Annotated in this window: 49 protein-coding genes (1 of these 49 cut by a window edge); 26 read left to right on the top strand and 23 right to left on the bottom strand. The window is 72.8% G+C overall.

Going from position 1 to position 56,010, the window contains the following annotated elements:
• On the bottom strand, positions 1-260 hold the 5' end (the start) of the coding sequence (locus ACFWZ5_RS02005; protein ID WP_384787054.1) for a LysR family transcriptional regulator. The gene continues 652 nt to the left of window position 1, outside the view; only the first 260 of its 912 coding nucleotides appear in the window; the start codon lies at positions 258-260; its stop codon lies off the left edge, out of view.
• Positions 261-330: 70 nt separating this feature from the next.
• Here ACFWZ5_RS02005 and ACFWZ5_RS02000 point away from each other — a divergent pair, with 70 nt between their 5' ends.
• Both ACFWZ5_RS02000 and ACFWZ5_RS01995 read left to right on the top strand, forming a co-directional pair.
• Complete coding sequence (locus ACFWZ5_RS02000) at positions 331-1,317, top strand: NAD-dependent epimerase/dehydratase family protein (protein WP_384787057.1); 987 nt, start codon at positions 331-333, stop codon at positions 1,315-1,317.
• A gap of 70 nt (positions 1,318-1,387) precedes the next feature.
• Positions 1,388-2,272: an aldo/keto reductase gene (locus ACFWZ5_RS01995; RefSeq protein ID WP_384787060.1), complete on the top strand. Its 885-nt coding sequence runs from the start codon at positions 1,388-1,390 to the stop codon at positions 2,270-2,272.
• Here ACFWZ5_RS01995 and ACFWZ5_RS01990 read toward each other — a convergent pair.
• Genes ACFWZ5_RS01990 through ACFWZ5_RS01975 form a run of 4 tightly spaced genes read right to left on the bottom strand, consistent with a single transcriptional unit; the run spans position 2,269 to position 9,802 of the window.
• The gene (locus ACFWZ5_RS01990; protein ID WP_384787063.1) at positions 2,269-4,140 is read right to left on the bottom strand and encodes an FHIPEP family type III secretion protein; all 1,872 of its coding nucleotides are present in this window, start codon (positions 4,138-4,140) and stop codon (positions 2,269-2,271) included. The two genes, ACFWZ5_RS01995 and ACFWZ5_RS01990, sit on opposite strands and share 4 nt — an antisense overlap.
• Positions 4,137-7,172 (bottom strand): tetratricopeptide repeat protein, encoded by a 3,036-nt coding sequence (locus ACFWZ5_RS01985; RefSeq protein WP_384787066.1) that lies wholly within the window; start codon positions 7,170-7,172, stop codon positions 4,137-4,139. The genes ACFWZ5_RS01990 and ACFWZ5_RS01985 overlap by 4 nt, the downstream gene beginning before the upstream one ends.
• A 2-nt stretch (positions 7,173-7,174) precedes the next feature.
• Entirely contained in the window at positions 7,175-8,749 is a 1,575-nt protein-coding gene (locus tag ACFWZ5_RS01980; RefSeq protein ID WP_384787069.1) for a CHAT domain-containing protein, read from the bottom strand.
• A 12-nt stretch (positions 8,750-8,761) separates the two neighbouring features.
• Positions 8,762-9,802: a hypothetical protein gene (locus ACFWZ5_RS01975; RefSeq protein WP_384787072.1), complete on the bottom strand. Its 1,041-nt coding sequence runs from the start codon at positions 9,800-9,802 to the stop codon at positions 8,762-8,764.
• A gap of 222 nt (positions 9,803-10,024) precedes the next feature.
• On the opposite strand from ACFWZ5_RS01975, the gene ACFWZ5_RS01970 reads away from it, so the two are divergent.
• Positions 10,025-10,645 (top strand): L-threonylcarbamoyladenylate synthase, encoded by a 621-nt coding sequence (locus tag ACFWZ5_RS01970; RefSeq protein ID WP_384787075.1) that lies wholly within the window; start codon positions 10,025-10,027, stop codon positions 10,643-10,645.
• 142 nt (positions 10,646-10,787) lie between these two features.
• Positions 10,788-11,390, top strand: coding sequence for a GNAT family N-acetyltransferase (locus ACFWZ5_RS01965; RefSeq protein WP_384787078.1), 603 nt, complete (start codon positions 10,788-10,790; stop codon positions 11,388-11,390).
• A gap of 52 nt (positions 11,391-11,442) precedes the next feature.
• On the opposite strand, the gene pstS is transcribed toward ACFWZ5_RS01965, so the two are convergent.
• Entirely contained in the window at positions 11,443-12,582 is a 1,140-nt protein-coding gene (gene pstS, locus ACFWZ5_RS01960; RefSeq protein ID WP_384787081.1) for a phosphate ABC transporter substrate-binding protein PstS, read from the bottom strand.
• A 334-nt stretch (positions 12,583-12,916) separates the two neighbouring features.
• On the opposite strand from pstS, the gene ACFWZ5_RS01955 reads away from it, so the two are divergent.
• Both ACFWZ5_RS01955 and ACFWZ5_RS01950 read left to right on the top strand, forming a co-directional pair.
• Positions 12,917-13,954: a D-alanine--D-alanine ligase gene (locus tag ACFWZ5_RS01955; RefSeq protein ID WP_384787084.1), complete on the top strand. Its 1,038-nt coding sequence runs from the start codon at positions 12,917-12,919 to the stop codon at positions 13,952-13,954.
• A 105-nt stretch (positions 13,955-14,059) separates the two neighbouring features.
• Complete coding sequence (locus ACFWZ5_RS01950; protein WP_384787087.1) at positions 14,060-14,875, top strand: inositol monophosphatase family protein; 816 nt, start codon at positions 14,060-14,062, stop codon at positions 14,873-14,875.
• On the opposite strand, the gene ACFWZ5_RS01945 is transcribed toward ACFWZ5_RS01950, so the two are convergent.
• A complete protein-coding gene (locus ACFWZ5_RS01945) occupies positions 14,847-15,833 on the bottom strand; it encodes an FkbM family methyltransferase (RefSeq protein ID WP_384787090.1) in 987 nt (328 codons plus the stop codon). The two genes, ACFWZ5_RS01950 and ACFWZ5_RS01945, sit on opposite strands and share 29 nt — an antisense overlap.
• A gap of 48 nt (positions 15,834-15,881) precedes the next feature.
• The gene (locus ACFWZ5_RS01940) at positions 15,882-17,762 is read right to left on the bottom strand and encodes a stealth family protein (RefSeq protein WP_384787092.1); all 1,881 of its coding nucleotides are present in this window, start codon (positions 17,760-17,762) and stop codon (positions 15,882-15,884) included.
• Positions 17,763-18,032: 270 nt separating this feature from the next.
• On the opposite strand from ACFWZ5_RS01940, the gene ACFWZ5_RS01935 reads away from it, so the two are divergent.
• Together ACFWZ5_RS01935 and ACFWZ5_RS01930 are read left to right on the top strand one after the other, a co-directional pair.
• Positions 18,033-18,956 (top strand): hypothetical protein, encoded by a 924-nt coding sequence (locus ACFWZ5_RS01935; RefSeq protein WP_384787095.1) that lies wholly within the window; start codon positions 18,033-18,035, stop codon positions 18,954-18,956.
• Positions 18,953-21,580, top strand: a complete 2,628-nt coding sequence (locus ACFWZ5_RS01930; RefSeq protein ID WP_384787098.1) for a glycosyltransferase — start codon at positions 18,953-18,955, stop codon at positions 21,578-21,580. The genes ACFWZ5_RS01935 and ACFWZ5_RS01930 overlap by 4 nt, the downstream gene beginning before the upstream one ends.
• A gap of 10 nt (positions 21,581-21,590) precedes the next feature.
• On the opposite strand, the gene ACFWZ5_RS01925 is transcribed toward ACFWZ5_RS01930, so the two are convergent.
• Complete coding sequence (locus ACFWZ5_RS01925) at positions 21,591-21,911, bottom strand: putative quinol monooxygenase (RefSeq protein WP_384787101.1); 321 nt, start codon at positions 21,909-21,911, stop codon at positions 21,591-21,593.
• A gap of 110 nt (positions 21,912-22,021) precedes the next feature.
• On the opposite strand from ACFWZ5_RS01925, the gene ACFWZ5_RS01920 reads away from it, so the two are divergent.
• Positions 22,022-22,339, top strand: coding sequence for an ArsR/SmtB family transcription factor (locus ACFWZ5_RS01920; RefSeq protein ID WP_384787104.1), 318 nt, complete (start codon positions 22,022-22,024; stop codon positions 22,337-22,339).
• A 9-nt stretch (positions 22,340-22,348) separates the two neighbouring features.
• Here ACFWZ5_RS01920 and ACFWZ5_RS01915 read toward each other — a convergent pair whose 3' ends face one another.
• The 5 genes from ACFWZ5_RS01915 to ACFWZ5_RS01895 all read right to left on the bottom strand — a co-directional run bounded on the left by ACFWZ5_RS01915 (position 22,349) and on the right by ACFWZ5_RS01895 (position 26,885).
• Complete coding sequence (locus ACFWZ5_RS01915) at positions 22,349-22,909, bottom strand: hypothetical protein (protein ID WP_384787107.1); 561 nt, start codon at positions 22,907-22,909, stop codon at positions 22,349-22,351.
• Between the two features lie 96 nt (positions 22,910-23,005).
• Positions 23,006-23,782 (bottom strand): alpha/beta fold hydrolase, encoded by a 777-nt coding sequence (locus ACFWZ5_RS01910; RefSeq protein WP_384787110.1) that lies wholly within the window; start codon positions 23,780-23,782, stop codon positions 23,006-23,008.
• A 10-nt stretch (positions 23,783-23,792) separates the two neighbouring features.
• The gene (locus ACFWZ5_RS01905; protein ID WP_384787112.1) at positions 23,793-24,770 is read right to left on the bottom strand and encodes an LLM class flavin-dependent oxidoreductase; all 978 of its coding nucleotides are present in this window, start codon (positions 24,768-24,770) and stop codon (positions 23,793-23,795) included.
• 97 nt (positions 24,771-24,867) lie between these two features.
• On the bottom strand, positions 24,868-26,094 hold the full coding sequence (locus tag ACFWZ5_RS01900; RefSeq protein WP_384787115.1) for a serine hydrolase domain-containing protein: 1,227 nt from the start codon (positions 26,092-26,094) through the stop codon (positions 24,868-24,870).
• 131 nt (positions 26,095-26,225) lie between these two features.
• Positions 26,226-26,885, bottom strand: coding sequence for a LuxR C-terminal-related transcriptional regulator (locus tag ACFWZ5_RS01895; RefSeq protein WP_384787118.1), 660 nt, complete (start codon positions 26,883-26,885; stop codon positions 26,226-26,228).
• Positions 26,886-27,086: 201 nt separating this feature from the next.
• On the opposite strand from ACFWZ5_RS01895, the gene ACFWZ5_RS01890 reads away from it, so the two are divergent.
• Both ACFWZ5_RS01890 and ACFWZ5_RS01885 read left to right on the top strand, forming a co-directional pair.
• The gene (locus tag ACFWZ5_RS01890; RefSeq protein WP_384787121.1) at positions 27,087-30,239 is read left to right on the top strand and encodes a cytochrome P450; all 3,153 of its coding nucleotides are present in this window, start codon (positions 27,087-27,089) and stop codon (positions 30,237-30,239) included.
• Between the two features lie 763 nt (positions 30,240-31,002).
• Positions 31,003-31,908 (top strand): glycoside hydrolase family 16 protein, encoded by a 906-nt coding sequence (locus ACFWZ5_RS01885; RefSeq protein ID WP_384787124.1) that lies wholly within the window; start codon positions 31,003-31,005, stop codon positions 31,906-31,908.
• A gap of 37 nt (positions 31,909-31,945) precedes the next feature.
• Here ACFWZ5_RS01885 and ACFWZ5_RS01880 read toward each other — a convergent pair whose 3' ends face one another.
• Positions 31,946-33,379, bottom strand: coding sequence for a cytochrome P450 (locus ACFWZ5_RS01880; RefSeq protein ID WP_384787127.1), 1,434 nt, complete (start codon positions 33,377-33,379; stop codon positions 31,946-31,948).
• Between the two features lie 247 nt (positions 33,380-33,626).
• Here ACFWZ5_RS01880 and ACFWZ5_RS01875 point away from each other — a divergent pair, with 247 nt between their 5' ends.
• Entirely contained in the window at positions 33,627-35,018 is a 1,392-nt protein-coding gene (locus ACFWZ5_RS01875) for a cytochrome P450 (protein WP_384787130.1), read from the top strand.
• Position 35,019: 1 nt separating this feature from the next.
• Positions 35,020-36,021, top strand: coding sequence for a hypothetical protein (locus ACFWZ5_RS01870; RefSeq protein ID WP_384787133.1), 1,002 nt, complete (start codon positions 35,020-35,022; stop codon positions 36,019-36,021).
• Positions 36,022-36,201: 180 nt separating this feature from the next.
• On the opposite strand, the gene ACFWZ5_RS01865 is transcribed toward ACFWZ5_RS01870, so the two are convergent.
• Positions 36,202-36,975 (bottom strand): hypothetical protein, encoded by a 774-nt coding sequence (locus ACFWZ5_RS01865; RefSeq protein WP_384787136.1) that lies wholly within the window; start codon positions 36,973-36,975, stop codon positions 36,202-36,204.
• 272 nt (positions 36,976-37,247) lie between these two features.
• Between ACFWZ5_RS01865 and ACFWZ5_RS01860 the strand changes: the two genes are divergently transcribed.
• Positions 37,248-38,072 carry an ATP nucleotide 3'-pyrophosphokinase gene (locus ACFWZ5_RS01860; protein WP_384787139.1) on the top strand — a complete coding sequence of 275 codons (825 nt, stop codon included), beginning with the start codon at positions 37,248-37,250 and terminating at the stop codon, positions 38,070-38,072.
• Positions 38,073-38,145: 73 nt separating this feature from the next.
• Here ACFWZ5_RS01860 and ACFWZ5_RS01855 read toward each other — a convergent pair whose 3' ends face one another.
• Both ACFWZ5_RS01855 and ACFWZ5_RS01850 read right to left on the bottom strand, forming a co-directional pair.
• The gene (locus ACFWZ5_RS01855; protein ID WP_384787141.1) at positions 38,146-38,748 is read right to left on the bottom strand and encodes a hypothetical protein; all 603 of its coding nucleotides are present in this window, start codon (positions 38,746-38,748) and stop codon (positions 38,146-38,148) included.
• Positions 38,749-38,758: 10 nt separating this feature from the next.
• The gene (locus tag ACFWZ5_RS01850) at positions 38,759-39,523 is read right to left on the bottom strand and encodes a TSUP family transporter (protein ID WP_384787144.1); all 765 of its coding nucleotides are present in this window, start codon (positions 39,521-39,523) and stop codon (positions 38,759-38,761) included.
• An 84-nt stretch (positions 39,524-39,607) separates the two neighbouring features.
• Between ACFWZ5_RS01850 and ACFWZ5_RS01845 the strand changes: the two genes are divergently transcribed.
• Complete coding sequence (locus ACFWZ5_RS01845) at positions 39,608-40,543, top strand: LysR substrate-binding domain-containing protein (RefSeq protein WP_384787147.1); 936 nt, start codon at positions 39,608-39,610, stop codon at positions 40,541-40,543.
• On the opposite strand, the gene ACFWZ5_RS01840 is transcribed toward ACFWZ5_RS01845, so the two are convergent.
• Positions 40,540-41,541: a zinc-dependent alcohol dehydrogenase family protein gene (locus ACFWZ5_RS01840; protein WP_384787150.1), complete on the bottom strand. Its 1,002-nt coding sequence runs from the start codon at positions 41,539-41,541 to the stop codon at positions 40,540-40,542. The genes ACFWZ5_RS01845 and ACFWZ5_RS01840 overlap by 4 nt on opposite strands.
• A 195-nt stretch (positions 41,542-41,736) precedes the next feature.
• Here ACFWZ5_RS01840 and ACFWZ5_RS01835 point away from each other — a divergent pair, with 195 nt between their 5' ends.
• The 6 genes from ACFWZ5_RS01835 to dctA all read left to right on the top strand — a co-directional run bounded on the left by ACFWZ5_RS01835 (position 41,737) and on the right by dctA (position 47,222).
• Positions 41,737-42,075 (top strand): ArsR/SmtB family transcription factor, encoded by a 339-nt coding sequence (locus ACFWZ5_RS01835; RefSeq protein ID WP_384787153.1) that lies wholly within the window; start codon positions 41,737-41,739, stop codon positions 42,073-42,075.
• A gap of 52 nt (positions 42,076-42,127) precedes the next feature.
• Positions 42,128-42,970 (top strand): hypothetical protein, encoded by an 843-nt coding sequence (locus ACFWZ5_RS01830; protein ID WP_384787156.1) that lies wholly within the window; start codon positions 42,128-42,130, stop codon positions 42,968-42,970.
• 21 nt (positions 42,971-42,991) lie between these two features.
• The gene (locus ACFWZ5_RS01825; RefSeq protein ID WP_384787159.1) at positions 42,992-43,723 is read left to right on the top strand and encodes a hypothetical protein; all 732 of its coding nucleotides are present in this window, start codon (positions 42,992-42,994) and stop codon (positions 43,721-43,723) included.
• 64 nt (positions 43,724-43,787) lie between these two features.
• A complete protein-coding gene (locus ACFWZ5_RS01820; RefSeq protein WP_384787162.1) occupies positions 43,788-44,690 on the top strand; it encodes a LysR family transcriptional regulator in 903 nt (300 codons plus the stop codon).
• A gap of 98 nt (positions 44,691-44,788) precedes the next feature.
• Complete coding sequence (locus ACFWZ5_RS01815) at positions 44,789-45,847, top strand: tartrate dehydrogenase (protein WP_384787165.1); 1,059 nt, start codon at positions 44,789-44,791, stop codon at positions 45,845-45,847.
• A gap of 16 nt (positions 45,848-45,863) precedes the next feature.
• Positions 45,864-47,222 (top strand): C4-dicarboxylate transporter DctA, encoded by a 1,359-nt coding sequence (gene dctA, locus ACFWZ5_RS01810; RefSeq protein WP_384787168.1) that lies wholly within the window; start codon positions 45,864-45,866, stop codon positions 47,220-47,222.
• A 29-nt stretch (positions 47,223-47,251) separates the two neighbouring features.
• On the opposite strand, the gene ACFWZ5_RS01805 is transcribed toward dctA, so the two are convergent.
• Positions 47,252-48,112, bottom strand: a complete 861-nt coding sequence (locus ACFWZ5_RS01805) for a class I SAM-dependent methyltransferase (protein ID WP_384787171.1) — start codon at positions 48,110-48,112, stop codon at positions 47,252-47,254.
• A 140-nt stretch (positions 48,113-48,252) separates the two neighbouring features.
• Here ACFWZ5_RS01805 and ACFWZ5_RS01800 point away from each other — a divergent pair, with 140 nt between their 5' ends.
• Positions 48,253-48,867, top strand: coding sequence for a TetR/AcrR family transcriptional regulator (locus ACFWZ5_RS01800; RefSeq protein ID WP_384787174.1), 615 nt, complete (start codon positions 48,253-48,255; stop codon positions 48,865-48,867).
• A gap of 18 nt (positions 48,868-48,885) precedes the next feature.
• On the opposite strand, the gene ACFWZ5_RS01795 is transcribed toward ACFWZ5_RS01800, so the two are convergent.
• Entirely contained in the window at positions 48,886-49,521 is a 636-nt protein-coding gene (locus ACFWZ5_RS01795; protein ID WP_384787177.1) for a LysE family translocator, read from the bottom strand.
• Positions 49,518-50,225 (bottom strand): M24 family metallopeptidase, encoded by a 708-nt coding sequence (locus ACFWZ5_RS01790; RefSeq protein ID WP_384787180.1) that lies wholly within the window; start codon positions 50,223-50,225, stop codon positions 49,518-49,520. The genes ACFWZ5_RS01795 and ACFWZ5_RS01790 overlap by 4 nt, the downstream gene beginning before the upstream one ends.
• 224 nt (positions 50,226-50,449) lie before the next feature.
• On the opposite strand from ACFWZ5_RS01790, the gene ACFWZ5_RS01785 reads away from it, so the two are divergent.
• On the top strand, positions 50,450-51,775 hold the full coding sequence (locus ACFWZ5_RS01785) for a hypothetical protein (protein ID WP_384787183.1): 1,326 nt from the start codon (positions 50,450-50,452) through the stop codon (positions 51,773-51,775).
• A gap of 34 nt (positions 51,776-51,809) precedes the next feature.
• Here the strand turns inward: ACFWZ5_RS01785 and ACFWZ5_RS01780 are convergent, their stop codons facing one another.
• Positions 51,810-53,858 carry an alkyl/aryl-sulfatase gene (locus tag ACFWZ5_RS01780; RefSeq protein WP_384787186.1) on the bottom strand — a complete coding sequence of 683 codons (2,049 nt, stop codon included), beginning with the start codon at positions 53,856-53,858 and terminating at the stop codon, positions 51,810-51,812.
• Between the two features lie 422 nt (positions 53,859-54,280).
• Here ACFWZ5_RS01780 and ACFWZ5_RS01775 point away from each other — a divergent pair, with 422 nt between their 5' ends.
• From ACFWZ5_RS01775 to ACFWZ5_RS01765, 3 genes are all read left to right on the top strand, one after another.
• On the top strand, positions 54,281-55,123 hold the full coding sequence (locus ACFWZ5_RS01775; protein ID WP_384787189.1) for an SAM-dependent methyltransferase: 843 nt from the start codon (positions 54,281-54,283) through the stop codon (positions 55,121-55,123).
• A gap of 122 nt (positions 55,124-55,245) precedes the next feature.
• Positions 55,246-55,653, top strand: coding sequence for a tautomerase family protein (locus ACFWZ5_RS01770; protein ID WP_384787191.1), 408 nt, complete (start codon positions 55,246-55,248; stop codon positions 55,651-55,653).
• Positions 55,654-55,750: 97 nt separating this feature from the next.
• Positions 55,751-56,002, top strand: coding sequence for a chaplin (locus tag ACFWZ5_RS01765; protein WP_384787194.1), 252 nt, complete (start codon positions 55,751-55,753; stop codon positions 56,000-56,002).
• Positions 56,003-56,010 lie beyond the last annotated feature (8 nt).

The raw sequence follows: 56,010 nt of genomic DNA, 5'->3' as shown, positions 1-56,010 counted from the left end.
CTCAGCCGGTCGACCCGCTGTTTGGCCTGGGCGAGCTCCGCGGCGACCGACTCGGCGGCCCCGACCATGATCCGCCCGGCCGGAGTGAGCGTCACCCCGCGGGTGCTGCGGGCGACGACCTGGGCACCCAAGCTGCGCTCCAGCACGGCCACGTGCTGGGAGACGGCCGAGGGGGTGAGGCGGAGCGCCGTCGCCGCGCGGTTGAAGCTGCCGTGCTCCGCCACCGCCCGCAGCACGCGCAGCCGCTGCACATCGATCAACAGTTTTCCTTAATGCGTTTCCAGTAAGGCAGCACTTCTGCTGGTGACAGTAGAACCGCAGGATCGGGGCATGCACAACACCCACAAGATCTGCGTCATCGGCGGAAGCCGCTACTTCGGCAAGCTCCTCGTCGAGCGCCTGCTGGCCGAAGGACACCAGGTCACACTGGTCAACCGCGGCTCCACGCCGCCCCCGGCCGGTGTCGAGCACCTCGTCGTCGACCGCGACGACGAGGCCGCCCTCGTCGCCGCGCTCGGCTCCCGCACCTTCGACGTGGTCGTCGACCAGGTCTGCTACACGCCCGTGCAGGCCGCGATCGCCGCCCGCGCCTTCCGCGGCCGCACCCGGCGGTACGTCATGACGTCCACGATCGAGGTGTACGACCCGGCGACGGCCGCACTGCCGCCCGTCCCGCAGGACACGCCGGTGCCGGAGGAGACGGTGGACCCGGCCGCCTGGCAGGTGGCCATGGACCTGCCCTGGCACGACGATGCCTATCTGGAGGCGCACTACGCCGAGGGCAAGCGGCAGGCGGAAGCCGTCCTGGCCCAGGGCAGCGGCTCCGCCGGGGGTGGCGGCCCCGCCGGGGACGGAGGGTTCGCCTTCGCCTCCGTGCGCAGCGCCCACGTACTCGGCGGCGGCGCGCGGGAGTTCACCGGCCGCCTCGCCCACTACACCGAGCGCGTCACCCAGGGCGCGGAGATCGCCGTGCACGCCGAAGTGCTGCCAACGGTCTTCATCCACTACGAGGAGCTGGCTGACCTGCTGCTGTGGGCGGCCACGGCCACGGACTTCACCGGAGCGGTGAACGCCTGCTCCGACGGCCCGCTCGACGTCCACGACCTGGGCGCGGCGATCGGCGCGCACACCGGCCGGGAGCCGCGGTACCGGACCGTGGCCGCGGGCGAGACGGCCTCGCCGTTCTCCTTCGACCGCCACTACGCCATGAGCAACGCCCGCGCGAAGGAACTGGGCTTCCCCTTCTCCCGCACCGCCGACTGGCTCCCCGGCGCCGTGGCCGAAGCCCTCGACGCGGCCGCCGCTCCGGCCGCCTGACCCCAGCCGCGCGATCCCAGTCGCACGAACCCGTCCACTCGACCCCGGCCACCTGAGGAACACACCCACCATGCAGCGTCGCACCATCGGAGACACCGCCGTCAGCGCCGTCGGCCTGGGCGCCATGCCCCTGTCCATCGAGGGCCGCCCCGACGAGGACCGGGCCCTCGCCACCGTCCACGCCGCCCTCGACGCGGGCGTCACGCTCATCGACACCGCCGACAGCTACCACTGGCACGCCGACGAGAGTGGCCACAACGAACTCCTCATCGCCCGCGCCCTCGCCCGCTACGGCGGCGACACCTCCGACGTCCTGATCGCCACCAAGGGCGGCCGCGGCCGCCCCGGCGACGGCAGCTGGACCGTCACCGGAACGCCCGCACACCTCAAGCGCGCCGCCGAGGCCTCCGCGCGGCGCCTCGGCGTCAAAGCCATCGGCCTCTACCAGCTGCACAAGCCGGACCCGGACGTGCCCTGGGCCGACTCCGTCGGCGCGCTGCGCGACCTGCTCGACGCCGGCACGATCCGCGCCGCCGGGATCTCCAACGTCGACACCGCCCAGATCCGCGAGGCCCATGCGATCCTCGGCGACGGCCTCGTCTCCGTACAGAACCAGTACTCCGCGGCCGTGCGCGCGAGCGAGCCCGAGCTGCGCCTGAGCACGGACCTGGGCCTGGCCTTCCTGCCCTGGAGCCCGCTCGGCGGCATCTCCCGCAGCTCCCTGGACGGCCCGTCGGGCCCGGCGTCGGCGGGCACCGCCTTCCACCACATCGCGGCCGAACACGGCGTCAGCCCGCAGCAGATAGCCCTGGCCTGGCTCCTTGCCCGCTCCCCGGCGGTGATCCCGGTACCGGGGGCCAGCCGCCCGACGTCGATCCAGGACTCGGCCCGGGCGGCCGAACTCGTGCTGAGCGAGGCGGAGTTGGCCCGACTGGAGGACGCGCTGCCCGGTTAGCCACTGGGGCGGTCCTCGCTGCCGGGGGTGAGGGACTCCTCCGCGCCGGTCGTGACGGACTCCTCCGCCATGCCGGCCTCGACCATCAGCAGCGTCGCGGCCTTGGAGACGCGGCTCCCGCGCAGCGTGCCGTTGTCCCGGCCGACGTCGAGGGAGATCCGCGCGACCGGCGCGACATCGACGGTGGCGGGCAGCTCGGCGTAGCCGGCCACGGGCAGGCGCGGCAGGACCGTGCGCAGCAGCTGCTTCAGCGGACGCCTGGTGCGGTCCTGTACGAGGACGACCGGCCAGGAAGCGGTGGGCGGCAGGTCGGCGAGTTCCCGCATGAACGCTTCGAGCAGAGCGTCCTCCCACTCCCTGGAGCGGGCGGAGGGAGCCCTTGCGGTCAACACCCGTTCGACCTCCGGATCCAGCAGATAGGCGGCCACCGTGTCGCTCGTGTGCCTGCTCAGGGCGACCGCCGACGTGCGGCGCAGCCCGGAGCGGGCGAGGTCCTCGAGTGCGTCGAGGCCCGTCGGGGTGTCCGGCGGCGTGGCGGGGGCGAGCCGTGCGGTCGGCGGGCACGCGCCGAACACCGCCTGCCAGTCGTCCGGCGCCGCGGCGAAGTCGACGTCGATCAGCCGGTCGAGGAGGGTCGGCAGGTCGGTCACCGGCACCGCGTCCCGGGCGAGGCGCCGCCGCAGCGCGCTCAGCACCATGGGCGTGTGACGGGCCCTGACCTCCGCGACGACGTCGGGGAAGGACTCCGCCACCGTGTCCAACTGCGCCTGCAGCCGGTCGGAGCGGACGAGTGCTCCCGCCCGCTCGCGCATCTCCTGCGCGAGGCACAGGATCACATGGTTCGCACGGTTCCACGTGGTCAGGCCGGCGTCGGTCAACGCGTCCTCGCTCTCCGACGGGACGCGCGCCGCGGGAGCGAAGGAAGCGGGGTTCGCCATCGGCTCCGCGGCGATGCCCCGGGCGCGGAGCTGCTCGACGCTCTCGTTCACCATGCACTCCTGCTCGGAGAGGGTCTGCACGGGAAGGACCTGGACGTGGTTGAAGCGCATCGAGAAGCTTCCCGGCGGCAGGCCGTCGGAAGGGCGCAGAGCGACGGGCGGAAAGACGAGGCCGGTCTCGTCGAACAATCCGCGCGCGAGGAACGCGAGCAGGCCCTCGGCCTCCGGCGCGCCGCCCGTCAGGCGGTCGTGCAGCTCGTTCGGGGCGAGCAGCTCGATGTGGTCGGGCGCCAGCGACGCCGCGAGCTGCTCGGCGAGCAGCTCGGGCACCGTCTCCACAGAGCAGCGCAGCACTTTCACGACGGCGCCCGCATCGCCGATGCCGATGCCCTGGGCCAGGACGTGACGGAAGGTCGGGCGCAGTGTCTCCGGCGCGAGCAAGGGCTTCGGCACACCTTCGGAGTACGCGCGCAGCTCGTCGGCGAACGCGGCGGCCTGTGCGGGGCCGAACAGCAGCTGGGGAGCGCGCTTGACGGCTTCGGCGCAGAGCAGGCCGAGCAGTTCCACGGTCCAGGAGGCACTGTCGCCGTCCCGCGGAATCGTCGGCGGAGCCGACCAGCCGCGGCAGTGCTCACCGGCAAGCCGAGCCGCGACGCGCGTCAGCAGGTGCGCCGGATAGCGGCAGAGCACCCCGTGAAGATGCACGTCGGCCCAGAAGTCGTGCCGCCCCCTGGGCCCCTGCTCGGTCACGACGGCCACGTCGACCTCGGCGTGACCAGGAACGCCAAGGGCGGTCAGCACGTCGTCGATCCCCGCGCCGACGCGCCGCCGGACCGCCTCCCGCGACGCCTCGTGGCCGAGGAGCGCGGACAGCGGAGGCCGTACGTGGACGAGCACGGGCACCGGGGGAGTGCCGGCGGCTGCGGTCATGAGGGCTCCTCTCCGGCCGCGTCGTGCCGGGCGTGGTCGTCGCGGCGGGCGCCGCCACCGGTCAGCACCTCGTCGTGCGCGAACACCCCCGCGAGCAGGTGCGCCTCCGGCAGCTGGGTACGGGTCAGCAGCGCGAGGTGCAGCCGCAGTTCCGGGGCGACCACGAGCGCCACCGGCGCCGCCTCCGGGTCGTGCTCCGCCAGCGGCCCGGCCAGCAGGGAGCGCAGCCCGACCGTGGCGGCGTGCTCCGCGCGCATGCGGGCGGCGGCCGTTCCCGCGGCGAGCGCGTCGGTCAGCGCGGCGGTGAGGGGTCTGTCGACGCAGAGGCACACGGTCTCCGATACGTTGACGCGCAGCGCGGGGCGCAGGGAAAGCCGGGCGACGCGCAGGGCGTCGGCCATCCGACCGGGCTGCGGAAGGCACTCCCGGACCGCGCCGTACAGGTCGGCGGGCGCGGGCAGGCCGACCTGCTCGCGCACCAGCGCGCGGGCGAGCCGCAGCATGCCGAGGCGCTGCCGCGACGTCAGTTCGCCGAGAACTTCGAGACCGCCCCAGTAGTGCGCGGCGAGCTGCCCGTCGAAGAGGCAGTCCGCCTCCCAGCAGACGAGGTGCTCGAGGTGGCGCAGGATGAACGCCCGGTCGCTGAGTCCTTCGGGGGCCGCTGCCGCGCGCCAGACGCAGGCACGGTCGCGCACCGGGTCCCAGCCGCGTCGTCCCGCCGCCTGCCCGTCGGGTCCGAGCAGGCAGGACTCGCCGGGCCGTGCCACTCCGTCGACGGCGCTGCCGCCGAGCAGCCGGATGCGGTACACATCCCGGTCCAGACCGTCGTTGACGGCGAAGCGGATGCCGGGGATGGCGAAGCCGAGACGGTCCCGGATCCGGGCGCGCAGGGCGGGGATCTCCTCGTCGAAGAGCGGGGCCCCGTCCTCCGCCGGGTTGACACGGGGGCTCAGCGTGCCGGCGATCTCGACCCGGAGGGGCTGGCCAAGGGCCGGCTCGAGAATGAGCTCGCCGTGCCGGCGTACCGCCGTCGACCGGTGGCGCAGCTGCTCGATCCGGACGTGGTAGGTCGCCGCCTCGTCGGGTGCGGCGTTCTCCGCGGCCATCGCGAGGGCGGCGACGGCGTCCTGCAGGGCCCGTGCCTTGTGCCCCGGGCGCATGCCCAGCTCGATCGCGTCGGCGAGGTTCGCGTGCAGCGCCGCGTCCCAGGGGGAGAGGCCGATGGCCTGGCGGTAGCAGTCCGCGGCCTTGTCGTAGTCCGCCTCCGCGTAGTGGCTGTGCCCCTCCTCGTTGCGGTTGCGGGTCATGGCCTCGCGCCACGCGTAGTCGTTGCCGTCCAGGTCGAGGGCGCGGTCGAGCGATTCCGCGGCCGCAGTCCACCGCTTCAGTTCCCGTCGGCAGTCGGCCAGGGAGCGGTGGTACGCAGCGACGGTCGCGTCCAGGGCGATCGCGCGCTCCTGGAGTTCCGCGGCCCTTTCGTGGGAGCCCTGTTGTTCGGCGATCCGACCGAGCACATGGAGCCGGCCCGCCTCACCGCGGTCCCGCTGGGCCGCCAGGATCCGGGCCAGGAAGGCATCGCGCCCGCCTCCCTCCCGGGGCAGTGCCGTGGCCACGTCCGCGATCTGGTCGACGAGGGCGGGCGCGTCGGGGGTGTGGTGCAGGGCCGTCAGGAGTGTCTCGGCCGCGGCGTGGGGGGCGCCGTCCTGCAGCTGGCAGTCCACGATCCAGCTCCAGCAGATCAGGCGTTCCGCCCTTCGCCGCAGGGCGCTGCGCTCGAACCAGTCGACGGCCGCGCCGAACTCGCGCCGCCGCCTGCGCAGAAGGGCCTGCCAGTGACAGGTCAGGGGATCCTGCGGATCGCAGCGCAGGGCGCGGTCGAGCTTGTCCTGCGCCTCGTCGAGCCGGTCGGACTCCAACAGGATGTAGCCCCAGGCGGCGAGGGCGTCCGGACGGTCCGGTTCCCTGGCCGCGGTCTCGCGGAGAAGGGCGATCGCCTGTTCCTGCTCCCCGTTCACGCCGAGGGCGCGGGCCAGGGCCACCTCGGCCTCGTACCGCACCTCGGGGCTGATGGCCGACGCCGTCCGCACCCAGGACCGCAACTCCTGGCTGTCCCGGCGGCGATAGACACGGTCGTACTCGTGCAGCCTGATGAGGGAGACGAGGTGGCTCTCGTTGTGGGGGCTCTCCCGGAAGCCGCGCAGGTACTGCTCCTCGGCGGCTTCCAGGTCGCCCAGGTCCTGGTGCAGGTCACCGAGGCGCAGATAGCCGTTCGAGGTCGAGGGGGCACAGGCGATCGACCGGTGGTAGTGCTCGCGGGCCCCGCGGATGCGGAACTCCTGCCAGGCGAGGTCACCGCGTGCCTCCCAGACCACCGGGTCCTTGCCGTCGAGGCGTTCGGCCTCGGCCAGGAGATCCCGGCCCCGCGGGCGGTCGTCGGCGTAGTACAGCGCGATCTGCGCGGACATGGCGAGCAGTTGGGGGCGGAGGGCCGCCGTGACGTGCCGGCTGCGCAGAAAGTAGTCGAGCACCGGCGCGAGCAGGTCCCAGCGGCCGCGCACCAGAGCGCGGGGGACGCCCTCCAGCGGCGGCGGGGCCTCGTCGTCGGGCGCCGCTGCCAGCGGGACGGGGGACGCGAGCAGGGCGGCGCAGATCTGCTGCCGGTACTCCGTCACGGCCTCGGCGAACGTGGACAGCCACTGCCGCGCGGCCGCCTCGGCGCCCTGCGCACCCGTGCCGCGCACCTCGTCCTTCGCGGCCTCCTGGAGCGCGCCGACGAACGAGGTCCGCAGGTCGTCGACGGTGGGGAACAGGGCAGTGGGCGCGGCCTGCCCGGCAGCGGCGGCGATCGCCCGCCACCAGGCGTAGGGGCTCGGGTCCGCCGCCACCGCGGCACGGATCGGTTCCAGGAGCTCCGCCGCGTGGTGCATGTCGCAGTCCGCGAGGGACGCCCCTCGGTAGGCCTCGGCGAGCAACCGGGAGGGCACGTCCGCGGAGAGCCTGAGAAGCCCGCTCACCTCCGCCCTGTTCGCCATGGTCACTCCCAGACATCTGCGCGGGACGCGTCGCCGGTGTCCTCGGGCCGCGTGCCGCGGCGCGGCGGCGGAGCGGTCCTGCGGAGACCGGAACCGCCGGCCGGTCGGTCCGCCCGGCCCGTGCGTCCGGCGGGCGAACCGCCCGTCTGCGCCAGCCGGTAGTCACACAAGGCGCAGTGGGCCTCCGGGTGGGCCACGACAAGACCTGGACATCCGCCCGGCCTGCGGCAGGCCATGAAGACCGTCCGGCAACTCGGGCAGACGTTGCCGTTCATGTCCACAGGGGCCCGGCAGGCCTCATTGGGGCAGGTCGCCGACGGGTCCGCCAGGTGCCGCGGCAGCGCCTGGCACAGCGGGTCCTCGTCACTGAGGTAGACGACGGGGGTGGCGAAGACGCGATCGGCCCAGGCCGCCCTGCCTCCCCGCTGGTCGGCGTGGCCCAGCTGGCGCCGCGCGGAACTGACCGCCTGGTCGATGAACTCCCCGTTGCGCAGCTTCCGGTAGAAGTGCCGCGCGAACATCTGCGCGTCACCGTTGGAGATCGGGTACTGCATGGCGATGACCCCCGCGATCCCCGGGGACCCCGCAAGCAGAGTGGCCACGCTCTCGTACGCCCTGAGCGAGGTCCGCGACTCCTCGGGGGTCGCACCCTTGCAGGCGTGCAGGAACACCAGGCGGCCCAGGGTCCGTCGCCCTCCGCCCTCGTCCTCCCGGAGAATGCCGCTGATGGTCTCCCGGTCGACCCAGTCCGTCGGGTCCACCGCCGGTACGTGTTTCCCTCTGCTCCGCAGCGCGTCGGCGAGCAGTTCCTCGTCCCTGATGTCCTTGTCCTCCTTGCGCAGGGCGATGCCCAGTTCGCTGTCACCGTGACCGACGAGGTGGATGATGTGCGGGTGCCGCGCGCTCACGGCCTTGCGCAGCTCTCCGCGGGTGGGCGTCAGCAAGGGCTCGTCCACCTCGATGGAGTCCGAACGCAGCGCGATGATGTCCTTGACGAGGTCGTCGGCGGACACCGTGCCGAGCCGGGGCGACTGGGCGAGCGAGAGCACGACGAGGATGCGCAGCCTGTCGTCGCCGTCGCGCCACTGCTCGGCGTCGGACGCGCCCACGGGGGGCACATAGCGCGTGAGCACGAGTTCCGTACGCTGGCCCGCGATGAAGAAGCCCTGCGTGCCCTCGCGCTTGTAGAGGAACTCCCAGGGGTACTTGCTGAGCTTCTCCGCCTGCGGTTCGATGACCAGGCGCAGCCGCAGCGGCCGGTCCCGGTAGCGCCTGCGGTGGTCCGCGTAGGACTCCTCGAACGCGTCGAGGAGCGGCGCGGAGCCGTCCCCCGCGTGCTTCGACGGCTCACCGAAGGCCACGGCGTAGAGGCAGCGCCCCAGGAGCACCAGTTCGGGGCGGCTGCAGTTCTCGTCGTAGCGCGCCACCCACTGCTGCAGCACGTCCACCGTCTCGCGCAGCAGCGGGCTGCTGCCCAACGGCCCGTGCACATGGCGTGCGCGGGCGCGCTGGTAGTACTGGTCGTCCTCGTACTCGCCCTCGTGGTCGTTGAGCAGGGTCAGCGTGGCCGTGGTCATGGTGACGCCGTCTCAGAGGCCGAGTACGGACATCGCGTGCTCGCGTATCCGGTCCGTGTCGCCGGCCTCGGCGGACAGCTGGCTGTGGGTGATCGCGATCGCGCGCAGGGCCTTCATCCGCTCGGTCCACTCGCCGCGGAGCGCGTCGGCGTGGCTCCAGGTCAGGTCGGGGCTGCTGTAGAGCATCGCGACGAGGGCGGACATGCGCACCTTGGCGCTCTCCCAGACTCCGTCCGAGTGCGCGCGTGCCGCCTCCTGGAGCACCAGCCGCCAGGCCTGGTACAGGGGCAGCGCCGCGACGTCCACCTCCGCCTGGTCGACCTGGCCGACGCGGTACAGGACGTAGTCCGCGCTCAGCAGCGGCGCGAAGGAGCCGTCGGGCGCCCGGACGGCGAGGGCGCCCTGGCGTACCCACAGCCCCGCAGGGTCGTACCCGGCATCCGGATCGAGCAGCGCGAAGTACCCGGGTCGGGTGTGGCTGAACTGGTCCCGGCGCCCGAGCAGCGGACTGTCCCCGCCCGTCAGGGCGCTGACGCCGTTCAGGAGCACGCGGGCCACGGCGGTGAAGGGCGCGAGACCGGCGCTGAGGCTCAGCGCCGACGAGACGCCTTCGACGGCCTCCAGTACGGGTGTCAGGAGCTGTTTCTGCTCGATGCGGTGCAGGACGACCGTGACCGCGACACCGCCGGGCCGCACCGGATAGGGACCGGCGACCCGGGTCCCCGCCACCACCGCGTCCGGCGGCGCCCCCGCCCCGAGCCGCTCCAGGAGCCCCGGCCCCACCACGGCGGGCACGAGCGTGTGCGCGCCGTCGTAGGAGAACTCGGTCAGGGCCGTCACCAGCGGGGCGAACGTGCTGAGCCACTCCCGGCCGTGCGCGAGGTGGACGCGTTCGACGCACACCTCGAAGTAGTCCCGGTCCGGCACCAGCGGCGCCGCGGTGAAGGGACGGTCGACGCGTTCCGGCGGGATGTCGGCGAAGACGGGCGGGCGCGACGGACTGCGCACCACCCCCTGCGCGAGCTGGGTCAGGCCGCTCATCAGTCCTGTCATGGCCCCCCAGGCCTCTCTGCTGACGCGATGACACCCACCCCTGACGGGATGACGCCCACCCCGGCCAGTGTGCCGCCGTCGCCCCCGCCCGGGACATGGGCCGTTCGGCTCGAACACGGCCCGAACGGCCGCCCCTTGTGCTTCGCGGGGAATCGGCACCGGCCGCACGGCCGCGCGGGGGTGTTCCCGCACGCGAGCGGCGGCACGCTCTAGGCTCGCCGGATGGCGAAGTACTTCGACGTGCACCCCGAGAACCCTCAGCGACGTGTCATCGGCAACGTGGTGGACCGAGTCCGCTCCGGTGACCTGATCGCCTACCCGACGGACTCCTGTTTCGCCCTGGGCTGCCAGGTGGGCAACCGGGACGGGATCGCGCGCATCCGGGCGATCCGCCGCCTCGACGAACGGCACCACTTCACCCTCGTCTGCCGGGACTTCGCGCAGCTGGGCCAGCTCGTGTACGTCGACAACGACGTGTTCCGCGCGATCAAGGCGGCCACCCCCGGCAGCTACACCTTCATCCTCCCCGCGACCAAGGAGGTGCCGCGCCAGCTCCTTCACCCCAGGAAGAAGACCGTGGGCGTCCGCATCCCCGACCACGTCGTCACCCAGGCCCTGCTCGCCGAACTGGGCGAACCGCTGCTCTCCAGCACGCTGCTCCTGCCCGACGAGGACGAACCACTGACCCAGGGCTGGGAGATCAAGGAACGCCTCGACCACGTGGTGGACGCCGTCGTCGACTCGGGCGACTGCGGCACCGAGCCGACGACGGTCGTGGACTTCTCCGCCGGGGCGCCCGAGATCGTACGCAGCGGCGCGGGCGACCCGACGCCGTTCACGTAGCCTCCCGGGAACTCCCGGGAACTCCCGGTGACTCAGGGCCTCCCGGGAACTCGGGGGTCGGCTTGATCGTTCTCCGTGTGCGCGGCGTACGCCCGAGTGCGCCCGCCGTCGGCACACGCGAGGAACGTGAAGGAGAGCGTGCATGGCCCCCACCCCCGTCGTACGGCCCGCCACGGAACAGGACGTGCCCGGTGCCGTCCGGACGCTCGCCCGCGCCTTCGCCGACTATCCGTTCACCCGGCACGTCGTCGCGGCCGACGGGCACGACGAGCGCGTGCGCCGCTTCCAGGAGCTGTTCCTGACCCGGGTCGGGCTTCCGTACGGGCGGACGTGGGTCACCGACGACGCGCGCGCCGTGGCGGTGTGGACCACGCCCGAGCGGGACCCGGCGCCCGGCTTCGCCGAAGTGGGGCCGCTGATCGACGAGTTGGCGGGCGACCGCGCGCCGGCCTTCGCCGCGGCGGAGCGCGCCCTGGAGCCGCACCGGCCGGGCGAGCCGGTGTGGTTCCTCGCGACCGTCGGCGTGGACCCGGACGCGCAGGGCCAAGGGCTCGGCGGCGCGGTGCTCGCGGCCGGGCTCGAAGCGGCGGACCGCGCCGGGCACCCGGCGTTCCTGGAGACGTCGAGCGAGCGGAACGTGCGGTTCTATGAGCGCGTCGGCTTCACCGTGACCGCGGAGGTCGAGCTGCCCGACGACGGTCCCCGCACGTGGTGCATGCGCCGCGAGCCGAGGGCGCGGGGCTGACCGTCCGTCGCGGCCGGTCCCGTCGACCCTGAAAGCCCGCGACACGGCTGTGTCAGCTGAGCGTCCGCACGACCTTGCGCACCTCGGCGGCCACGGACTCCGGCAGCGGCGCGTAGTGGATCCGGGACAGGGGGCGCTGACCGGCCTCGCTCGCGGTGTAGGTGAGGAAGGACTTGAGGGCGGGCAGGATGTCGGGCTTGTTGCCCTTGTCGCAGACGATCTCGTACGTGACCAGGATGATCGGGTACGTACCGGCGGCGGAGGTCCGGTAGTCGAACTTCAGGGTCAGGTCCTTGCCCGTGCCGACCGCCCGTGCGGCCGCTATGCCCGCGGACGCGCTCTTCGTGGTCGCCGCCACGGCCTCGGCGGCGCCGGTGTCGACGCGGACGGTGTCGATGCCGAGCCTGCTGGCGAAGGACAGCTCGAAGTAGCCGATCGCCCCGGCCGTGGACCCCACCGTCGCGGCGACGCCGTCGGAGCCGCTCGCGGAGTTGCCGCCACGCCCCTGCCAGGCCTTCTCCGCCGCGTGCGGCCACGCATCGGGGGCTGCGCCCTTCAGATACGCCTGGAAGTTCTGCGTCGTGCCCGAGTCGTCGGACCGGTGCACCGCCTGGATCGGCAGGGAGGGTAAGTACGTACCGGGGTTCAGCTTGCGGATGGCCGGGTCGTTCCAGCGGGTGATCTTCGAGTCGAAGATCCTGGCCAGCGTCGGGGCGTCGAGCACCAACTCGTCGACGCCGGGCACGTTGTAGCCGAGCGCGATGGTGCCGCCCACCATCGGGAGATTGATGGCCCGCCCGCCGGGACACACGCCGTCCGCCGGTTCGGCGTCGGCCGGGTCGACGGGGCTGTCGGAGCCGCCGAACGCGGTGGCGCCGCGCAGGAACTGGGCGACCCCGGCGCCGGACCCCAGCGGGTCGTAGGCGATCTGCACCGGCGCGCACGCCCGCTGGTACTGCTTGATCCAGTACGTCATGGCGTTCTGCTGGGCCGTCGAGCCCGAGCCGGGGACCTGTCCGCTCGCGGCGCAGTCGCCGCGGCTGACGGCCGCCGAGGCGGGCGGTCTGCCGGGATCGGCGTCGGAGCCCCCCGGCCCCCACATCCAGGTCGCCGCCCCGCCCGCCGCCGTGACGGCGGCCGCGGCCACGCCCACCGGCAGGCGGACACTTCGCTTCTCACGCCGATGCCGCACCCCTGGCTCCTTTCGGAAGGCGTACGGGTGGTGGGGCGAGCCTGATCGCCCGGATCCGGCCGTGAACTCGCTCCGCCACTCTCCCCGTCATGGATCCTCACCCATGCGCCGGAGGCGTGGGTGACGGGCGGACGAACGTCTGACGTCGTGCTTCCGTCGGGTCGGATGGGTGCAGCGGTGCTGCGCCGTACGAATCGTCCGCCCGTTCGGCCGTACCACCTCTCCGGGCGGGCGCCGCCGGACTCCCCCGCGCACAGGCGAGTATCGGCCGCGGTGGGATCCGAGCGCCCTCATCACCTTCGACACCGGCTGCGGGCGCCGGTATTCCATAGACATGAGGATCGTCGTGCTGTGCGGTGGCGAAAGCGTCGAGCGACATGTCTCCCTGGAATCCGGGCTCACGGTGGCCCGCGCGCTGGTGGACCTCCACCACGAAGTCCATGTGATCGACCCGGCGGCACCGGAGCCGGTGCTCGCCGGACCTACCCGGGACGCGGCGGCGCTGCCGCGGTTCACGGCGACCACCCAGCTCCCGGACGTGGACGAGGCCGCGGGCAGACGACGGATGTTCGCCGTCCTCACCGGCGGGTCCGTGCTCGCCGCCCTCCGGGAGGCGGATCTCGTCTTCCCCGCGCTGCACGGCGGTTGGGGCGGCGACGGGCACGTACAAGGGTTCCTCGAGATGGCCGGGATCGCCTTCACCGGCGCGGGCAGCGCCCAGTGCAGCCTCGCCTGGGACAAGCGCCGCACGCTGCGGCTACTGCCGGACGCGCGGGTCCCGGTCGGGCCGTGGACGGCGCACCGCGCGGTGAACGGACACGTGCCGCCGGAAGCCCTGGACCTGCTGGCCAAGGGCCCTGTGGTGATCAAGGCCGCGATGGGCACGGCACACGAGACGCTCCACCTGGCGCGGGCGGAGGGCGAGTTGACGGACGCCCTGGCGCGCACACCGGCCGGTGAGGCCGTGGTGGTGAGCCCGTTCCTGCCCGGCCGGGAGTTCTCCGTGGGGGTGGTGGGCAGTCAGGTGCTGCCCGCCGTGGAGTACGAGTTCGGCGGCCCGTTCCTGGACTACCGGGCGAAGTACCGGGCGGGCGGCGCGGACCACAGCTGCCCCGCCGACATCCCGCCCCGCCTCGAACGGCAGCTGCGCGACCAGGCGCTCCGCGCGCACCGGGCGGTGGGCTTCGGGCCCACGGGCTACTCCCGCTCCGACTTCCGCTGCGACCGCTGGGGCGAGCCGTACTGCCTGGAGGTCAACGGCTGCCCCGGGCTGCGGCGGACCAGCTCCCTGGCATACGGGGCGCTGGGCGCAGGCTGGTCCTACACCGACCTCGTCGAACGGATCGTGCGGCTGCGGGACGGGAGGGCCTGACGCCCGGCCCCGTGACGTGCGACCCGTACACGTACGACCCATACACGTACGACCCATACGCGTACGACCCGTACGCGTTCGAACGGCCGTGGTTATCCTCCACCCATGCTGATCAACAACACAGAGGCCGACGCGGAGTTGGCCGCGGCGGCGGCGCAGGCGGGGGCCGCCGTGGTCCGCGACATGTACGGGGCGTCGCTCGCGCGGTTCGAGAAGGGCGGCGGTGACTTCGCGACGGCCGCGGACCTCGCGGCGGAGCAGGCCATCCTGGACGTCCTGCGCGCCGCCCGCCCCGATGACGCCGTGACCGGTGAGGAGAGCGGACGCACCGGTGCCGACGACGCGCGGCGCCGATGGCTGGTCGATCCGCTGTGCGGCACGCTGAACTACGCCGTGCACTCGATGCTGGTCGCGGTGAACGTCGCCCTGAAGGCGGGAGGGGACATCACGGCCGCCGCGACGGCCGACCCGTTCTCCGGCGAGGTGTTCTGGACCGACGGCACGCAGGCCCGCGTCCGCGGCGGCGACGGGGACCAGGACCTGGCGCCGTCGTCCCAGTCACGTCTGGTGGACGTCAACCTCGACCCGCCGTTCCCCAACGCGCCGGACTTCCGGGCGGCCCGGCTGCTCACCTCGCCGGTCTTCGCCGAACACTTCCGGCCACGCGTCGTCTCCACGACCTTGGCGGTGGCCTGGGTGGCCGCGGGCCGGCGGGCCGCCTACGTCACCGACGGCCACCTGTCCGACAGCGTGCACTTCGCCGCCGGAATCGCCCTGTGCGAAGCCGCGGGCTGCGTGGTCACCGGCATCCAGGGCCAGCCCCTGCACACCGGCCCGGGCGGACTGATCGTGGCGGCCGACCGGCAGACCCACGCCACGCTCCTGGACATCGTCAGGAGCCGGCGCGCAGACGGCCGATGAGCCGCCGACGTCGGCCGGGCAGGAACGGGGCGGCCGGGACGGGCGCGTAGGGCGCGTTCCAGCCCTCGGGGAAGGGGGTGCCTGCCGGGACCGTCAGATTGGTCGTCTCGTCGCAGGCCAGAATGGCGATGAGCCACTGGCGGACCAGGCGGTGGAACGCGGCGGACAGCGGCTGCGGGGCGAGGAGCCAGTCGCGGCAGTGGTGACCGATGTGGGACCGGTAGTTCTTCTCGTTCAGCGGGAGCCAGGGCAGCTGCGGCTCGATGACATGGAGGCCGTAGCCCTGCTCGACCAGGGCGCCGAGGACGTCCCGCAGTCCCTCGGGTTCGCTGCTGGGCAGCAACTCGCAGACGATCCACGGGCGATGGCGACTGATCGTGGACAGGGCGCCCTGGAGCACGTCCGCCTCGAAGGTCTCCACGTCGACCTTGATGACGTGCGGCACCGCGGCGCGCTCCACGGTGAACCCGTCGAGCGTGACGACCGGGACGCGCACGGACGCGCTGGAGCGCCGGTGGGCGGGGTTGAGGGAGTTGGAGCTCTCGGCCTTGTCCGACAGGAACAGCTCCGCCGTGCCGGGAGCCCCGGCCACCGCCGCCTCGACGAGCTCGAAGCCGAGGCCGTTCACGTCCCGGATCGTGCGGCTGAGCGCGGCCGTGGCGGGGGTGGGCTCGAAGGCGAACACGTCGAGCGCCTTCTCGCGGTACACGGCGCTGACGAGCGCGCTGTAGAGCCCGATGTGCGCGCCCACGTCGTAGAACGCGGTACCGGCGGGCGCCTGCTGCGCCAGGGCCAGCAAGGTGGCCTGCGTCAGCGGCTCGTAGCCCGCCAACCCGGCCCGGCGCAGCTGCCGTTGCACGGCCGTCTCCTTGCGGCTGAGGACGTTCAGGGCGCTCGCGTAGGGCCCGGTGGCCGACAGGGCGCCGGGGTTGGCGGGGAGCTTGATGGCGAGGGGCACGATGCGGATTCCCGTTCTTGCGCTGGAGGAGAGGACGACGGTGGAGAGTCAGAGCCGCTGTGCCGCGGCCGGGGCCGGAGCGGAGTGCGTCGCCCGCGGGGGCGCGATCACGGTCGCGGCGGGCGCGGGGCGCGTCGCCGGGGACTTCTCGTACGGGCCAGGGACGGGGAAGTACGCCTTCAGGAAGGTGTCGAGCAGTTCTCCCTGGTGCACGGAGTCGCCGTCGGCTGCTCCCGTGTCGTTGAGGCAGAACGCCTGGAACTTCCGGAAGTGCTGAGGGTTGCGGAGCTTCCTCGCGGATTTCGGGGTGCTGATGTCGGCGTAGTCGTATCGGAGGGAGCCCTCCACGGCACGGCCGGTGAGCAGCGCGTAATAGTGGTGGAGCGAAGCGGGGATGGAAAGGTCCGCCATGCCCCGGATTCGGCTTGCGGCCGTGGCGCGGTGCTCGGCCGGGAACTCGTCCTCGATTTCCTGGAGGATGCTGCGCCGCAGCGGATGGGGCACGTGCTTGACCTTTTGCGTGACGGTCGCGCCGAAGCGTGCCTCGATCAGCGCGCGGTTGTTGAGCCCGGCCACCGCCACCGGCGGGTGCTCGGGCAGGGGGCCGCCGGACGGGAGCAGGGCTCGGGAGAGGAAGTACTTGGTGATGCCGCTGGAATGGAAGAAGTGGTTCGGTGTCACCGGCGCGCTGAGGAACACGTCGTCGTTGAAGTAGAGGAAGTGCTCGGACAGGCCGTCGATGTGGTGGAGCTGGCTTTCGATGGCGTGCGAGTTGAAGGTGGGAAGCAGCGACGGGTCGCTGAAGATGTCGCGGTGGTCGACGACGGTGAGCCCGGGTTGTGATGTGTCGAGCCAGTCCGGCACCTGGCGGTCGGTCACCAGGTAGACATGGCGGACCCACGGCGCGTACGCGTGGACGGAGCGGAGCGAATAGCGCAGCTCGTCGCGGTTGAGATAGCGCGCGGCATTGGCGGATTCGTCGTGGTAGGGCTCGTCGAGCACCACGTGGCGGCGCCGCTGCCACTCCGGGTCCGTGCCGTCCACCCAGGTGTACACGACGTCGACCGGGAAGCGGATGTCGTCGGGAAGCGTCACGGCGAACTCCGCGCGGGTGCGGACCTGCGGCAGCGGCCGGGGCGAGAAGGGCGAGGCGAGACGGGTGAAGCGATGCCCCTCCGCCCTGATGCCCACGCCGTCGAGCGGAATGGACGAAGCCGTCCGATTGGGGCGCGGGGCGATGAGGCGGCCGTCCCGCGGCTGCCAGAATTCGATGTCGCAGCCGTGGTTGATGCCCAGGACGAGACTGGCGTCGGGGTTGGCGCGGTAACAGCTGAAACGGAATACCGAGGCCCGGGAGACGCGCGCCCACACGCGGGGATCACATCCCAATTGGCGGCCGTCACGCACCCTTCCCGCATTGGGGTGCGAAATGTATCCGGGAACGTGCGAGCAGAGTTCGAAGAGCGCCGCCACCGCGGCTTCGCGGTCGTCCGCGTTCACGCCGATGACCGAGGTGTTGTGACCGTGGCCGCGCACGGCGAAGTAGTCGACACCGGCACGGTCCAGGGCCCCGCACACCAGCTGGAGGTTCTCGGTGCGGGCCTGGAGCGGGGTGAGCGCGTCCGACGTCAGGACGATGCGCTGAACTCCGTTGACGGAGACGAGCCTGGCGTGCGGCGCGGCCAGCAGGCCGGTGCGCCGCAGGTTCCTCCGGGCGCGGGTGCCCGCGACCCGGTGGTGGAATGCCGAAAGGCGCTCCAGGAGGTCGTTGAGGCGGTTCCGCGTCCGCACGCTCGTCAGGGAGACGAGGGCGCGCCGCAGCCGCATCGGGAGAATGCGGCGATAGCAGCGGAGCAGGGCCGGCTGTTCCGTGGACCAGGTGAGCTTTTCCGCCGAGAGGCGTGACGTAGGGGTGGAGTACTGACCCATGCTGCGCTCCCTGGTGCAAAGAGAAGATATGGCCGCGCCCTGCCTCTGACGGAGCAGTGACATGACGTTGTCACTTCATCCCCCCATGGCAACATCGGATGAGCGAACCGCCACGCGGCCTTCTCCCGGGACTTCACTCATTGGGGGCCGTCACACCGAAAGCGGCGGAAGGCGATGGCAGGCGATGGAAGGCGATGCTGGACATGGCAGGGCCGAAACCTTAAATTCCCCAACTATGCCCCGTAGCGGAATGAATGAGTGCGGACCCTGGTGATCGCACCGGCGACGGCGAATTATCTGGAAGTCCTCGACGGGCGCACGCTGAATGTGCACGCCACTTTTCCCGGTGCGCTGATGACGGCAGCCCGTCAGCCATCCGTCGAGCTGTCCCTGTGCCAGGGCGACGTGGACCACCGGGGGGTGTTGAGCGTGGAGGCCGGGAGCGGGGGCACGGTCACGGTGAGCGGCCTGGTGCCGCTCGAAGGTCCGGTGCCGTTCCTGTCGTCCGGGCGGTGGTCGCTCGGCCTGGTCGTCTCCGGCCGGACGCTCCTGCGGGCCCGGTCCGTGACGCGCGTACGCCTCGCGCCGCCCGCGCGCCGCGCCCTGCCGGACGGGCCGACGACCTCCGTCCCGGCGAGCACCGTGACCGGCCGCCGCTACGTTCCCGGCGCGGTGGACGGCCTGTGCGTCCTGGACGTGCGGGACGCGAGCCCACGGGCGGACGTCACCAGAGTGCGCCTCGGCTTCACGTCCCTGGACGTGGAAGGGCGCCTGATCGGGGCCGGGCGCCGCCCCGGTGCCGTGCTGCGCGCCCGCCTCGTCCCGCGTACCGGCAAGGCCCGGCTGGACGACGTCCCCGTACCGCACGACGGCACGAGCTTCCGCTTCCGCTTTCCGCTCGACGCCGTCGCCGCCGCGATGGGCCCGGTCGGAGAAGGGTGCGGGGAGTGGATCTGGGACAGCCATCTGCTGCTGCCCGGTGCGGACCGGCCGCTGCGGATCGGGCGCATGCTGACCGACGCGACAAGCCCCCGCGCGGTCTACGAGGGCAGGGAACAGCTCGTGCGGACGCCCGCCGGAGCGTTGCTGCGCGTGCGCCACTACACCACCCCGGCCGGCAGCCTCGCCGTGGCGTGTGCCGTCCTGCGTGGCGGCCGGGGCACGGCGTCCACCCCATCGGGAGCCCCAGCGTGAAGATCGTGTACCTGCTGACGTGGGCCGACATGATGGGCGGCACCGAACGCGCCGTCCTGACGCAGGCCGAGTACCTGGCCCGGCGCCATGACGTCGAGGTGCTCAGCGTGTTCCGCACCCACGACACCCCCCACTTCGGTCACGACGCGCACGTGACCGTGCGCCCTCTCGTGGACCGCCGCGGGCCGGTGCAGCGGCCGGTCCGTGCCTCGTGCCTCGATGACACGGCGTGCCGGGCGCTCCAGGCCGCGCCGAGCCGCCACGGGGAGCGGTCCTGGGAACCGGCCTTCAACGCGCTCACCGACACCGAGATCGAGCACGCGCTGCGCCGCCTGGACGCCGACGTCCTCGTGACGACCTCCCCGGCGCTGCTTGCCCACGCCGTACAGCTCGCCCCGTCGCAGGTGGCCCTCGTCCACCAGGAGCACCGGATCTCCGAGCTGCGCGGGCCGACCGGCGAGCCCCTGTTCCGCTTCGCCCCACGACTTGACGCCCTCGTGCCGCTCACCCGGCGCACGGCCGACTGGTTCGCCTCGGGGCTCGGCGCGCACGCCCCGCTGATCCGGCCGATGCCCAACTCCCTGCCCGACGGCTTCCGCCCGCGCGCGTCCCTGGACGAGAAGGTGATCGTGTGCGCCCGGCGCCTGGTCCCCGACAAGCAGGTCGACCACGCGGTACGGGCCTTCGCCCGCGTCGTCGCCGACCACCCCGACTGGGAGCTGCGGATCTTCGGGGAGGGGCCGCAGCTGCCGAGCCTGCGCCGCCTGGCCAAGGCGCTCGACGTCCAGGACCAGGTGCGCTTCTACGGGCCCACCCGGCACATCGCCGAGGAGTTCGCCAAGGCTTCGGTCTCCGTGCTGCCGTCCCGGACCGAGGCGTGGGGGCTCGTCATCATCGAGTCGTGGGCCGCCGGTGTCCCTGTCGTCGCCTACGACTGCCCGACCGGGCCCGGCGAGATCATCACCGACGGCGTGGACGGACTCCTGGCCGCGCCGGACGACGTGGACGCGCTCGCCGACGGGCTGCGCGCGCTCATCGAGGACCGCACCAAGCGGCACCGCATGGGCCGCGCCGCACTGGAATCCGTACGCCGCTTCGCACCCGACGCCGTCCTGCCCGCCCTGGAGGCGATCTACCACGAGGTCCTGAGCGCCCGCCGGGACCCCGCCTTCGCGGCGAGGAGGACCGACCGGGTCGCCGCCCATCGCGCGGCGACCGGCGGCCACGGCTTCGCCCCCGCCGCCGCCCCCGGCCCGCGCCCCCTCACCGGCCCCGACACGACCCGCGTCGAGGAGCGGCTGCTTCGCGACCTGCCCGGAGTGATCCGCTCCGCCGGAAGGATCGCCCTCATCAGGGACGACCTGGGCCCGCACGACGCCGCGACCGCCAACCTGGAACTGGTCGCTGACGCCCTGTCAGCCGCCGGTGAGCCGTTCAGGGTGATCCGCGATCCGGGCCTGCGGCACCGCGTCGCCGTCACGCGCGACCGGATGGCGCCCGTCCTGGCGGCCCTGGCCGCGCGCCGGGGCGAGCAGCCGGTCTACGCCGACCTGCTCGACCGGCGCGGCGGCGTCGCCCGCTCGGTGCACGTGAGCGCGCTCGCGGACCTCGACCAGGGGAGCTGTGCGGTGGCGCGGGTGTTCCGGCCGGTCGTCACCTCCGGGAGGTCGCTGCACCTGGGGTCCGGCTACGGCTGCGACCTGGAGTTCTGGGACACCGATCCGCGTACGGGGGCGCTGGTGCCGAGCCGCGCCACCGTGGTCGGCGCCGAACTGCCCGCCGATGCCCAGCGCCCCGCAACCCTGCGCGTCGGCGACCGCGCGTACCCGACCTTCGAACCCTTCACATGGACACTCGTCGACGACATCACCTTTCCGATCGACGCCGTCTACTCCCGGGGCGCTACCGGGCCCTGCGACCCGGGCGACGAACTCCGCTACTCCCTCCGGTCGTTGGCGATGCACGCCCCCTGGATCCGCACCATCCACCTCGTCACCGACGGCCGATGCCCCGCATGGCTGAACGCCGACCACCCACGGATCGCCGTCGTCGCTCACCAGGAGAGCACCCCCGTCCACCGCATCGAGGGCCTCGCCGAACACTTCCTCCACCTCGACGCGCACACGTTCCTGGGCCGCCCGTCGAGTGCCGCCGCCTTCTTCCACGCGAACGGCACCGCCAAGCACTTCACGGCCCCCGCAGCCGTCCCCCTCACCGCGCCCCGCAGCGCCGCGGAACAGCACCTCCGCGACCTGATCACGGGCACCTTCGGAAAGCACCCGGTCAACGCCTTCCTTCCCGGCCCGCACGCGCTGCGCCGCAGCGTCCTCGCCGAGATGGAAGAGCGTTGGCCGGACGTCTCCGCGACGTCGGCGCTGCACCACTGCTACGCCCACCTCACCGGGCGGTCCGTCCCGGCGGACCTCAGCAGCGACCGCGTCGACCTCGGCCGCGCCGAGGCGCACTACCGCCTGACGCGCCTGCTCACCTGGCGCAACCGCGACGTGTTCCGCCTCGACGGCACGCACGACGGTGACCTGCCCGTCCCGGAGCAGGAGGCGGTCCGCACGGCCTTCCTGGAGAACTACTTCCCGGTGGCGAGCCCGTACGAGCGGCCGGAGTGAGCGGGCGCGCTCAGGCCCTGTCGTCGGCCTCGTAGGGGCTGTGCATCGTGAGGAACCGGATGTCGAGGTCCCGCTCCAGGTAGTCCATGCGCCGCTCCCAGAAGTCCCGCATGTGGGGCAGGGCGAGGTGGGCGTCGAGGTCGGCCTCGGAGCGCCACGCCTCGTAGAAGACGAAGACGCCGGGCTCGTCCCGGGCCTCGTGGAAGTGGTACTCCAGGCAGCCCGGCTCCTTGCGGGTCGGCTCCACGAACGACAGGAGCAGTTCCTTCAGCTCCGCGGCGCGCTCGGGCTTGGGGTGTGCGGTGCCGACGAGGGTGAACGGTTGGGACATGGGGGTATCGCCTTTCCGGTAGGTACGATTGATCTCGTACCTATCGCACGGTAGCGATCTCGACAGGTACGATGCAAGTCGTACCTAAGACTCTGGTGGGAGGTGCCGAGATGCCCGACGAGGAAGGCCACCCGGCCGTCGAGGAGATGGCGCTCGGGCCGGTGCTCGCCGCCCTCGCCGATCCGCTGCGGCGCCGGGTGGTCCGCGAGCTGGCCGCCGGGCCCGAGGGCGCGGCGCGGACGTGCGCCTCCTTCGAGCTTCCGGTCTCCAAGGCGACCCTCACCCACCACTTCCGCGCCCTGCGCGAGGCCGGACTGGTCCGCCAGGTCTCCCGCGGCAACAGCCGCATGGCGACCCTGCGCCGGTCCGACATCGAGCGACGGTTCCCCGGCCTGCTCGCCCTGGTGGCGGCCGAGCCCGAGGAGTGAGGGAGGGGGCTAGCGCCGGGCCGGTCGGCGACGTAGGTAGTAGGCCAGCGTCAGCGCCGTGATGATCGGTCCCCACAGCAGGAAGAGTCCGCTGACCACGGCCGCCAGGATCTTCCACCAGACGTTGGTGTATCCGGCACCCGGATCGATCAGCTCGAAGGCGGTGAGCACCCAGTCGACCCCGAGCCCCAGGAAGACCGCGCAGGCCAGCGCGGCAGGCGCGAGGACCAGGGCCGGCGGGACGCGCCGCCCGCCGACGAACGGGACGCGCGGCGGGAACACCTCGCCCCAGGGCCGGACCAGGACCAGGGCGGCGAGGGCCACCAGCTCGGTCAGCACGCTGAGGCCGAAGACGTACGGAACGCTCAGCCAGAGGCTGGTGTCGTGGTGTTCCCGCCAGCCCATCGTGTAGTTGAAGGCGTACGGCAGCCGCCACAGGCAGACCGGCAGGGCAAGGAGCGGCAGGGCGCGGGCCAGGCGCAGCGCCCAGCGGGGGACGGGCCGTTCGGTCGCCGCTGAGGCGGGCGGAACAGGGTGATCCGTGGCCGTGGTCGGAAGGTTCGTTGCCATGCCCACAGCCTGCCGCCGCGGCAGCCGTCGATGATCATGCGGCAGGCGGTACCGTCTCCGCCGCGCGGGGGAGGGGCGGATACCCCCCAGGGCGCCTCACGCCACCTGCTCGCTCAGTTCGAGGATCAGCCGTGCCACCCGCTCCGGCTCCCGCAGGATCGGGAAGTGGTCGCTGTCGGCGAGGCGGACCAGGCGGCAGCCGGGGATGCGGGCGGCCATCTCCTCGTTGAAGGCGATGACTTCGGGCTGGTCGCGCTCGCCGAGGGCGAGGACACAGGGCACGGTGAGTTCGTGGAGGCGGTCGTACGTGGGCGCGTCGGCGACGTCGTACGCGTACGTGGTGAACCACGCCGGGATCGCCGAGCGCAGCTGGGCGGCGGCCGGGCCGTCCGGGGCCTCGTCGCACGCGCCCCAGACGCGCAGGCTCAGCCGGACCACGCCCTCGATGTCGCCCGCCTTGGCGAGGCGTTCGATCTCCGCGTTGACCTCGGGCGACGCGAGTCCGACCGCGCCGGTGGCGCCGGGCACGAACAGGGCGAGCCCCGCGACCCGCTCCGGCTCGGCGAACGCGAGGGACAGGGAGGTCGACCCGCCCATGCTGGAGGCGGCGAACAGGGCCCGCTCGACGCCGAAGTGAGCGAGCACCGCCTGGAGGTCCCGCAGCTGCGAGTAGCGCGTGTCGGGCCGGGGTGAGCGGCCGAAGCCGCGGGCGTCGTACCGCAGCACCCGGTGCCGCTCCGTGAGCGCGGGCACCACCGGGTCCCAGATGCTGGAGTCGCCGACGCCCGGATGCAGCAGCACGAGCGGGGAGCCCGCCCCGCCCGTGTCCTGTGCCCAGACCTCGCCGCCGTCGACCTTCACCATGGTTTCCATGGCGACAGACTTACCCCGATACGGGGCAAACGCTGCGTACGAGTTCAAAGGACCGCACCCGCGCCGCCGGGTCGAAGACGGGCGTGACCAGCATCAGTTCGTCGGCGCCCGTGGCCTCGGCGATCCGCGTCAGCTCCTTGCCGATCGACTCGGCCGTGCCGCGGGCCTGCTGGGCCACGAACGCGGCCACGGCCTCCTGGTCCCGCGCACTGAACTCGTAGGCGGCCGCGGCGGCCGGGGTGGGGAACGGCGTCTCGCTGCGGCCGTTGAGCAGGCCCGCCTTGATGACGTCCATGGGACGGGCGAGCTCCGCCACCTTCTCGTCCGTGTCCGCGCACACCGTCTCGACGCACACGAGGACGCGCGGCCGGTCGCTCCAGCGCGAAGGGCGGAAGGCGTCGCGGTAACGGCCGAGCCCTTCAAGGGTGTTGTCGGGCCGGATGTGGTGCGCGAAGGCGATCGGCAGGCCGAGCTCCGCGGCGAGTTCGGCGCCCGCGTTGCTGGAGGCGAGCAGCCAGGGCTCCGGGAGCTCGCCCAGACCGACCTCGCGCAGGAAGTCGAGGGTGGCCACGACGTCGCGCCGGTACTCCTCGTCCGTGGTGGGGTCGGCGCCGCGGCGCAGGGCGCGGGCGGTGGGCTCGTGGAACGTGCCGGGGCCGCGTCCGATGCCGAGGTCGATCCGGCCGGGGTGCAGGGCGGCGAGCGTGGCGAACTGCTCGGCGATCGTGTACGGGGCGTGGTTGGGGGCGAGGACGCCGCCCGAGCCGACCCGGATGCCGGACGTGGTCGCGGCGGTGTGCGCGGCCATCAGGGCCGGAGGGAAGGCGCCGATGGCGGGGGAGTGGTGGTGCTCGGCGAACCACAGCCGGTCGTAGCCGAGGCGGTCCAACTCACCTGCGACCAGACCGCAGTTGCGGAGCGCGTCGGCGGGCGTGGTGCCGTCCTGGACGATGGAGACTTCGAGGGCGGAAAGCGGCAGGTCGATCATTTGTTCAGCATAGGCGCGGGGCGCGGGGGCCGACGGCGCGGGGTGCCGTGCCTGATGGCGTGGGGGTCCACGCCATCAGGCCCCGCGCTCGGACCGGCTACCGGGACGGGGCGCACATGGCGCGGTCCACCAGGCCCTGCAGCGCCTTCTCGGCGTTGGTCAGCCAGGCCTCGTCGGCCTTCTTGCCGGTCGCGTTGAGGACGACGGAGCGCCGTCCGTCCGCGCTGACGGCCGTCCTGACGGTCTGTCCCTCCAGGTCGCCGCCGTGCCCCCAGCGGTATCCGCCGCAGCTGAGCGGCTGCCGCATGGCGCCCAGGCCGTAGTGCAGGCCGGGGAAGATGTCCTGGAAGTCCTTGGCGGGCACGGTGCGGCGCATCTCCTTCAACTGGGCGGCGGGCAGCAGCCGTCCGGTGTACAGCGCCGTCAGGAACCGGTCGGCGTCGTTCTCGTCGGTGATGAGCGCACCGGCGGGCCCGGCCCAGGACATGTTGCGGACGCTGGTGTCGACCCACCGCCGCGAGCCCGGGAACTGGTGGTACGCGTGCGCGTACGCACCGGGGACGCGCGGGTCGTCGCCGGGCGCGTAGGTGTGCTTCAGGCCCAGCGGGCGGGCGATGCGGTCGCGGACCTGCTCGTCCCAGGTCTTCCCCGTGACCTTCTCGACGATCATTCCGGCGACGACGTAGCCGGGGTTGGAGTAGTTCCACCGGGGCGCCGGGTCGCCCGGGTCGGCGGGCGGGAAGTCGGGCTTGTGCCGCATCGCGCCGGTCACGAGCTCGCTCGGGTCGTGGTGGTCGAAGCGGGTGCGCTCGAAGTCGTCGGCGCCGGCCCCGGTGTCCTCGGTGAGGTCGTAGTTGTAGATGCCGCTGGTGTGCTGGAGCAGATGGCGCACGGTGATGCGGGACCCGTCGTTGCCGTTGCCGTCGACGACGCCCGGCAGCCACCGGTCCACGGTGTCGTCCAGGGACAGCTGCTTCTCGGCGACCAGTTGGAGCACGACGGTGGCCACGAACGACTTGGTGAGGCTCGCGGCACGGAAGGGCGCGGCGTGCCGCACCGGGCGCCCGGTGCCGAGCTCCGCCTCCCCCGCCGCCGCGTGCAGGCGCCGCCGTCCGTCGCGTACCTGCACGGAGACGCCCACGTACCCGGCCTTCTTGAGGATCCGCTCGGCCTCGTGCTGCAGCTGCTTCTGGGTGAGGGGAGCCGGCTTCGGTACGGGGGTGGGCGCGGCGGTGGCCGAAGCGGCGGGCAGGACGGCGGCTGCGGTCGCGGCCAGGGCGGTGGCGGCGGCGAGGCGCAGCCGTGCGGGCTTGGGTGTGGTCATGGTGGCCAGCCTGGTGTGCCGGCCCGTGGAGGAGCCATGGGTCAGGCCCCCGGTTGCGGGGTGGGGGAAACCGGAAGGTGCCGGAGGCCAGGCGTGCGGGCGCACCGGGAGAGGGGGCGGGTTCAGGAGGCTCAGGGCGCGGGTGGCCAGGCCGTCGGCGACAGCAGGCCGAGGACGTAGGCCTTGGCCACCAGGGCCGTGCGGTTGGGCACGCCGAGGCGGCGGCACAGGCGCACCAGGTGGTAGTTGACGCCGTCTCCGCTGAGGCCGACGGCGCGGGCGACCACCGCGGTGGTGCGGCCCGCGGCGACCAGGGCGAGGATGTGGGTCTCCTGCGGAGTGAGCTCCATCGGCGCCATAGGTGCCACAGGTGCCGCCGGTCCCCCTGGTCCGGGCGATGCCTCAGTGGTGCGGCGCTCGTCGACGCGCAGGGTCGCCAGGAGGGGCGGGTGATCGCCCGCGGGGTCGCTGACGGGCTCGACGGTCAGCTCGCCCTCGTACGCCGTGCCGCGTGCCGTCCAGCGCACCCGCACCGGATAGCGGGACCGCCGTCTCTTGCGCAACGCCGTGCCCAGTCTGTTCAGCTGGCCCGACTCGGTGGGCGTGAACAGATCGAGGAGGTGGCGGCCCGTCAGTCTGCTCGGGGTCAGGTCCCACAGCCGGGCCAGGGCCGGGTTGGCGCCGGTGATCTCACCGTCGTTGGTGCTGATCGCGGTCGGGACCGGGGTGCGGTCGAGCAGCGTGAGGAAGCGCGAGCGCCAGACCGAGGGGTCCGACTCGGGGTCGTACACGTCTTCTTACTCCTCTCCGGCCGCCGCGATCGGCGCCGCCTAGCGAACAGGGTCGCCGTCCACACGTCATGACCGGGTGAAGTCACTACAAGATCTTGTAGTCCTGCCGGCCCGTCCGCACCCCCGCGGCGACATCGTGGAGGCGCCGGCCCCACCCCGTACCGCAGCCCCCACCCCCGCACCCCCCGGAGGAGCGTGCCCATGCGTGACCTGCCCGTCGTCGACCTCTCCGCCCACGGCCTGACGGACAAGCCCGTCCAGCGGTCCATGGCCCTGGCCCGGGAGCACGGCCCCGTCTTCAGGCGGCGCCTCCACGGCCGTGACACGATCTTCGTCTCCTCGTACGCCCTGGTCGACGAGCTGTCCGACGAGAACCGCTTCGCCAAGGGCATCGGCCCCGCCCTGGAGAACATCCGCGAGGTCACCGCCGACGGCCTGTTCACCGCCTACAACGACGAGCCCAACTGGGCCAAGGCCCACGACATCCTGCTGCCCGCCTTCGCCCTGCGCTCGATGCGCGCCTACCACCCCACGATGCTGACGGCGGCCCGCCGCCTCGTCGCCGCCTGGGACGCGCACGCCGCCGACGGCACCCCCGTGGACGTCTCCGCCGACATGACCCGGATGACCCTGGACACCATCGGCCTCGCCGGGTTCGGCTACGACTTCGCCTCCTTCGACCGCACCGACCCGCACCCGTTCGTGCAGGCCCTCGTCCGGGCGCTGAGCCACAGCCAGGCCGCCCTGAGCCGCGCCCCCGAAGGCGACTACGCGGCCGAGGACCGGGCCTTCAAGGCGGACGCCGACTTCCTCGCCTCCGTCGTCGACGACGTCATCGACCAGCGCCGCGGCGACACCTCCACGGAGGATCTGCTCGGCCTGATGCTGAACTCGCCGCACCCCGGCACCGGCGCACTCCTGGACGAGGCCAACATCCGCAACCAGGTCATCACCTTCCTGATCGCGGGCCACGAGACGACCTCCGGCACCCTCTCCTTCGCCCTGCACCACCTGCTGCGCAACCCGGCGGCCCTGCACCTCGCGCAGGCCGAGGCGGACGCCCTGTGGGGCGACGTCACGGACCCCGAGCCGTCCTTCGAGGACATCGGCAAGCTGCGCTATGTGCGGCAGGTCCTCGACGAGACCCTGCGGCTGTGGCCCACCGCGGCCGCGTTCACGCGCGCGGCGCGCGCCGACACCGTCATCGGCGGCCGGTACCCGCTGCGCGCGGGGGAGCGGGTCAGCGTGCTCACGCCGATGCTGCACCGCGACCCGGTGTGGGGCGACAACGTCGAGGACTTCGACCCGGAGCGCTTCGCCCTCGCGGCGGCGGCCGCCCGCCCCGCGAACGCGTACAAGCCCTTCGGGACCGGCGAACGCGCCTGCATCGGGCGGCAGTTCGCGCTGCACGAAGCCACGATGCTCCTCGGCATGCTGATCCACCGCTACCGCTTCCTCGACCACGCGGGCTACCGCCTCGACATCAAGGAGACCCTCACCCTCAAGCCGGAGGGCTTCACCCTGACCCTGGCCCGGCGCACCGCCGAGGACCGGCCGCCCCTCGCAACGCCGCCCGCGGCGGAGCGGGCGCCGCGGCAGGCCCTGCCCGCCCGGGCCGCGGCGGGCGCCACGCTGACCGTCCTCCACGGCTCCAACTTCGGTACCTGCCGCGGCTTCGCCGAGGAACTCGCCGAGGACTTCGGCCGCCTCGGATTCGCCGTCACGCTCGCGCCGCTCGACGACCACGCCGCGAAGCTGCCCGCCGAGAGCCCCGTCGTCATCGTCGCCGCCTCCTACAACGGGCAGCCCACCGACGACGCGGGCGCCTTCGTCTCCTGGCTCGCGGACGCCGCACCGGGAACCGCCGACGGGCTGCGCCACGCCGTCCTGGGCGTGGGGGACCGCAACTGGGCCGCCACCTACCAGCGCGTCCCCACCCTCATCGACGACCGCCTCACCGCACTCGGGGCGCGGCGACTGATCGACCGGCACGAGGCGGACGCGTCCGGCGACCTCATGGGCGCGGTGACCCGCTTCACCGCCGCGCTGCGCACCGCCCTCCTGACGGAGTACGGCGACCCGGACACCACCGCGTCCCCGGAGGCCCCCACCGCGTACGCCCACGACGTCACCGAGGTCACCGGCGCCCCGCTGGACGCGCTGGCCGCCCGCCACGGCGTCCTGCCGATGACGGTCACCGACACCGGTGACCTCGCCGACCTCGACCACCCGCTCGGCCGGCCCAAGCGGTTCGTGCGCCTGGCCCTGCCCGCCGGCGTCAGCTACCGCACCGCCGACCACCTCGCAGTCCTGCCCGCCAACGCCCCCGCCCTCGTCGAGCGCGCGGCCCGCGTCCTCGGCGTCGACCCGGACACCGTCCTCAGCGTCCGCGCCCACCGCCCCGGCCGCACCACCCTGCCCCTGGACCGCCCCCTCACCGCCCGCGAACTGCTCACCCACCACGTGGAGTTGCAGGACCCGCTCACCGCCGCCGACGTCGTCCGCCTCGCCGAGCACAACCCGTGCCCGCCCGAGGCCACGGCCCTGCGCGCCCTGGCCGCCGACACCGACCGCCACACCACCGCCCGGTGCCGCCTCCTCGACCTCGTCGAGGACCATCCGGCGCTGCGCGGCAGCCTCGGCTGGCCGCTGCTCCTGGACCTGCTGCCGCCGATCCGCCCCCGCCACTACTCCGTCTCCTCGTCACCGAGCACCGACCCGCACCACGCCGACCTGATGGTCTCGCTGCTCAGCGCCCCCGCACGCGGCGGCCGCGGCACGTTCGATGGCGTCGGATCCTCGTACCTGCACCGCGTGCGCCGCGGCGACACCGTGTACGCGCGCGTGCAGCCGTGCCGGGATGTCTTCCGCATCCGCCACGACGCGCGCGTTCCGGTCGTCATGATCAGCGCCGGGACCGGCCTCGCCCCCTTCCGCGGCGCCATCGCCGACCGCGCGGCACTCCTCGGCCGTGGCGCCCGGCTCGCCCCGGCCCTGTGCTACTTCGGCTGCGACCACCCCGACGTCGACTACCTCCACCGCGCCGACCTGGAGGCCGCCGAGCGGGCCGGGGCGGTCTCACTGCGGCCCACCTTCCACAAGGCCCCGGAACAGGGCCACCTGTTCGTCCAGGACCGCATCGCCGCCGAGGGCGCCGAGGTGTGGCGGCTGCTGCGAGACGGCGCGCGGGTCTATGTGTGCGGCGACGGACGACGCCTGGCGCCGGGCGTACGGGCCGCCTTCCAGGACCTGCACGTGCGGTACGCGGGTGGCGACGCCGCGGCGGCCCAGCGGTGGTGGGAGGACCTGACCGCGCGGGGGCGCTACGTGGAGGACGTGTACGTGAGCAACTGACCGCCGCCGCCCCAATGCCTCGCACTGCCGGAACCCGACCCGCAGGAACTCGCCCCCCCCGGAACCCGACCCGCGCACGGACCTAAGGGAATTGGCGCAGCAAGGCTGGTACCGCGTCTCGTCTTCCGCGACGCCATGGGCGGGCCTAACCTCGAAGAGGGCCGGTGGCCACCGCAACGACCGCCCGCCCCCTGTCCCCGGCCCCCGGACGCGTCCGCCGCCCGCCCACAGCAAGGGGTACCGCCGCCAAGAGGCGTCCGCTCGACGGGACTTCACGTCGTCACGACCTCGCCCAGCCTCGATGGCCTCGATGCGGCGTGCACCCCCGGCTGCTGACGGCCGGAGCCGTGCCGCCGACGCACGGCTCCGGCCCGCATCCCTCCGGCCGGTCACTGCCAGGGGCGCTCTCCCGCGACGCCCTTGGTGCCGGGGGTCCGGTGCGCGACCGTGTCGTGGAGGGGAGCCACGGCGCCGTCGCATCCCATGGCTGCCGCCGGTGCCGACGCCCCGCGCCCCGGCGGCAGCCGGCACGCGTGAGCCCGCCCATGCCCTTGCCGGCTCAGGCATACCCGCTCATTCCATTGAAAGGCGAACTAGCCCGTCAGGGAATGACGCCGCACCATGATTCAGGAAGCAGTTCGAGCGCCTGTCCTGCCGTGCCGAGATGTGCCGAAAGGCTGGCGCGCGGCGCGCCGCACCACGAGGATGCTCCCGTCCACGGCACACCACCTGACCGCCCCGCCCGCACCGGAAGGGCAGCCCGATGGGTACACACGCGGCACGGAAGCAGCGCGGACCAGCGGCGTACGTCGCCCTGAGCGGGGCCCTGCTCGCCGCCCTGCTCTTCATCCCCGGCGCCGACGGGGCGCCACGGTCGGCCGACGCGTGCCGCACCGCGGGCGCCACGCTGCCGCGCGGCGACTGCGGACCGTTCTGGCAGGTCCTGGCCGAGGACTTCAACGGGGACCGGGTGCCGCTCGGCTCGTTCAGCGACTGCGACCACCACGCCGACACGTCCGCCGCGTACTGCGGCGGCCTGCGCGGCGCGTACCGCGACAACTGGTGGGCGTATCCGACGGGTTGGCGCGACACCGCCAACGACCGCCGCCGTGCCGTGACCGGTGTCTACCACCCCGAGGACACCGTGAGCGTCGGGCCTGCGGCGAACGGCGACGGCCGGATGCGCATCCGCATGTGGCGGCCCGCCGACGGCGGGCCCGTGCACGCCGCGGCGGTCGTACCGCGTGCCGTGATGCAGATGAAGTACGGCAAGTACAGCGCCCGTATCAAGGTGACCAAGCTGGCCCCCGGCTACAAGTCGGCCTGGCTGCACTACGGGGGCGGCTGCGAGATGGACCACCCCGAAGGGGAGTGGACGGGCCAGCTCACGGCCTTCCACCACCCGTGCGGAGGCGGCGAGCAGGGCTACTTCCCCGGTGACGACGACTGGACGACATGGCACACGGTGTCGACGGAGTGGACCCCCGGCCATGTGCGCTTCTTCGTCGACGGCCGCGAGATCGGACACGACACACGGAACGTGCCGAACCGGCCGCTGTCGTGGGTGATGCAGAACGAGAGCGCCCTTCAGGGCGCGGACGCGGCCCCAGGAAGCAGCGCCCAGATCGAGGTCACGTGGGTGGCGGCGTACGCGTACGGCTGGAAGTAGAGCCCACTGCCCCCCGCACCTGCCGCCCGTGCCCGCGTCACGTGATCGCCTGAGGAATCAGGGACAGGCCCCTCGGGCTGGGGATCGGTTCGCGCACCGACACGCCGATCCGCAGGCCGGGCGGCCTGCGCAGGCGCCACCGGTGGCCCACCGCCGCCAGCGTGGCCAGCATCTGCGCGCAGGCGAAGTTGTCGCCGATGCACTTGAAACGGCCGCCGCCGAAGGGGACGAAGGCGTGCCGGGGCGGTTCGGGGCCGCGGCCGGGGAGCCAGCGTTCGGGGGAGAACGTCCGCGGATGCGGGAACAGGAGCGGGTCGGTGTGCAGGACGTGGAGGCTGTACGCGGTGTCGGTGCCGCAGGGAAGGAGCACCCCGCCCAGTTCCACCGCGGCGGTGGTCCGCTGCGTGACCAACTGCACCGAGTGCAGCCGCATCGCCTCGTACATCACCGCACGCGTGTAGGGCAGCCGCTCCTCCAGGTCCGACCGGCTCGGCACGTCGTCCGGTGCGCCCGACGCGGCGATCTCGGCGAGCATCCGCTCCTGCGCCACGGGCCGCAGCGCGAGATGGAACCACGCCCAGGCCAGCGTGGTCGGCACGTTCGCCACACCGCCGATCAGCATGGCGATGACCTCGTCGCACACCAGGTCGTCGTCGAGCGGCGCACCGGTGTCCGGATCGCGGGCCGCAAGCAGGCAGGACACCACGTCGTCGTCCCCGGCGGCACGGTCCGTGTCCCGCAGCGCGGCCACCGCCTCGCGCACGACCACGCGCATGCGGGCCATCGCCTCGTCGCCCCGGCGGATGAAGGGGAGCGGAAGCCGGTCCGTCACCTGGGGCGTCATCGGGCGTTCCACCGCCGCCTTCTCGACGACCGGCAGGACCTCGGCGACCTGGGCGAGGACCGCGTCGGTCATGCGGCCCGAGAACAGCGTGCGGGCGGTCACCGTCGTGGCGAGGCGCTTCATGGCGTCCAGGACGTCGACGGGCCTGCCCGGCCGCCACGCGGCACAGAGCAGGTCCGCCTGCTGGTGGATCGCGACCAGATGACGGTCCAGGTGGGCGGGCGTGAACGCCTTCTGGATCGTGCGCCGCTGACGGTGGTACAGCTCTCCGTCCGACGTGATCACACCGTGGCCGAGCAGCGGCTCCATCCGCTGGAACTGCTTGCCCCGGCCGAAGCTGCGGCCCTTGGACGACTGCACCTGGTGCACCAGGGCGGGGTCGTTCACCACGTACACCGGCGAGGTGCCGAGCAGGATCCGTACGAGCGGACCCTGCTGGCGCAAAGAGGCGAGGAAGCGCAGCCGGTGCCGGGCCAGATGGTGCAGATGGCCGACGCCCGGCAGGCCGCCCGGCGCCGTCGGCACATCGCGGATGGTCTTCACATCGCTTCCCTTCGCGCCGCCCCGGGGCAGGGCGATCCGGCCGCCGCCGCGGGTCCGGGACGGTCGTGCGTCTGTCGCCCGCACCACTGTGCTCCTGTGGCCGCCGCCGCGGCAGGGCGCAGATTTTCAGCCGCGCGCCCAGCCCGCCCCGGCTGCGCCCGGCCCTCTCCCGCTGCGCCCAGCCCATCGCTCAGTACGCCCTTACTGACCGCGCCGGGCGCCGCGACCATGGGCTCCCACAACCCGCCGGAGCCCCGGCACGCACCCCCAACCCCGGTGCCTGCCACGGCCCGAAGCACCGCGCCCGCCCGGACCCCGAAGAGGAGGGCCCATGTCCGCATCCGCCCCCACCGGCCCGCCGCCCCTCGCCGCCCAGGCCCTCCCGCTGCTCGGCCACGCCCTTCCCATGTGGCGCGATCCGATGCCCTTCCTGCTCGCGCAGCACCGGCGCGCGTCCGTCGTGCGGCTGCGCCTCGGCCCGAAGTCCGCCTACCTCCTCACGCGCCCCGACCTCGTACGCACGGCCCTCGTCACCGGACAGCACGAGTTCGACAAGGGCGGCCCCTTCGTGGACACCGCCCGCACCCTGATCGGCGACGGCCTCGGCACCTGCTCGGCGCAGGACCACCGCTTCCAGCGGCCGCTGATGAACCAGGCCTTCCGGCAGCGCTGCATCGTCTCGTACACCACCGCGATGATCGACTGCGCCCAGGACGTCGCCGCCTCCTGGCAGCCCGGCCAGATCGTGGACGTGTGCCGGGAGATGCGCCGCCTCGCGTGCCGCGCCCTGACCCGCACGCTGTTCTCCGACCCGGCCCAGGCGCGGCTCACGTCCCGCATCGAGAAGGCGTACACCGTCCTCATGCCCGGCATGTGGTGGCAGATGGTCATCCCCATCGGCCTGGTGCACCGGATGCCGCTGCCGGCCAACCGCCGTTTCGAGCAGGCCCGGCGCAGGGCGAGGTCCCTCATCGGGCGGATGGTCGCCGCCTACCGGCTGCGCGGGGCCGACCTGGACGACGGGCTCTCGGTCATCATGTCCGCCACGGACGGGGACGGGCGGGCCTTCACCGACGACGAGGTCTGCGACCAGATCGCCACCCTGATGATCGGCGGCATCCCCGCCACCGCCGACCTGCTGGCCTGGGCCTTCTGCGTGCTCTCCCGGCACGGCGGCCTGGAGAAGGACCTGCACCACGAGGTCGACACCGTCCTTGCGGGGCGCGCGCCCGCGTACGACGACATCCCGCGCCTGCCGCGCCTCACCCGCGTCCTGACCGAGACCCTGCGCCTGTACCCGTCCGTGTCGATCCTCAGCCGCAAGGTCACCCGGCCCGTCACCCTCGACGGCGTCCGGCTGCGCCCGGGCGACGAGGTGATGTTCAGCCCGTACTGCCTGCACCGGGACCCGGACGTCTTCGCCGACCCGGAGCGGTTCGACCCCGAGCGCTGGCTGCCGGGGAAGGCGGGCCAGGCGCAGCGCGAGGCGTTCATCCCGTTCGGCGCAGGGACGCGCAAGTGCATCGGTGACACCTACGGCATGACCGAGGCCACGCTCGCCGCCGCCTCGATCATGTCCCGCGTCGCCCTGGCCCCGATCCCCGGAACCCCCGCCCCCAGGCCGCTGCTCCGCATGACCCTGTCGCCCGTGCCGCTGAACCTGACCGTCGAGCCGCGCCAGTGGGGGACCACCGCGCCGGCGAATCCCGCGGCGGCCGACTGAGGTGGCCCATCCCGCGGAAGAGCTCGGCACCCCCGACCTGTGGTGCCCCATCGCCCCGGCTCGCCACCCCGACGCGTACGAGGTGACGGAGCGGACCATCGGCTGGATGCGGGACTTCGGATACGTCAGGACGCCCGCGGAGGAGGTCGCCGCGCGGGCGGCGCAGTTCGGCGAACTGGGCGCGCTGACGTATCCGCACGGCAGCCTCGAAGGCGCCGTGTTCTCCGCCCAGTTGATGGTGTGGCTGTTCCTCCAGGACGACCGGTTCTCCGAACGGGCCCCGGCGCAGGGCAGGATCGAGGACCTGGCCGAGCACATCCTGTGGTCGCAGCGGGTGCTGCACGACCCCGCGGCGGAGGCGCCCGTCCCCCACGCCTACCTGGGCGCCCTCGCCGATCTGCGGGTCCGCCTGGCGGGCCTGGCGGCCGACCACGAGCAGGTGGAGCGGTTCACGGACGGGTTCAACCGCTATCTGGGCGCGGTGGCGGCGGAGGCGATCTACCGGGCCCGTGGCATCGAACCGGACCTCGGCCAGTACCTGCGCCTGAGGGAGTCCACGATCCTGATGCGCGGCATGTGCTTCGTGGTCGTCGAACTCGCCGACGACTGCTATCTGCCGGGGCCGCTCTGGGCGCGGCGCGACGTACGGCGGTGCGAGCAGGCCGCGGCCCGCGCCATCGCGTACACCCACGACATCCTCTCCGGACTGCGCGAGCTGTACTGGCCGGGCCACACCAACCTCATCACCGTGCTCGCCCGGCACCACCACTGCTCCCTGGGTGAGGCGCTCGCCGAGGCGGTGACACTGTGCGAGGAGCAGATGGCGCTGTTCGTCCGCCTTGCCGAGCCGCTCGCCGAGTCCGGCGACCCGCGCCTCGCCCGGTACGTGCGCGGCATGGGCGCCTGGATACGCGGCAACCTCGACTGGTCGATGTCGTGCGGCCGCTACCACGTGGGATCGCCGCGGCCACCGGGCGAGTTGCCCGCGCTGTTCGGCGGCTGAGCCTGCGTGGGACTGCGCTGGGCGTCTTTGAGGGGCTGCGCTGGGCGGGGGCACATAATGCGACGCCGTACCCGGGGGGAGGGACGGCGTCGCACCCTGGAAGAGGGGCGGCCGAGGACATCGGTGCCCTCGCTGTGCCCAAGAAACGGCAAAGTCTCGCGGCGGGGGTGCCGCGCGCGCTCACGTCCCCTGGTCGGGCCCGGACCCGAAGCGCCCCGCGAGGAACTCCTGGACGGCGACCTTCGCCCGCATCAACGGCTCCCGGTACCGCTCCTCACGCACCCGCGCCACCCGCAGCTTGCGGGACCCCTCGGCGTACCGGGCCCGGGCCCACGGCGAATGCGGTCGGGCCAGACGGACCGTGCCGAGGAGGGTGAGGACGGGCACGAAGAGGCCGATCATCCCGGTCCAGATCTTTCCCTTGGAGAGCGTCACCACGGCGAGGGCGAGATTGACCAGGACGGTGCCCGCCACCACCCAGGCGACGGTGCGCTCGTCCGTCCCCGCCGGGGCGAGCGCGTCGTCGATGCCCAGGGGTTTGATGCCGACGAGCGCGAGACCGGTGAGCGCGACGGCGAGGAAGACCGCGTCGACGGACAACCGGCCGCGCTCGGACCAGTACACGTCCTCCAGGTGAAGCACGAGCGCGAACTCGTCGAGCACCAGGGCCGTGCCGATCCCGAACAGCAGCGCCGCAAGAGCCGCCCACAGCGACCCGCCGTCCTGCACGGCGAGCCCGGCGACACCCCCGACCGTCATGAACGCGAGCCCGAAGACGACGTGATGGATGTGCAGCCCGCCGGGCGTGACGTTGCCCGGCCACCACGACACCCCCGCCCGGATCATGCGGACGCTGAACCGGATGAACAAGAACGCGCCGATGAAGGCGACGAAGAAGCAGAACAGGCGCAGCCGCCCGGTGTCCACCACGTGCTCGGTGAACCACGCCGACATCGGTCACTCCCTACGGCCGTACGCGCACACCGGAACGGGCCTGCCGCCTGCCCCTGATACGCACAGTGACGGCCGCGGGGCCGATCGGCGACCGTCCGGCGTCCGTGCGGGTGACGCGCGGCGCGTGGCGGGATGTCGACCCACCCCTCCAGCAGGCGCGTGACCCGTGTGGGTCCGGCTCGGTTGTGACAGGCGATCAGCACCGCCCTCCCCGGCGCCACAGCGGCGTACGGCGGAGGGCCACGCCTTTCACGAGAGGACAGCACCCACTGATGCGAAGCACCCACCGGGCCTCCCGCCTGACGACAGCGGCCGCCCTCACGCTCGCCCTGGGCCTCGGGGCGGCACCGGCCGCCGGCGCGTCACCCCTGGCCGACACGGCGGACAAGGTCGGCAAGGTCGGCGGTCAGGGCGCCCGTCCGGCCGCCGACCCCGATGACGGCGGCTGGGAGGGCGAGGGCGGCCTGTCCCTGAACGCCTCGGACAACGCCCAGGTCAACGCCTTCATCGAGCGGGCCAGGCAGGCCGAGCGGACCATCACGCCCCAGGTGCGGGCCGCGGCCCGGGCGAGCGACGCCGAGCTGGTCGGACTGAACCACCGCCTGAAGTCCCCGGACTCGCTCAAGCGCAAGGTCGCCACGTCCCTGAAGGAGGACCCGCGCCAGAACGTGAACGACGCCATCGCCAGGATCAACGACTCGGTGCGCTACACCTTCCAGTGGCGCGACGAGCAGTACAGCACCGGCGTGACCGTCGCCTCCCACCTGCTGGCCGCCTGGGGCAACACCACCACCAAGTGGTCCAACACCTGGGCGCGCGCCAAGGGGTACAAGGCCATCAACTCGGCCTGGCGCGCGGCTGACTCGGGGCATCTGTACGAGATCCAGTTCCACACCCCGGCCAGCAAGAAGGCCCAGGAGGACACGCACAAGCTGTACGAGGAGCAGCGCCTGCCCGACACGACCCCCGAGCGGGCCGAGGAGCTGCAGCGGCAGCAGGACGCCATCTTCGCGGCCGTCCCTGTTCCGCCCGGCGCGCCGGAGCTGACCGCCCCGGCCGCGGCACCCGGCGCGGTGCGGGGCGGGGCCGCGGCGTGAGGTAGCCACCTGCGGCTGCGTGAGCCGGTGTCGGTGTGACAGGGCGAGGTGCACGACGGTGGACAGCAGCGGGTCAGTCCGTGGCGCGGCGGGAGTCCTTCCGTACCAAGCCGCCCGACACCGGCTTCGCCCCGAGGTGGCTGTCGCCGTCCGTGTGGCGCCGCACCCAGTCGTCGAGGTCGAGCGCCGCCTCCAGCGGCTCTCTGGCCGTGTGGGCCCGCCACCAGCTCATCTCGCGGTCGGCTGCGGTGGGGGCGAGCACATCAGGCACGAGCGCTTCAGGCACGAGCGCTTCAGGCACGAGCGGTTCCGGGACGAGCGGCTCGGGGGCGAGCAGGTTCTCGCGGAAGCGGGCCTCGGCCTGCGCGTAGCGGTCCCGCGCGGTGCGTTCCGCCACGCCCAGGGTGTCGCCGACGAGCTGCCAGCTCGCTCCGCCCAGGCGCTCCACCACGACGGCGGCTTCCAGGAGGTGATGGGCGGCCGCGACGATCCCGGCGGCGTCGGCCAGCGCGGCACCGGGGGAGCGGAGGGTGCCGTCGGGGTTGAGCTCGTGTGCGCCGATGGGGACGGCGGCGCGCGCGAGTTCGGCCAGTGCGCAGGCCTCGTGGGCGAGGACCACGCGGGCGCGCGCCGCGTCCGTGTAGGGCGTGGTGGCGCCGCTGTCGCCTTCGGGCATGGGGCCGGCCTCAGCTTCGTCGCAGGAAATAGAGGACGGTCATGGTCACGGCGGTCGTCAGGATCATGCCCCGCAGCAGCCGGGCCGGAAGGCGGCGGGCCCCGTGGGCGCCGGTGAAGCCGCCGGTGACGGCGCCGGTCAGCATGGCGGCGAGGAGCAGGGGCTCCGCCAGCGCGTCCGACGCCACGAGGAACAGCGCGGTCGCGCTGAGATAGATGGCCGCGAGCTGGGTGATCCGCATCGGATTGCTGACCGCCGCGTCGAGACCGAGCCCGACGCTCCACAGGGCCAGCATCATGATGCCTACGGCACCGCCGAAGTATCCGCCGTACAGACCGAGCAGGAACTGACCGGCGAGCACGGCCCGGGAGCTCAGGGCGAAGGAGCGGCCCGTCGCCTCGCTCAACGCGCCGGAGAGGCGGCGCCCGAAGGCGAGGAGCACGGTGGCGAAGGCGAGCAGCCACGGCACGGCGGCGTCGAACGACGCGGCGGGCAGGGCCAGGACCAGACCCGCGCCGAGCCCGCCCCCGACCACGCTGACCGTCGTCAGGACGGGCGTGGACACCGCGCCGACCGGGGCGAGTTCGCGCCGGTAGACCCAGGCGCTGGCCACGGCTCCGGGGACGAGGGCGATGGTCGACGACGCGTTCGCGGTCACGGGCGACAGGCCGGCGGCGACAAGCGCGGGCAGCGCCACGAACGTGCCGCCGCCACCGATGGCGTTCAGCGTTCCGGCGGCCACACCGGCCAGCAGGACGAGCAGGAGATCGGGCACCCGCCGAGCATCACCCCCCGGCCGGTGGGCCCACAATGCGCGATCGACGTACCCAGCCTAAGGCTGGGCCTTAGGCTCGGGTGTGTGCGCTATGACCTGGACGACCTGCGGCTCTTCCTGCACATCGTGGCGGAGGGGTCCATCACGGCGGGCGCCCGCCGGATGCATCTGAGCCTGCCGTCGGCCAGCGCCCGGGTGCGCGCGCTCGAACACCACGCGGGCATCGACCTCCTGATCCGCGGCCGCCGGGGCGTGCGGCCCACCCCGGCGGGCTCGACGCTCGCCCGGCACGCGCGCGACGTCCTCGACCGGACGGCACGCCTCGACAGCGCGGTCGCCAGCTACACCCGGTCCCCGGCGGCCCCGCTGGTCCTGCTGGGCGGCAGTTCCGCGATGCACCGGCTCGTGCCGCGGGCCCTGGTCTCGTTCCTGCGGGCGCACCCGGACGTCGACGTCACCGTCTCCGAGAGCCGCACCCCGCGGACCCTGCGGATGCTCGCCGACGGCGCGGCGGACCTGGGGGTCGTCGTCGACGACGAGGCCCGCGGCTGCAGCCTGGACACCGAACCCCTCGGCGACGACTCCCTGGTGGTGATCGGCCAGGCGGGCGGGGTCCTCACCGGCCGAACCAGCGTGCCCTACCACGAGGTTGCCGAACATCCGCTCGTCGGACTCGACGAAGGGTCCGCGCTGCGGCGCTGGATCGAGAAGCACCTCGACCCGCACGCGCCCGTCGCCCGCTACCGCACCACCGTGGCCCACCTCAACGTCCTCGTCGCCCTCGCGGCGGCAGGCGTCGGGCTCGCCGTCGTGCCGCGCCACGCCCTCGACCCCGGCCACCCCCTCGACGTCTGCGCGCTGCGGGACCCCTGGGCCCGCCGCCACCACCTGCTTGCCTGGGGCCTCAAGGACCGCCCGGCCCCGCCCGCCGTCGCGGCGCTCGCTGAGCATCTGCGGCAGGCGTCCCTGGGCGAGCCGGACCTCACCGCCCTCCATGTCGCCCCGCAGGACGGGCCCTAGTCGTGGTCCACGGTCACGACGATCTTCCCCACCTGGGTGCCCGCCTCCATGTAGCGGTGCGCGTCGGCGATCTCGTCCAGGCGGAAGGTGCGGTCGACCACGGGGGAGAACGCCCCGGTGCTGAGGCCGGAGGTGACGAACGCCTCGGCGCGGCGCAGGCGTTGGGGGTCGGTGGTCGTCTCGTGCAGGGTGTAGGTGCGCATGTTCAGGGCGGGCATACCGAGGTCGAAGCCCGGATAGGGGGTCGGCTCGCCGCTGAGCGCCCCGTACAGGAAGAGCGTGCCGCCAGGGGCGACCACCTTGGCCAGGTCCCTCACACCAGGACCGGCGACGGCGTCGAAGACGAACTCGGCACCCCGGCCCCGCGTCAGGCCGAGCACGCGCTCGACGACGTCCTCCTCGTCGGTGACGATCACCTCGGCCGCCCCCGCCGCGAGCAGCGCGTCCTTCTTGGCGGCGGTGCGGGTGGTGGCGACGGGGACCGCGCCGACGCGGCGGGCGATCTGGAGCGCGGCCAGGCCCACGCTGCTTGAGGCGGCGGTCAGGACGACGGTGTCCCCGGCCCGCATCCCGCCGACCTCCACCAGCGCTCCGTACGCCGTCAGATAGGGCATCCACACGGCCGCGCCGCCGATCGCGTCGAGCCCGTCGGGGCGGTGCACCACCGCCGACGCGGGCACGATCGCGCGCTCGGCGTACACGGCGTAGTCGTTCATCGAGAACGACGGCACCACGCTGACCGGCTGGCCGGTCTCGAACCCGCTCACCCCGGGGCCGACGGCCTCCACCACGCCCGCGGCCTCGGCGCCGAGCCGGGCGGGGAACTCCTTGACGGGCACGATGTAATGACCGGCGCGAAACAGTACCTCGGCCCGGTTGAGGCCGATCGCGTCCACGCGGATCAGGAGCTCGCCGGGTCCGGGCTCACCGACCGGCACGTCCTCGAGCCGCAGCACGTCCGGCCCGCCGAGTTCGTGGAACCGCACCGTTCTGGCCATCGCGCATCGCCCCTTCAAGTGATCGAGCGCGGCGCGGTGTTCGCGCCGCCGGGCCTCACTCAAGCGAAAAGTACGATGGCTGTCAAACTTTGATGAGCGTCGTACTTCGATGGGCTTCATACTTTGATCAGTGTCATAGTTCGATCGGTGTCATACTTCGCGGACCTCGGACGACGTACGGGAGGCATGTGAGCGATGGCGACGACACGGCGAAGCGAGCGGGGCCGCATCCCGCCCCACCCGGACCTCCGGACGATCGGCATGCAACAAGTGCTCGACGCCCTGGTCGACCCGGTGCGCCGGCGGATCGTCAGCGAGCTGTACGCCGCCCGCGACGACCTGGCCTGCGGCACGATCGACCTGCCGGTCAGCAAGTCCACCGCCACCCACCACTTCCACGTGCTGCGCGACGCGGGTCTGATCCGGCAGTACTACGTGGGCACGTCCCGCATGAACGCGCTGCGCCGCGACGAGTTCGACGAGGCCTTCCCCGGTCTCCTCAAGGCCGTGGTGGGCCGCCCCGACCGGGCGTAGCATCGTCGCCGACGACGCCGGGCGGCAGGCTGGAGCGGGGGAGTGGCGGGGGATGAGCGGCGGCATGCGCTACCGGGCCGAGCGGATCGCGCTGGCCGTGATGGCGGCGGCGGGCATCCTCGTGGTGCTGGCCGATCTCCTCGGCTGGCTGGACGCGTTGGCCCCCGGAAGCACCCTGCCCAAGGTCACGCTGCTGATCCTGAGCACGGTCACCCTGTTCCTGCTCCTGGAGTTCGACCGGCTCAGGGTGCTCGACGACGTCCACGCGCAGCTGTCCAAGCTCAACATCGACGCCATCGCGCACAAGTTCAAGGAGGAGCACTACGCGGGAGTGGTCCGGGTCCACCCGCGGTTCCCCGAGGCGCGGTTCACCGAGTTACTGGACGGCGCCACGCGTGACGTGGCGATCCTGCAGACCTGGATCCCCAACCTCGACGCGTTCGACCGCGAGCTGCGCAAGGCCGTCGTCGAACGGCAGGTGCACGCCCGCGTCCTGCTCCTGCACCCGTCGTCGCCGGTCGCCGGGCTGCGCAGCGAAGCCCTGCGCACTGTACGCGACCCCGCCCGCGACGGAGACGTCCGCGTGAACATCCTGCAGTGTCTGTCCACCCTGGCCTCCCTGGTGCAGGACGCCCCGGACGAGGCGCGCGCCCGCCTCGAAGTGCGGGTGTACAACTCCCTGCCGTCGGTCGCCGTCTACAAGGCCGACGAGCACTACCTGGTGAGCTCCTTCCTGCACGGCCGCCTCGCGATCCGGTCCACCCAGATGGAGATCGACGGCTGCGGCACCGTCATGGGCAGGGAAGTGCAGCAGGAGGTCGACACGCTGTGGAGCATCGGCTGCCCCGTGGACCTGGGCGACTGGCGCGGATCCATCGGCAGAATCAACCTGTGACCCGGGAAGAGAGAGCACGGCATGCACGGACTTGACGGCCTCGACCGCTTCGAGGACGACCTGATCGAACGGTTCGAGAAGCACCCGGTGCTCGCGAACATCACGCTGCTCCCGGACGACGTCTTCGCCGCGATCCTGCTGCAACGCCGCTTCGTGTCCCTGGCGTTCACGCCCAGCTACGACCTCGCGATCGACCTGCTCGACGACGAAGTGGGCCTGCGCATCGCACGGATCATCCTGCGCGAGGAGTACCCCGACAGCCACGGGCACACCCGCTCGCACCGCGAGGACATGACGGAGGACCTGTACCGCCTCGGCATCCCGCGCCGCACGGTCGTCACGTCCAGGCCCACGGACGCCACGACGAAGGTCCTCGCCGACACCCTGGAGCTGATCGCCGACGCGGGTGCCGAGGACGACGCCGACGTAAGGCTCCTGACCCTGCTGCGCTTCTGGGGCGAGGTCCTGGTGTCCGTCGAGTACGGACGGCTGTGGGAACGCATGGGCCCCGCGATGACGCAGGACGGCGAGAACCGCTCCTGCTTCTACTACCCGCACTACGTCCACGACGCCAAGGCCCACCCCCTCGCCACCGGCTCCCTGCTGTCCACCACGCACTCCGACCGCCTGGGCGCCCGCCTGGGCGAACTCCTCGCCCGGGAGCCGTCGGCCGACGGCTTCAGGGAGATCGAGGAACGGTCGCTGCGCCTGAAGACGGACTTCTACGACCAGTTCCTGCCCGCGCTGAACTGAGCCCGCACCACCGCGCACGGCTGGCCACCGTACGGCCGACGACCGTACGGCCGACAATCACCGTATGGACGTCCGGCAGCTCGAATACTTCCTCGCGATCGTCGACCACGGCGGGTTCAACCGCGCCGCGTCGGCCCTGTACGTCTCGCAGCCGTCGCTCTCCCAGGCGGTCCGGGCCCTCGAACGGGACCTGGGCGGCGAGCTCTTCCACCGGATCGGGCGGCGTGCGGTGCTCACCGAGGCGGGCCGGGCGCTGATCGAACCGGCCCGGGAGGCCGTACGGAGCCTGGCGACGGCCCGCGCCAGCGTCGCCGCCGTGCACGAACTGCGCGAGGGCCGCCTGGACATCGCCGCCATGCCCTCGCAGGCCGTCGAGCCGCTGACCTCGATGATCCGCGCCTTCAGCGGCCGCTGGCCCGGCGTGTCCGTGAGCATCAAGGCCGCCTTCACCTCCCGGGACGTCGTCGACATGGTGCGCACCGGCGCCGTGGAACTGGGCCTGCTCGCCACGGCGGACCCGCTGCCGGACACCGAGGTGACCGCGCACGCCGTCGGGGAGCAGCGGTTCGTGCTCGTGGTGCCGCCCGACGGGCCGTTCACCGGTCGGCGGTCCGTGGCGTGCGAGGAGCTGACGGGCCGGCGGCTGATCGTCGGACAGCGCGGCACGGGCATGCGCGCGTACGTCGACGGCCTGCGCGAGCGCGGTGTCGCGTTCACCATCGCGGCCGAGACCGAGCACCGGGTGGCCCTGCTGCCGCTGGTCCTCGCCGGGGTCGGCGTCGCTGTGGTGACGGAGTCCTGGCGGGCCATGGCCGAGCACGCCGGAGCCCGCGTCCTCGCCATCGAACCGAAGACGACCCTGGCCATCGGCCTGATCAGCCGCCGCTCCGGGCTCTCACCGGCGGCGGGGGCGTTCGTGACGACCGCCCTGGACGCGACGGCCGCGCAGACCACCACGCACTGCTAGGCACCCCACCCATTGCCCCCGCTGATAGGCACCCCTTATAAGGCAGATCGCAACTGCGTCTTGGACGCCGCCACCGCCTCGTTGCTGCAATCGGTCGCATGACCAACCACCGCATCGCCCTGATCCCCGGCGACGGCATCGGCGCCGAAGTCCTGCCCCCGGCGCGGCGCGCCCTGGACGCGGTCGCCCTCCGCCACGGCTTCGGCCTCTCCTACACCTCGTACGACGACTGGTCCTGCGCGCGCTACCTGCGCGAGGGCGCCATGATGCCCGCCGACGGCCTCGACCAGCTGCGCGACAAGGACGCGATCCTGCTCGGCGCGGTGGGCCACCCCGACGTGCCGGACCACGTGTCGCTGTGGGGGCTGCTCATCCCCATCCGGCGCGGCTTCCGCCAGTACGTGAACCTGCGGCCGGTCCGCGTCTTCGAGGGCATCGAGAGCCCCGTGCGCGGCGCCCGGCCGGGAGGGGTCGACTTCGTCGTCGTACGCGAGAACGTCGAGGGCGAGTACAGCGAGATCGGCGGCCGCCTCAACCGCGGCTTCCCCGACGAGATGGCCGTGCAGCAGGCCGTGTTCACCCGGCCCGGGGTCACCCGCGTGCTGGACTACGCCTTCGGCCTGGCCGCGCGCCGCGGCGGCAGGCTGACCTCGGCCACCAAGTCGAACGGCATCGTGCACACCCTGCCCTTCTGGGACGAGCTGGTCGCCGAGCGCGCCGCCGGGCATCCGCGGGTCGCCTGGGACCAGGAGCACATCGACGCGCTCGCGGCCAAGTTCGTCCTCGACCCGGCCCGCTTCGACGTGGTCGTCGCCTCCAACCTGTTCGGCGACATCCTCAGCGACCTGGCCGCCGCCGTCGCGGGCTCCATCGGCATCGCCCCGGCCGCCAACCTCAACCCCGAGCGCGCGTTCCCGTCCATGTTCGAGCCGGTGCACGGCTCCGCGCCCGACATCGCGGGCCGGGGCATCGCCAACCCGCTGGGCGCGATCTGGTCGGCCGCGCTGATGCTCGACCACCTCGGCGAGCGCGCCGCGGCCCGGGACATCACCGACGCCGTCGCGGCCGTCCTCGCCAAGACCGACGTCCGCACGCCCGACCTGGGCGGCACGGCCACGACTGCCGAGTTCACCGACAAACTGCTCGAACTCCTGTGAGCGGGGGAGCAACGCCATGGCCGCACCCGTGTCCGCAAGCCCCGCCGCGCCGCCCGCCAAGCCCTGGTACAAGCAGCTCTACTTCTGGGTCCTGACCGCGATCGCCTGCGGCATCCTCACCGGCTGGCTGTGGCCGTCGACGGGAACCGCCCTCGAACCGGTCGGCACCACGTTCGTCGCCGCCATCAAGATGCTCATCACCCCGATCGTGTTCCTCACCATCGTGGCGGGCATCGGCGGCGTCGACAGCCTCGGCCGGGTCGGCCGCGTGGGCCTGAAGTCCCTCCTGTACTTCCAGGCGGGCACCCTGGCGGCCCTCGTCCTCGGCCTCGTCGCCGTCAACGTCTTCCAGCCCGGCGCCGGAGTCCACGCCCACCCCGGCGATCTGCGCCTGGAGGGCGACGCCGCGCAGTACGTCAAGGACGGCGAGGGCCAGAGCTGGTGGCACTTCCTCACCGACCTGGTGCCCACCAGCGCCGTCGGCGCCTTCGCCGAGGGCAACATCCTCCAGGTCATCTTCGTCTCGGTGCTCTTCGGCGTCGCCCTGAAGGCGGTGGGGCCGGTCGGGGAGCCGCTCGTGGACGGCATCAACCGGCTCAGCGCCGTGGTGTTCAGGATCCTGCACTACGTCATGCTGGCCGCCCCCGTCGGCGCGTTCGGCGCGATGGCCTTCACCATCGGCAAGTACGGCGTCTCCACCCTCACCAGCCTCGGCCGGCTCATCGGGCTCTTCTACGGCACTTCGCTGTTCTTCGTGGTCGTCGTCCTGGGCGGCGTCACCGCCCTGTTGAAGATCAATATCTTCCGCCTGCTGCGCTATCTGCGCGAGGAGTTCGTCCTGGTCCTCGGCACCTCCTCCTCCGAGAGCGCCCTGCCCCGCCTCATGGCCAAGCTCGAAGGCCTCGGCATCCGCCGGGACATCGTCGGCCTGACCGTCCCCACCGGCTACTCCTTCAACCTCGACGGCAGCTCCATTTACCTCTCCCTGGCCGCCGTCTACATCGCCCAGGCCACCGACACCCCGCTGAGCGTCGGCCAGCAGCTCGGCCTGCTCGCCGTCATGATCCTCACCTCGAAGGGGTCGGGCGGCATCACGGGCGCGGGCTTCATCGCCCTCGCCGCCACCCTCACCACGGTCGGCACGGTCCCCGCCGCCGGCATCATGCTGGTCTTCGGCGTCGACAAGTTCATGTCCGAGTGCCGCGCCCTGACCAACCTGGCGGGCAACAGCGTCGCCACGCTCGTCGTCGCCCGCTGGGAACGCGTCCTGGACGTCGCCCGCGTGAACCACGTCCTGCGGACGGGGGAGCCGCAGCCCGTGGCGGCCGCGGAGCCCGACGACAGCCGACCGGCACCGGTGGCGGCCAAGGCGTGACCGCGGCCGCCGTCGTCATCCGCCGGGCGTCAGGCCCGAGCCGCCCCCGGCCGTTCCGCCGTGACCAGCCACGACGTGCTGAGCAGCCGCACCGTGCCGTCCGCCGTCTCGTGGCCGCGCAGATGGTCCTCCAGGGTGCGGTGGGCGCGGTCCCGCGTCACCGGGTCGGCCTGCTCCAGGAGGTGGCGCCCCGGGCCCGTGCCGAGCAGGAACTCCGTGGCGTCCTCGACGCCGTGCCCCCACGTGCCGTACGCCTGCGCCTGGTTGACGGTGACGCGCGTGTAGCCGGACGCGGTGAGGACGTCGTGGATGCGGTCCGGGGCGGCCAGGGAGAACATGCCGGGCAGCCCAGGGTGGCCGAAGTCGCCGACCGGCAGGAGGTCGCGCAGGGCCAGCATCGCCCCGACCCAGCCGTTGAGTTCGGCGTCGGCGGGACAGATGAATGCCAGGCGCCCGCCCGGCCGCAGCGCCCGGCCGATGTTGGCGAACGCGGCGACGGGGTCGGCGAAGAACATCACCCCGTAGCGGCTGACCGCCGAGTCGAACGCGCCCTCCTCGAAGGCGTACGCCTGGGCGTCGCCCTGCTCGAAGAAGGCGTTGGGGACGCCGTCGCGCTCCGCGCGGGCGCGCGCCTCGGCGAGCATCGGGCCGGACAGGTCGAGGCCGAGTGCCCGCCCCCGGGGCGCCCTGAGCGCGGCGAGCCGGGTGGTCTGCCCGGAACCGCAGCCGATGTCGAGGACCCGGTGGGCCCCGGCGATGGCGGCGGCGTCGAGCAACGGCTCGTTGAAGCCCTCGTTCACGGCGTTCCAGCGGTCCTGGTGACGGGCCCAGTGGGCGCCCTCAGGGCCGTTCCACGCCTGCGCCTGCTCGGAGTTGACGACGTCCAGCACGAATGCCTCCCGGCGGATCGACAGAGAATGGGCGTACGCCCAAACGGTATGGGCGCGTGCCCAAACCTGCAATCCCCGTTAAGATCCACGAGGGCACGAGCGGATGCGCCCACCGACGCAGGCAAGAGCAGGGAGAGGCCATGTCACCGCGCGGAGTGGCGACGCCGGACGTGCGCGAGCGACTGTTCGCCGCCGCGGAGCGGGTCCTGGAGAAGGCCGGCCCCGGCGCGCTGACCAGCCGCGCGATCACCACCGAAGCGGGCTGCGCCAAGGGCCTGCTGCACACGCACTTCGCGGGGCTCGACGAGTTCGTGGCCGAGCTCTGCCTCGACCGGTTCGCGCGGACGGCCACGAAGGCGCGGGCGCTCCCGGAGCTCGCCGGGCAGGGGTCGGTGGCGGCGAACCTGGAGGCCGTCGCGCTGGTGCTGCTCGACTCCGGCGGCCCGGTCGTCGCCGGTGTGGCCCTGTCCCGCCCCGCGGCCGCGCTGCGCATCCGCGAGGCGCTGGAAGGCGGGGCGCCCGGCTTCCACGCGGTCGAGGAGGCCATCACCGGCTACCTGGAGGCCGAGCGCGGGCTCGGCCGCGTGGCCGACACCGTCGACCCGGCCACCGTGGCCCTCGCCGTCGTCGGCACCGCTCACCACCTGCTCATGACGGCCTTTCCGGGCTCGCCCGACCCGTGGCCCGGGATGCGGCGCCTCGTGGCCACCCTGGTCGGCGGCCACGAGGCGTCCGGCCCGGCCGGACAGGACTGAGCCGGGCCGGACGACGACTCAGGCGCGGGCCGCCTCCACCGCCGTGGCCGCGCCCAGCGTGAGCAGCGCGCCCCCGGCCGTGCCCTCAAGCGCCCGTGCCACCCGGGGCCGCCGCAGCCACACGAGGAGCCGGTCCGTGCCGAGCGTGACGAGCAGCAGCCAGCTCGCGGCGATCACCGCGTCGACGGCCCCGAAGAGCAGCGTGGCGGCCAGCGGCGAGTGCCCCTCGGGCAGGAACTGCGGGACCACCGCCACGAAGAAGATGCCGACCTTCGGGTTGAGCAGACAGCTCAGTACGCCCTGACGGAGCGCCTGGGCGGCGGAGACCGCGCCCTGGCCGACCGCTGAGGACGCGTCAGGACCGGTCCCGGAGCGCAGCGCCCGCAGCGCCTGCACGCCGAGCAGCATCAGATAGGCCGCACCGGCCAGACGTACGGCCATGAAGGCCGCGTCCCACCGCTGGAGCGCCGCAGCGAGCCCGACGGCCGCTGCCACCGCCCAGACCAGCGACCCAAGCGCGGCCCCGACCGCGCTCGCGGCGCCGGCCCGCCGGCCGCCCCGCAGACAGTTGCGCAGCACCAGCAGCATGTCGGGCCCCGGCACGACGGTGACGACCAGGGCGAACAGCGCGAACGCGAGCAGGGACCCGGTCATGCGAGGTCCAGGAGCTGCTCGTAGAAGCCGCCGAAGCCGCGCTGGCGGTCGACGAGGTGCAGCTCCAGGATCCAGTGGCAGACCCGGCCCGAAGCGGTGGTCCGGCGCAGCGGGTTGTGGTTGTCGGGCGTGATGTACGACTCCGCCTTGGCGCCGACGTTGGTCTCGTGCGGGAACTCGCCGACGAGATGACCGGCGTGCCAGATGCCGATGGTCCAGCCCGCCTCGGCGGCCAGGCGCTCGACCTCCGCGTACAGCTGCTTGCCGGTGATGTCCGGGTCGGCCCGGAACGCCGCGCGGCCCGCGTCGAAGATGCGGGGCAGGTCGTGCAGCATGCGGTGCTTGTCCGGGTCGTCGCCGAAGACGTAGGTCCGGCCGAAGTCCGCCTCGTACTCCTCGAAGATCGGCCCGAAGTCGGCGAAGGCGATGTCGTCGGCGCCGATGATCCGGTCCGGCGGGTTCTCCCGGTAGGGGGCGAGGGTGTTGGGCCCGGAGCGGATGATCCGCTTGTGCCAGTGCTTGGTGGTGCCGAACATCTCGTTGGCCAGGTCGCGGATCAGGTCGCTCACCTCCCGCTCGCCCCGTCCCGGCGCCACGAGGCCGCGCGCCTCCACCTCCGCGAACAGGGCGATCGCGTTCTCCTGTGCCGCCACGAGCCCGTCGACGCGACGGGCCTCGTCGGGGCCGGATGGTTCAACAGCCATGCTGAGCGCTCCTTTTCCTGTTGCTCAGCCACATCCTGCACATATGGATGGGATGTGCAATCAATTTGTGGAGGCATGCTGACACAGGGCTGACGGTTGCGCGCCGAGCGCGGGTCGAGGGGGTGTCATCCCCATCATGACAGCTCAGCGGCTGATCGCGTAGGACGATTCGCACAGCTCAACGGCCTTGTCCGGGCCCTGCGCGCGCTCGCAGAATCTCCGCCATGACCTCCACCGAGCACCTGGCGTCCCCGACGACCGTCGACCCGGACGACGTCCTGCGCGCGCGGACCCTCCTGCTCGCCTCCGGACGGCGCACCCCGCACGAGGAGGTCGACGCCTACCGGATCCTGTCCCGCGTGACCCCCGCCGCCTACCTGCCCCGCCTGTCCGAGGCCCTGGTGCGGCTGAGCCACGAGCGCGGCTACCAGGACCACCACGCGGCCCGCCTCGCCGTGCTGGAGGAAGCGGTGGCCGCCGCGCGTGCCGTCGACACCGCCGAGCCGCAGCGGGCGGAGCTGCTGCACCGCGCCCTGGACGGGTGCCAGCGACAGCTGTACGTCCTGGGTCGGCGGGCCGAAGGGCTCGCCGTGCGCGCCGAGATGGTGGCCGTCGGCCGCGCTCAGGGCGAGGCGTCCGGCGATCCCGAAGACACGGTGCGGGGACTGCCCGTCTGGGCCGCGGGCCTCTCCGAGGAGGGCCGACATGCGGAGGCCGCGGACGCCATGACGGAGTGGGTCACGGCCTCCCGGCCCGGCGGGTCCCGCAGCGGGGCCCTCGCCTGGTACCTGCTCCAGTGGATCGCCGCCCTCGACGCCGCAGGCCGCACCGACGAAGCGCTCGCCGCGTGCGCGGAACTGGTCCGCGGGGAGGCGCACGACGCCGCCGCCGACCGCGGCCCGATGGCCTGCCACTTCTATGCGTTGATCGAGTACGCGCGGATGCTCGACGCCCACGGAAGGCACGGCGATGAGGCGGCCGCGGCCCGGCACGAAGCACTCGTACTCCTGACGGAGCTGGCGGCCACCGGCGAGCGCACGTCGTGGAGCGGCTACCAGTCCACGTACTGGGCGGTGGTGTTCACCCTGTCCAGCGCCCGCAGCGAGCGGCAGCGGGCTCCCCTCCCGCACCCGCCGTTCGGGGCAGGTCGGCACCACTGGTCGCACGCCGTCCAGGAGCGCTACGTCGACCGGCGGGCCGAACTCCAGGAGGAGGCGGACGCCCTCGCCCGGCGGGCCGACGACGCACCGGACGCCATGGCCGAGTTGATCGAGGTGCACCGCCTCCTCACCGTCCGGTCCGCCGTCCGCTGGGAGCAGTGCAGCCACTGCTGCCCGCACGACGAGGTGCGCCCGCTCTTCGACGAAGGCATCCGCCTGGCCCGGCGGCTCACCGCGCACGACCCGTCCGGCGGGACCGCCGCGCTGGTCGCCGCCCTGATGGACCGCGCCACGTTCCGCACCGCCGCCAAGGAGTTCGGCGCCGCGCTCGACGACCTCCAGGAGGCCCTGCGCGTGCTCGGCGAGCCCGACCGGTGCGAGCCGGCGTGACCGGGAGGTCCCGCCGGCCCGCGACACGTCCGCGTCAGCTGGTCCTGCCCGGCGCCGCCGGGGCCACGATCGGGAACTTCGGGTTCGGCAGGGTGAGGTAGCCGAACACCGTGTCCGCGTACGCCTGCTGCTCCGGGCCGCCGAGGGTGATCTCGCCCTTCTCGACGGCCGTGCGGAAGTTGCGCGGGAAGTCGGGCCCGCTGAGGTACAGGCCGTTGAGGGCGGCGCGGGAGAGCGTGATCGTCGCCTGCGGGGTGCCCGCCAGGATGTCCTTGCCGGGGACGAAGACGAGGACGCCGTTGCGCAGCGTCGTGGTGCACGACTGCTCCGGGGTGCCGGTGACGCGCCACTGCAGGGCGATCGGCGTCCGCTGTTCGGCCGCCGCCTTCGGCCCGTCGACGCTGCGGGCCATGGCGGCGAAGTACTGCTCCAGGCTCAGGCTGTTGACCAGGTCGCCCGCCTCCTGGGTGGCGCGGTTCTCGACGCCGACGGTCAGTTCGCGGGCGCCGGTGAGGTAGAAGTCACGCCAGGTGCCGTTCTCGGCGCCGTAGCCGAGCTGGCTGAGCACCCTGGCCTGGAGCTGCTTGGCGGGCTCGCTCTGGTCGGGGAGGCCGAAGACGACGTGGTTGAGCAGTTCGGCGGCCCAGCGGTAGTCGCCTCCGTCGTACGCGGCCTGCGCCTGCCGCACGACGGCGTCGGGGCCGCCGATCGCCTCGACGTAACGGCGGCCCGCCTCGGCCTGCGGATAGGTCCACAGGTGGGCGGGGTTGCCGTCGAACCAGCCCAGGTAGCGCTGGTAGACGCCCTTCAGGTCGTGACTGACCGAGCCGTAGTAGCCGCGCGTGTACCAGTGGTCGGCCAGCGACGCGGGGAGGCTCAGCTCCTCGGCGATCTCCAGGCCGTTGCGGCCCTGGTTGATCAGGCGGAGCGCCTGGTCGTTGAGGTACGCGTACACGTCACGCTGGACGCCGAGGAACTCGACGATCTTCTCCCTGCCCCACAGCGGCCAGTGGTGCGAGGCGAACTCCACCTCGGTGTGCTCGGCGAAGGTCTGGAGGGCCTCGGTGAGGTACTTCGACCAGGCGTGGGCGTCGCGCACCTGGGCGCCGCGCAGGGTGATGAGGTTGTGCAGGGTGTGGGTGGCGTTCTCCGCCATGCACAGGGCGCGGAACTGCGGGAAGTAGAGGTTCATCTCGGCCGGGGCCTCGGTGCCCGGCGTGAGCTGGATGACCATCCGGATGCCGCCCACGGTCTGCCGGTACAGGCCGGGCCGCCAGGGGATGACGTCCTCGCTGGTCCACAGGTCGCGCGGCACGGGCCCGTGCTCGGCGTCGCCGACGCTGACGGTCGGCGGGACGAGCGTCACCTCGCCGGTGGAGATGGTCAGGCCGAGGCCCGAACCGACCTGCCCGTAGGGGCTCTTGTCGAGCTTGGCGGCGTACATGTACTCGGCGCGGCGTGCCATGGCCGGGCCCGCGTACACGTTCTCGCTGACCGCGTGCTCCAGGAACCCGTCGGGCGCGATGACCGGGATGTCGGGGACCTGGCCGCCCTGCTCGTCGAAGAGCCCGCGCACGCCGCCGAAGTGGTCGACGTGGCTGTGCGTGTAGATGACGCCGACGACGGGCTTCTGGCTCTCGGTGGCCTTGCGGTAGAGACGCAGCGCGTAGTTCGCGGTCTCGTAGCTGGCGAGCGGGTCGAGGACGATGATGCCCTGGTCGCCCTCGATGATCGTCATGTTGGACAGGTCGTAGCCGCGCACCTGGTAGATGCTGCCCTCGGGCCCGCTCACGACCTGGAAGAGCCCGGCGACGGCGGTGAGCTGTCCCTGCCGCCACAGGCTCGCGTTGACCTCGGCGGGGGATGTTTCGTCCCCGTCGCGCAGGAAGTCGTAGCCGACGAAGTCCCAGACCGGCTCGTCGCCGCTCGTGCGGGCCGGAATGAAGGGCACGTCCGGCACGGCGACCAGTCCGCGTGTGGCGTTCTCGAAGTCCTCCGGACTTGGTGGGACGGTCTCGGTCACCTTGCGGTTCGCCTCCGCGACGGACGCGGACACCTGGACGGGCTCGACGAACTCGGGCATGCCACAGCCTCCTGGGACGTTCGGGATCACCGGCTCTGATACGGGGCGTACGGGTGGGGCGCCTCGTACCGGAGGGACGCTAGCCAGCACCGGAAACGGTGGGCAAGGAGGTGATTGCGAAGAGTCACGGGAAGGGGGTGAGGCTGGCCGGATGTGCCGGGCCGCGGTGAACCCCCTGGCGGTGGTAGGCCGCGCTGGCGGCGGGTGGTGATCCCTTGCGGTTCCTGAGGCGTAGGGGACGGCTGCGGGCTGACAGTCGGAGAGGGTGCCCGTCGGCCGCGTACTCGCCCATCTGTCCGAAAAGGCAATATCTCTCTGTAAATGCGCCAGTTGGCTTGATGTGCCGTCTGGGAAGAAGGCCGTCGGCTGAGGTGAGGTGATCTCTGTACCGCACCGATACGACCCGGCGAGGAGAGACGCGCATGCCGCACGACACCGCAGCAACTTCCGAGGACGCGACCCGGCGCTACTACGACACCGCCGACGTGGACGCGTTCTACGACGCCGTGTGGGGCGGCGAGGACATCCACACGGGGATCTACCGCGACGCCCACGAGCCGATCGCCGACGCCTCCCGCCGCACCATCGAGCAGGCGGCGGACAAGGTGGCTGACCTCCTGACTCCCGAGAGCACGGTTCTCGACCTCGGTTCCGGCTACGGAGGCCCCACCCGCTACCTCGCCGAGCGCTTCGGATGCCACGTCACCGCCCTCAACCTGAGCGAGGCCCAGAACCGGCGCCACCGCGCCACCAATTCCGAGCGCGGCCTCGACGGGCTCATCGAGGTCGTGACCGGGTCCTTCCACGACATCCCCTGCCCGGACCGCCGCTTCGACGTCGTCTGGTCCCAGGAGGCCTTCTGCCACAGCGGCGACCGGACGCGGCTGCTCGGCGAGGCCGTACGGGTCCTCAAGCCGCACGGCGCTCTGGTCTTCACCGACTTGATGGCCGCCGAGGACGCGCCCGCCGACGCCCTGTACCCGGCCGTGTCCCGCCTGGGCGTGGACGCGCTCGCCACGCCGGGCTTCTACCGCAGGACGCTCACCGGACTCGGCCTGTCCCGCGTCGACTTCGACGACCGCAGCGGCCAACTCGTCCACCACTACGTCCGCATCACCGAGGAGACCCGCAAGCACGAGCGGGACCTGCGCGGCACCATCAGCGGCGCCTACGTCGACAACCTGCTCGCCAACCTGCCGCTCTGGGTGGACGCGGCCCGCCGCGAGCAGCTGCGCTGGGGCATCTTCGACTGCCGTCGGGTCTGACGTGCGTCGAACCTGATGTGGGTCGGGCCTGATGTGCGTCGGGCCTGACCTGCTCGGCGCGACGGTGACTGTACCTACTAGTATGTACAGTCCTGATCGGGGAGGCGAGAGGAGCCACTGACATGCCATTTGTTCGCATCGACGCGCTGGGGGCCGACGGCGACCGGCTCGACGCGCTGGGCCGGGCCGTGCACGACGCCCTGGTGGAGACGATCGGCATCCCGTCCGACGACCGGTTCCAGGTCCTGGTCGGCCACGACGGCACCACCAGCACGCTGCGCTACGACAACTACCTCGGCGTGCAGCGCGACTCCGGCATCGTGTACGTCGCGATCACCATGCGCTCCGGGCGCACACCCGCCCAGAAGCAGGCCCTGTACCGGCGCACAGCCGAGCTGGCCCACGCGTACGCGGGCACCGAGCCGCGCAATGTGTTCGTCACCGTGACCGAGAACGAGTCGATCGACTGGTCGCTCGGTCACGGGGCGGCGCAGTACGCCACCGCTGCCGACGGCTCGTCCCACGGATGAGCGATTCTGTTAGCGCCAAAGGGCCACGGGTGTTTTTGTCGTACGGGACTCCGGTGAGGCTTCGCACCAGTACTCCCTCTCACCAGGAGACGACCCCATGCGCAAGCACAGCATCTTCGCCGTGGCCGCCCTCGCCACGACCGTGATCGTCACCGGAGCCGGTGCCGCCGTCGCTGGTCCCGAGCCCTCGGGCGCCCACGCCGAAGGTGAGGCCACGAATTCCCCGGGTGTCCTCAGCGGCAACCTCGTCCAGGTCCCGGTCGACGTGCCGGTCAACGTCTGCGGCAACTCCGTCAACGTCGTGGGCGCGCTGAATCCGGCGTCCGGGACGGAGTGCCAGGGCAAGTGAGCTGCCGC

It is taken from the genome of Streptomyces sp. NPDC059003, assembly GCF_042740445.1.
GTDB lineage: Bacteria > Actinomycetota > Actinomycetes > Streptomycetales > Streptomycetaceae > Streptomyces.
This window is presented reverse-complemented; position numbering and strand designations above follow the sequence as displayed.

Bases quoted from the DNA above. Each gene is read 5' to 3' on its own strand.
- ACFWZ5_RS02000 (WP_384787057.1), top strand. From the start codon at position 331: ATGCACAACACCCACAAGATCTGCGTCATCGGCGGAAGCCGCTACTTC.
- ACFWZ5_RS01995 (WP_384787060.1), top strand. From the start codon at position 1,388: ATGCAGCGTCGCACCATCGGAGACACCGCCGTCAGCGCCGTCGGCCTG.
- ACFWZ5_RS01990 (WP_384787063.1), bottom strand. From the start codon at position 4,140: ATGACCGCAGCCGCCGGCACTCCCCCGGTGCCCGTGCTCGTCCACGTA.
- ACFWZ5_RS01985 (WP_384787066.1), bottom strand. From the start codon at position 7,172: ATGGCGAACAGGGCGGAGGTGAGCGGGCTTCTCAGGCTCTCCGCGGAC.
- ACFWZ5_RS01980 (WP_384787069.1), bottom strand. From the start codon at position 8,749: ATGACCACGGCCACGCTGACCCTGCTCAACGACCACGAGGGCGAGTAC.
- ACFWZ5_RS01975 (WP_384787072.1), bottom strand. From the start codon at position 9,802: ATGACAGGACTGATGAGCGGCCTGACCCAGCTCGCGCAGGGGGTGGTG.
- ACFWZ5_RS01970 (WP_384787075.1), top strand. From the start codon at position 10,025: ATGGCGAAGTACTTCGACGTGCACCCCGAGAACCCTCAGCGACGTGTC.
- ACFWZ5_RS01965 (WP_384787078.1), top strand. From the start codon at position 10,788: ATGGCCCCCACCCCCGTCGTACGGCCCGCCACGGAACAGGACGTGCCC.
- ACFWZ5_RS01955 (WP_384787084.1), top strand. From the start codon at position 12,917: ATGAGGATCGTCGTGCTGTGCGGTGGCGAAAGCGTCGAGCGACATGTC.
- ACFWZ5_RS01950 (WP_384787087.1), top strand. From the start codon at position 14,060: ATGCTGATCAACAACACAGAGGCCGACGCGGAGTTGGCCGCGGCGGCG.
- ACFWZ5_RS01940 (WP_384787092.1), bottom strand. From the start codon at position 17,762: ATGGGTCAGTACTCCACCCCTACGTCACGCCTCTCGGCGGAAAAGCTC.
- ACFWZ5_RS01925 (WP_384787101.1), bottom strand. From the start codon at position 21,911: ATGTCCCAACCGTTCACCCTCGTCGGCACCGCACACCCCAAGCCCGAG.
- ACFWZ5_RS01920 (WP_384787104.1), top strand. From the start codon at position 22,022: ATGCCCGACGAGGAAGGCCACCCGGCCGTCGAGGAGATGGCGCTCGGG.
- ACFWZ5_RS01915 (WP_384787107.1), bottom strand. From the start codon at position 22,909: ATGGCAACGAACCTTCCGACCACGGCCACGGATCACCCTGTTCCGCCC.
- ACFWZ5_RS01910 (WP_384787110.1), bottom strand. From the start codon at position 23,782: ATGGAAACCATGGTGAAGGTCGACGGCGGCGAGGTCTGGGCACAGGAC.
- ACFWZ5_RS01905 (WP_384787112.1), bottom strand. From the start codon at position 24,770: ATGATCGACCTGCCGCTTTCCGCCCTCGAAGTCTCCATCGTCCAGGAC.
- ACFWZ5_RS01900 (WP_384787115.1), bottom strand. From the start codon at position 26,094: ATGACCACACCCAAGCCCGCACGGCTGCGCCTCGCCGCCGCCACCGCC.
- ACFWZ5_RS01890 (WP_384787121.1), top strand. From the start codon at position 27,087: ATGCGTGACCTGCCCGTCGTCGACCTCTCCGCCCACGGCCTGACGGAC.
- ACFWZ5_RS01885 (WP_384787124.1), top strand. From the start codon at position 31,003: ATGGGTACACACGCGGCACGGAAGCAGCGCGGACCAGCGGCGTACGTC.
- ACFWZ5_RS01875 (WP_384787130.1), top strand. From the start codon at position 33,627: ATGTCCGCATCCGCCCCCACCGGCCCGCCGCCCCTCGCCGCCCAGGCC.
- ACFWZ5_RS01865 (WP_384787136.1), bottom strand. From the start codon at position 36,975: ATGTCGGCGTGGTTCACCGAGCACGTGGTGGACACCGGGCGGCTGCGC.
- ACFWZ5_RS01860 (WP_384787139.1), top strand. From the start codon at position 37,248: ATGCGAAGCACCCACCGGGCCTCCCGCCTGACGACAGCGGCCGCCCTC.
- ACFWZ5_RS01855 (WP_384787141.1), bottom strand. From the start codon at position 38,748: ATGCCCGAAGGCGACAGCGGCGCCACCACGCCCTACACGGACGCGGCG.
- ACFWZ5_RS01840 (WP_384787150.1), bottom strand. From the start codon at position 41,541: ATGGCCAGAACGGTGCGGTTCCACGAACTCGGCGGGCCGGACGTGCTG.
- ACFWZ5_RS01835 (WP_384787153.1), top strand. From the start codon at position 41,737: ATGGCGACGACACGGCGAAGCGAGCGGGGCCGCATCCCGCCCCACCCG.
- ACFWZ5_RS01830 (WP_384787156.1), top strand. From the start codon at position 42,128: ATGAGCGGCGGCATGCGCTACCGGGCCGAGCGGATCGCGCTGGCCGTG.
- ACFWZ5_RS01825 (WP_384787159.1), top strand. From the start codon at position 42,992: ATGCACGGACTTGACGGCCTCGACCGCTTCGAGGACGACCTGATCGAA.
- ACFWZ5_RS01820 (WP_384787162.1), top strand. From the start codon at position 43,788: ATGGACGTCCGGCAGCTCGAATACTTCCTCGCGATCGTCGACCACGGC.
- ACFWZ5_RS01815 (WP_384787165.1), top strand. From the start codon at position 44,789: ATGACCAACCACCGCATCGCCCTGATCCCCGGCGACGGCATCGGCGCC.
- dctA (WP_384787168.1), top strand. From the start codon at position 45,864: ATGGCCGCACCCGTGTCCGCAAGCCCCGCCGCGCCGCCCGCCAAGCCC.
- ACFWZ5_RS01800 (WP_384787174.1), top strand. From the start codon at position 48,253: ATGTCACCGCGCGGAGTGGCGACGCCGGACGTGCGCGAGCGACTGTTC.
- ACFWZ5_RS01795 (WP_384787177.1), bottom strand. From the start codon at position 49,521: ATGACCGGGTCCCTGCTCGCGTTCGCGCTGTTCGCCCTGGTCGTCACC.
- ACFWZ5_RS01790 (WP_384787180.1), bottom strand. From the start codon at position 50,225: ATGGCTGTTGAACCATCCGGCCCCGACGAGGCCCGTCGCGTCGACGGG.
- ACFWZ5_RS01785 (WP_384787183.1), top strand. From the start codon at position 50,450: ATGACCTCCACCGAGCACCTGGCGTCCCCGACGACCGTCGACCCGGAC.
- ACFWZ5_RS01780 (WP_384787186.1), bottom strand. From the start codon at position 53,858: ATGCCCGAGTTCGTCGAGCCCGTCCAGGTGTCCGCGTCCGTCGCGGAG.
- ACFWZ5_RS01775 (WP_384787189.1), top strand. From the start codon at position 54,281: ATGCCGCACGACACCGCAGCAACTTCCGAGGACGCGACCCGGCGCTAC.
- ACFWZ5_RS01770 (WP_384787191.1), top strand. From the start codon at position 55,246: ATGCCATTTGTTCGCATCGACGCGCTGGGGGCCGACGGCGACCGGCTC.
- ACFWZ5_RS01765 (WP_384787194.1), top strand. From the start codon at position 55,751: ATGCGCAAGCACAGCATCTTCGCCGTGGCCGCCCTCGCCACGACCGTG.